The organism is Nostoc sp. DedQUE04 (assembly GCF_034530995.1).
GTDB lineage: Bacteria > Cyanobacteriota > Cyanobacteriia > Cyanobacteriales > Nostocaceae > Nostoc.
The window spans coordinates 18,942-61,803 of record NZ_JAVRCA010000051.1 but is presented as its reverse complement, the minus strand read 5'-3'; the positions used below and the strand labels follow the sequence as shown (position 1 = coordinate 61,803).

The window sequence follows — 42,862 nt, the reverse complement described above, 5'->3', positions numbered from 1 at the left end:
TTTTTACTCCAGCTTTTTATTATCCCATGTTATTTATATTAAGGATAAGTCTATTACCGCTATTCTAAAAAATTAACCCTCAGCTTACCACTGAGGGCTTTTTTTGTTTGGCAAAATGGCATATCTGTAAATTACAGGGTTGCTATGGTATTTGAGTAGGATACATTCCATGCGAAAGTACTGACTTGCATTACCCCTGGTAATTAGCCAGGGGTTTTTATTTTAACTGAGAGCGATCGCTCTTAGATATTCTGCTGAAAAATTTATTTTTAACGATTTTGAGTAAATAATTTTAGCATTCTCTGCTTTTGGGAATTAATTAGCGATCGCGATTTTTATTCAACCAGAAAATTGACAATAAATATAAGCTTATATTAAGTGGAAAAATCAAGTACAACGAATTAACGATGACAGACGCTAAAAATGTAATCGATGGAAACCTAGAGGTTTGCTGTACTTCTCCCGTGACTGGGTTTTACCGCGACGGCTTTTGTCGGACAGGTGGTCAAGATTTCGGCTCCCATGTCATATGTGCCCAAGTAACATCAGAATTCCTGGAGTTTACCAAATCACAAGGGAACGACCTCAGCACACCTGTTCCTGATTTTAATTTTCCTGGATTGAAACCTGGCGATCGCTGGTGTTTGTGTGCTTCTCGCTGGCAAGAAGCTCTCGAAGCTGGTGTTGCTCCACCCGTAATTCTTTCAGCAACCCATGCTAGAGCTTTGGAAGTAGTTTCTCTAGACGAACTGAAAAAACATGCCCTAACTTCGTCTTAATTGGGCATTGGGCATTGGGCATCGGGCATCGGGCATTGGGCATTGGGCATTGGGCATTGGGCATTGGGCATTGAACATTGGGAAAGAGGAGGCAGGAGGCAGAAGTTCTACAATGTTTGAATTTTGAATTTTGAATTTTGAATTGATTTCTCCCCTGCCTCCCCTGCTTTCCTCTCCCCAATTCCAAATCAACTCACTGGAACTTCCAAAGGCAGTTGTAATATATTGGCAACCGCAGAAATCAACTTATTGGGGTCAATTGGCTTAGATAAATGCTGCTGAAACCCAGCTTTTAGGGCTTTCAAGCGGTCTTCCTCTCGCGTGTATGCTGTTAAAGCGATCGCGGGGATGCGTCCACCTTTTTCTGGTTCTAAAGAGCGCAGTTTCCTAATCAGTGTATAACCATCTTGCTCTGACATACCGATGTCGCTAATCAGGATATCTGGTTTTGCTTGTTCAACTACTACTAGGGCTTCATCAACTGATGCTACCGCACTGGCAAAAGCCCCATACTCCTCAAACATAAAACTGAGAAAGTTACGGGTATCTGCTTCATCATCTACAACTAAAACTTTTAATCCAGCAAGGGGCGTCGATGCCACAGGGGAAGAAATTTCTCCTGTAGCTTCTCTACTCACCCTACTACCCTTATTATCTTGTAGAAGTGGTAGTCTTACAGTAAAGGTTGCTCCTTGTCCAGTACCTAAACTTTCGGCAAAGATCGCACCTTTGTGCAGTTCCACTAGATGACGGACGATCGCTAATCCTAGTCCTAATCCATTGTGCGATCGCGTTGTGGTACTGTCTGCTTGGCGAAAACGCTCAAATACTTTGGGTAAAAACTCGGAACTGATACCAACGCCCGTATCGATAACTTCAATTTGGGCGTACTGAGATTTTGGATTTTGGATTTTGGATTTTAGATTATTGCTTTCATCAGTATTTGCAGAGTCTAAATTTTCACTATCAGATTCAAATCTCAAATTGTTCGACTGGCTTGTACTGATGGTTGTGGAAGTAGCGCCCACACCAAAGTCTGAAATCGAAAATCCAAAATGCTTTGATAGCCTAACCTCTACCCTGCCACCTTTAGGGGTAAATTTTATTGCATTAGTTAGTAGGTTCCAGACAATTTGCTGTAAACGGGCTGGATCGCCATAGACTGATCCTATGGAAGTATCCAGCAGAGTATTTAATTGAATCTCTTTTGGCTCTGCTAGGGGACGCACTGCCTCTAAAGCTGCTTCCATCACCGAGATTAGATTCACTGCCGATACGTTTAACCGCAACTGACCGCGGATAATCCGGGATACATCCAAAATATCCTCAATTAGTTGCATCTGAGATATGGCGTTGCGTTCGATCGCCTCCAAGGCGCGAGAAGTGGCTTTTTCGTCAAGTTTCTTGGTGCGGAGGATTTTTGACCAGCCCAGCATTGAGGTTAGAGGCGTGCGGAGTTCGTGGGAGAGAACAGCTAGAAACTCATCTTTCATCCGATTTGCAGCTTCTGCTTCTTGTCTTGCCGTTTGTTCGCGAATCACTTGAGCGCGGACTTCTTCTGCTTGCTTGCGTTCGGTAATATCTTCAAGAGTGCCTACATAACCCAATAAGTCTCCTTGACTGGAAAGCATCGGTGATGAGCGAACTTGAACCCAACGAATATTACCATGAGCAGCTTGAAAGCGAAATTCTTCTGAGTATTCCCGACCTTCACAAATGTAAGCAGACCAACTAGCGATCGCTCGTTCTCTATCTTCTGGATGAACAGATTCCAGCCATCTCTTCTCTAAACTCTCTGCGGCTTTCAAGCCACAAATTATCTGATATCGGGGATTAGTATATTTACAGTCACCTTCAGTATCAGTTTCAAAAATGCCAACGGGTGAGCAGGTACTTAGCGATCGGAATCGTTCTTCACTTTGCCTGAGTTCGGTATTTACAGCTACCAATTGCGCTGTTTGTTGCTTGATGGCTTCTGTTTTCTTAAATAGTTCTACAAATACGGTGACTTTAGAAGTCAAAATATTGGGGTCTAGTGGTTTGAGCAAATAATCAACAGCACCCAAGGCATAACCTTTAAACAGCATTTGGTCGCTGGTACTAAAGGCGGTAAGAAAGATAATTGGAGTGTGACGCGATCGCCCCCGATTGCGAATTAAGGTAGCAGTTTCAAAGCCATCCATCCCAGGCATTTGCACATCCAGCAAAATCACCGCAAAGTCTTGATGCAGCAGACACCTCAAAGCTTCTTCCCCGGAAGTAGCTCTCACGAGATTCTCTCCTAATTTTTCTAGGATTGCCTCTAGTGCCAGCAAATTTTCTAGTTTATCATCTACTAGGAGGATGTTGACTTTGCGTTCCATCTGCATCGGTTTATTTCGGTGATAATTGACAAAGCTTGACCATCTGGGAAGCAATGTTTGAGAGTGTCAAAATCCAGTCTACTTCAATAGCAGAAATTGCTGCCTCTGGCATAATGTCGCTTTCAGCTGTGGCAGGTTCTTGTACAATAGTAATTCCTCCCCGCGCTTTTATTTTCTTAAGACCTTGCATACCATCTTGGTTCGCTCCTGTCAATATTACACCAATAACTTCTTCTGTGTAGACATCGGCTGCCGACTCAAATAGCACATCAATAGATGGTCTAGCATAAGAAACAGGCTCATCAGTTGAAAGAGCAAAGTGACCTGGTTCAACCAGTAAATGATAATCTGCTGGGGCTATGTAGATATATCCCGGTAGTATTTCGTCCTTGTCTTCCACTTCGCGAATTTTCAACAAAGTGGATTCTTGTAATAAATCCTGGAGTGTGTTGCTAGATTCTTTATGACGGTGTTGCACAATCGCGATCGCTACAGGAAAGTCTGCGGGTAAATTACCCAAGACGATTTTCAATGCTGATAATCCGCCTAAAGAAGTACCAATTACCACAATTTTAAACGACACTTGTTTCGCCCTCACACCTGTGGAATGGGGAGTTACGTAAATAGCAAAGGATATTTCATACTGAGTCAGTCAGTGTTTTCTTGCTTCTTTGCTCTTACCAGTAACCCATGTTTAGGTGCAAAAATCATTGCTATGATAAACAACAAGGTTTGTAACACCACTATACAACCCCCAGTTGCACCATCGATATGATAGCTGATGTAAGTCCCCATGACACTAGAAAATACGCCCGATGCCATTGCAATTAGTATCATGTGGTCGAAACGGTCTGTTAACAAATAAGCCGTTGCTCCCGGAGTAACTAACATAGCGACAACCAGAATAATTCCCACTGTTTGGAGTCCGGCGACAGCAGTTAGCGAGAGTAATGATAGTAAAATATAGTGCAGTACTCCTGTGTTCAAGCCGATGGAACGTGCATGAGTGGGGTCAAAACAAAATAATAGTAAGTCTTTGCGTAAAACAGCTATTGTTACTAAAGTAATTACACTAATAATCACAGTTTGAATAATGTCTTCATTAGAAATACCCAAGACATTCCCAAACAAAATGTGCGTCAAGTCTACGCTGCTTGGAGTTTTGGAAACTAGTACCAAACCCAGAGCAAAAAATCCTGTAAATACAAGTCCAATTACAGTATCTTCTTTAATTCTCGTTTTCGCTTTGATATAACCGATCGCAATAACTGAACCTACTCCAAATACAAAAGCGCCCACAGCAAAAGGGATATTTAAGACATAAGCAATTACTACCCCAGGCATTACTGCATGGGAAACAGCATCCCCCATTAATGCCCAACCTTTGAGGGTCATAAAACAAGATAAAACAGAACAGACTACCCCAACTAAGGCACTTACACAAATTGCCTTCACCATGAATTCATGCTGTAGGGGTGTAGTGAACCAGTCTAAGAATGCGAGAGTATTCATATTTTTATAACTTTAATCCAAGCAATATCAACTAAAAATTCTCAATCAGATTCACCTTGATTTCCACGGATTATCTGACTTTTGTTGAGAGATAAATCTCCAAGAGAACCGCCAAAAGTCCGTGAGAGATTCTCTTCTGTGAAGACTTCCGATGTATCACCATAAGCTAAAATAGTACGGTTAATGAGTACTACTTGGTCACAAAAAGTAGTGATAGATGCTAAATCATGGGTAGAAATCAAAATTGTATGACCTTCCTCTCGCAATTCCAGCAATAAGTCAATCATCGCTTTTTCTGTTTTGATATCTACCCCAGTGAAAGGTTCATCTAATAGTAAAACTGTTCCCTGTTGTGCTAAAGCACGGGCGAGAAAAGCACGTTTTTTCTGTCCGCCAGAGAGTTCTCCAATTTGGCGATCGCGCATCGACCACATTTGTACCCTTTCCAAACTTTCCCTCACCACTCTTCGATCGTTCGCCGATGGGATTCGTAATATATTCATGTATCCGTAGCGTCCCATCATCACCACATCATGGACACTTACTGGAAAATTCCAGTCCACCTCTTCTGACTGTGGTACATAAGCGACCAAGCTTTTTTTCTGTACAGTTTTTATCGGTAGGCCATTAATCAAAACCCGTCCTGTAACTGGCTTCAAAAAACCCATAATTGCCTTAAATAGGGTTGATTTACCACTACCATTCATCCCTACTAAACCACTGATTGAACCTGCTTGAATTTGCAAATAAGCACCATGTAAAGCAACTTTGCCGTGGTAAGCAACTGTCAAATTTTCGACATCAATACTAATGGATTTCATTAAAAATCACCTCTAAAATTAATTAATAGTTTGTAGTGAGCGGCTTCAGCCCTCTTTCCAAAGACGTAACGTTTTCCAGAGAACAAAATAGGACTAAATTCGTTACTACAAGCTTATTTACAATAGTTAGATTTATTCTTGCATACTTGCTCATTTTTGCTCTAATCCCTGAGTTAGAGTATTAATATTACCTTCTAGCAACTTGAGATAAGTCGGTGCTGGCCCGTTGGCTGGAGACAGAGAATCAACGTAAAACACTCCACCAAATCTTGCTCCCGATTCTCTAGCTACCTGACGTTGCGCTCCATCGTTGACTGTACTTTCACAGAAAACTACAGGTATTTTATTTTTTTTAACTATATCAATGACTTTCTCTAGCTGTTTGGGAGTAGCTTGTTGTTCAGAGTTGACTGCCCAAAGATAAGCTTCTTTCAAGCCATAATCGCGGGTGACGTATGAGAAAGCGCCTTCACAGCTTACCATGTAGCGCTTGTCTGCTGGAACTACCGACACGGCTTTTCGCAGTTTCTCATCAACTTCCTTAATCTTTTGACTGTATGCTTTGGCATTGGTGTTATAAGTCTCTGCATTCGCTGAGTCCAAATTAACCAATACCTTACGAATATTCTCTACGTAAATCAAGGCATTTTCTGGTGACATCCAAGCATGGGGATTAGGTTTCCCTTTATAGGCATCCTCAGCAATTTCAACAGGCTTAATTCCCTCACTTAGGGTAACATGAGGTACATTAGGAACGCTGTTATACAATTTCTGTGCCCAACGCTCTAAATTCAGACCATTATTCAAAATTAGGTCTGCTTTTTGCGCCCTCACCAAATCGCTAGGAGTTGGTTCATAACCATGAATTTCCGCCCCTGGTTTAGTCAAAGATTCAACAATCGCTTTGTCTCCTGCCACGTTTTGCGCCATATCTGCAATGACTGTAAAGGTGGTAAGAACTACTTTTTTACCTTTTTTATCTAGGTTGGTGTTAGTTGTGCCTGGGTTTGGACTTAACTGTGGTTGAGAATTGGAAATTGACGGGCTACACCCACTCAAACATAGCCACAATAGCAGCCCAGACGCTAAAGCCAATTTTTGCCCGTGCTGCGGTAGTTGCATCTGAAAGTTATTGATATTAAATCTCATTATAGCAATTTCATAATCTTCTCACTTTTGTTTCACTTTAGCAGAAGTAAGATAAAAATGAAAGAATTATGAAAATAATCTCAGAGCAAAAAAGCGAACCTGTTGCAATAAACTGTATTTCTGAGTTCTGACTTAACCATGATTCCTTACTTTTATCTTTTTAAAGGTTTTTTTGAGTGATTCAAATATTTTTGTTATTTACATCACAAACAAATATTTTAGTATTGTGAAATAACTTACAGACAAATATGATTTTTCGGCTTTTTTGTATTTAAAAAAATGCAAAAGTAAATACATTATAAAAATGTTTGTTTGTTAAAAAACTAACCTTTAAAAGTTTAATATTTATTGTTTTGACAATTCATAAAAATTTACTTAAGCTAAAGGATAGGTTAAGCAAATCAACAAACGACAGCGATTTGATTTAGCTACATCAAGAATTGCTGTTGCAGACTATTGGTATAAGGAAATGAATCAAAACAAAAATTATTCCATGTAGGCAATTTAACCAAATTTGGCTACAAAAAGCTAAGACATGATTAAGCGTATTGCACCGCGCAGATATTGAACAGAATTCGGTCAATTATGGATGGATACTTGTGGTGATGTTAGTGAGTATCCATAAATTATTGAAGCTTGACTAGCGATTTTAGATTTTTGATTAAGGTCTTCTAGTTTATATCTCGTCTGGGACGGAATAAATCTAAAAGACGCTCGCTAAGACTGCGCGATCGCCAATCCAAAAATCCAAAATTTATTGACCAAAGTGCGATAGATATGTCCAGGAGAAGACGATGCTTGAGTATTTGACATCTTTGAACGACCACAATTTGCCCTATCCAGATACGATTCATCCCATCGTTGTCCACTTCGTAATTGCGATGGTGTTATTTTCCTTCTTCTGCGATGTAATCGGCTATTTTACTGGTAAATCCGGTCTTTTTGAGGTGAGTTGGTGGAATATGTTAGTTGCCACGATCGCCATCTTCGTCGCGATTATTTTTGGTCAATTTGAAGCGGGATTAGCACAGCCTTACAGCCTAGCGAAATCGGTGCTGAATTTGCATACGCTAATTGGTTGGTCGCTTTCGGGAATTATCACAGCGATTACAGCTTGGCGCTATGTAATTCGTGCCCGCAATCCTAAAAAAGTACCGATTTATTATTTGGGAGCCGGACTAGTTTTAACCCTGATAGTTGGCTTACAAGTATATCTCGGAGATGAGCTTGTTTGGGTATATGGATTGCATACCGTACCAGTTGTGGAAGCAGTAAAGGATGGTGTGTTGCGATGAACTCAGAATTGATTAACCAATTAACCGACTCTCTAGGCGCAAACGGATTACCTTACGCAATTCCCATTCATCCCAACTTAGTCCATCTGACAATAGGTTTGTTCATCATTGCGATCGCCTTTGATATCGTTGGTGTTCTGTTCCCCTTTGAAAAGTGGGTCTTCAAATTTTTGGCAATTACTGTCGAACGTGACAACTTATTTGCTGTTGGCTGGTACAACATGTTAGCTGCCAGCATCATCACATTTTTCACAGTGGGAGCAGGCTTTTACGAAATGCTGTTGGCAACACCACCGACGGATATAAAGAGCGCCTGGGGATTACAGGCAATGGAAACTATGCTTTGGCATGGTGTGGGTGGTGTGTTCTTATTAGCACTGATTGTTGGTATGACCATCTGGAGAGCATGGCAGCGCTTCGTTTGGGGCAGACAAGAATATAAACAGACAGATAGAGAAGTGCAATGGATCTATCTGTTCGCAGGCATAGCCATCATGTTCGTTATGTACATCCACGGCACACTAGGAGCGCAACTAGCCACCGAATTTGGCGTACACAATACAGCAGATAATTTACTGCGATCGCACCAAGACCTCAACACAATACTCAAATAAGTCATTTGTCATTTGTCCTTTGTCCTTTGTCATTTGTTTAGAGTTACTAACGATCAACCAATAACTAATGACTAGTGACCAATGACCAATAACTAATGACCAATGCCCCATGCCCCATGCCCCATGCCCAATGACCAATGACCAATGACTAATGACTAATGACTAATAACCAATGATGAAAATCCAGAAGATTTTAAATATTTTGACGCTGCTTACAGGCGCGATCGCAGTGACTGTTACGAGTCTCTGGATCGGGAAGCAGGCTTACTTTTGGCTTCCCCCCCAAGCAGCAGCCGAATCCCTACTAATTGATGATTTGATTAGCTTCTTAGTAACCCTCGGTGCCTTCATTTTCTTGGGAGTAACAAGTACTTTAATGTATTCTGTGGTCTTCCATCGGGCCATCAAAGATGACTTCACTGACGGCCCCCCAATTCATGGCAATGTCACCTTAGAAGTTGTCTGGACAGCAATCCCAATTCTTTTGGTGTTTTGGATTGCGGGTTACAGCTACCAAGTTTATGAACAAATGGGGATTCAAGGCCCATCGGAATTAGTTCACCTGCATAATCCGCTAGCAATGCAATCGGCTCATGCAGAACCAAAAGATGTACCAGCTAACGCTTTAGCGGAACCTGTAGAAAAAATCGACGTACTAGCTAAACAATGGGCGTGGGTTTTTCATTACCCAGAAAAAGATATTACCAGTACCGAATTGCATTTACCTAGCGATCGCCGGATACGTTTAGCACTGAAATCACAAGACGTTCTCCACGGCTTCTATATACCTGCATTCCGCCTCAAGCAGGATATTATTCCCAACCATGCGATCGACTTTGAATTTACTCCCATCCGCGCTGGCAAGTACAGATTGACCGATTCCCAATATAGCGGTACATACTTTGCCACGATGCAGGCAAATGTAGTCGTCGAATCTCCTGAAGATTATCAGCAGTGGCTAGCACAAGCTGCAACCCAAAAGCCATCCTTAGCAAATAATCAAGCAGCTTCTGAGTATGCCCAAACATCCAATCAATCAGTCCAAACTGGTTGGGTTACAGTTCCACCTGCTGCACCTCCTCTAGTCAATTCACCTGGTTGAAAGGAAAGTAACCATGACTAATGTTCCTATTGAAGGTATCCTTCTCCCTGATGAGAAGCATAACCACGAATCTCCAAGTAATTGGAAAGAATACTTCAGCTTTAGTACCGACCACAAGGTAATTGGTATCCAGTATCTCGTTACCTCATTTTTCTTCTTTCTCGTCGGCGGTATCTTTGCGATGGTGATGCGGGGAGAACTGATGACACCCGAATCAGATTTAGTCGATCGCACCATCTACAACGGTATGTTCACCATGCACGGCACTATAATGCTGTTTTTGTGGACATTTCCCTCACTGGTTGGTTTTGCCAACTATTTAGTACCCCTGATGATTGGGGCGCGAGATATGGCATTTCCCCGCCTGAACGCAGTTGCCTTTTGGATGGTGCCAGTAGTTGGGATTTTGATGATGGGGAGCTTCTTCGTCCCCGGTGGCCCAGCCCAAGCCGGCTGGTGGTCTTACCCGCCAGTCAGTCTCCAGAATCCCACAGGTAACTTGATTAATGGTCAAGTTCTCTGGCTCTTAGCGGTGGCAATATCCGGCGTATCCTCAATTATGGGCGCAGTGAACTTTGTCACCACAATCGTGAAGATGCGGGCCCCAGGAATGGGCTTCTTTCGGATGCCCTTGTTTGTCTGGGGAGTATTTAGCGCCCAGATTATCCAACTATTCGGACTACCTGCATTGACAGCTGGTGCGGTGATGTTGCTACTTGACCTCACAGTTGGCACCGCCTTTTTTGACCCAAGCAAGGGTGGGAATCCAGTCATGTTCCAGCATTACTTCTGGTTCTACTCCCACCCCGCCGTTTACGTGATCATTCTGCCTGTCTTTGCGATTTTCTCAGAAATCTTCCCAGTTTATTCACGTAAACCTCTATTTGGTTACAAAGTAGTTGCTATTTCATCCATCTTGATTGCAGGAGTAAGCGGCATTGTTTGGGTACACCACATGTACGTCAGTGGTACATCAGGCTGGATGCGGTTGATTTTCATGCTGACGACGATGTGTGTGTCTGTACCCACAGGAATTAAAGTATTTGCTTGGGTAGCAACTATTTGGGGCGGTAAACTGCGGCTAAATACCCCCATGCTATTTGCCTTGGGCGGATTAATCATGTTTGTGTTCGCAGGAATCACAGGCATCATGCTTTCTTCCGTGCCGGTTGATGTCCACGTTAACAATACCTACTTTGTGGTGGGACACTTCCACTACGTCCTCTACGGCACCGTGACGATGGGCTTATTTGCAGCCATCTATCACTGGTTCCCCAAAATGACTGGGCGGATGTACTCTGAAAGCTGGGGTAAAATCCACTTCTGGTTAGCATTTATCGGCACCAACCTCAACTTTTTACCCATGCACCCCTTAGGATTGCAAGGGATGTTACGCCGAGTTGCTTCCTACGCCCCAGAGTATCAATTCTGGAATGTCATCGCTAGCCTGGGCGGATTTGTCTTAGGAATGTCCACCTTACCCTTCATATTCAACATGGTGATTTCTTGGATGCAAGGCGAGAAAGCACCTGCTAACCCTTGGCGAGCAATCGGACTAGAGTGGTTAGTTTCTTCACCCCCCCCAGTAGAAAACTTTGAAGAAATCCCCATCATCATCTCCGAACCCTACGGCTACGGCAAATCAGAACCCTTAACAGCCAACCTCCCAGAATAAACGCAAACTATCGGGAAGACGCAAAAACCCTCCGCGTCCCTCTGCGCTTCCCTTTGCGTTACTTTGCGTTTCAAATTCCCCCTCAAAAAGCAAAATGGACAGCTATATCAATACCGAAGAATTGCACCATACAAGCGCAGAACACAGTCACGACGAAGAAGGCAACAAAATGTTTGGCTTCATTGTCTTCCTACTGTCAGAAAGCGTCATTTTCTTAAGTTTTTTCGCTGGATATGCCATCTACAAAACAACAACCCCTAACTGGCTACCGGCTGGTGTTTCTGGATTAGAAGTAAAAGAACCGGCAATCAACACAGTAATTCTTGTCGCTAGTAGCTTTGTCATTTACTTAGCAGAACGCGCCCTTCAACGCCACGACTTAGTGAAATTTCGCCTGTTCCTCTTGGCAACAATGGCAATGGGAACTTACTTTTTAGTTGGCCAAGCGATTGAATGGAACGGCCTCGCCTTTGGTTTCACCTCCGGGGTATTTGGTGGAACATTCTATCTACTTACAGGCTTCCACGGCTTGCACGTTTTCACTGGTATCCTGTTGCAGTTGATAATTTTGGTACGTTCTTTCCTACCTGGCAACTACGATACAGGTCATTTTGGCGTCAATGCAACTTCATTGTTTTGGCACTTCGTCGATGTTATCTGGATTATTTTGTTTATCCTTATCTATGTTTGGCAGTAAAGATTGGTGGGAAGGAAAACCCAGATAAACTCTCTGGGTTGGTGTATGTGGCATTGTTAATTACTTTTATGCCCCATACACCATTCACTGTAATAACTATAATTTGGGTCTTAGTTCAACTTTTCAAATTAACCTTTTCCTCAAACTTTGAGCTATCTTGATGAGATAAAAATTTTTCACTACTGTGATAATTTCTTCGCCATTGTTCGAGCTTATCTATAGATATTGATTTAGATGTAACATTCACACCATTTCCTCGCCAAGCAACTTCTGAATCTGTTGTGAAAACCCCGCATTCTAATTGATCTAGCCTCATATTCCAATATTCGCTAAATCGACCTTTTAAAGTAATGACTTGCTCAAATACCTTGTTTCTATGCTTATTTCTCCTTTTTCGTTCTGTTGCTCCAGTTGCTTCTGTATCAATAAACTTAGTTTCAATTAAAAACAGACTACCTTTAAAGGTCAAGAAGACAAAATCACACTTTCCTAAATCTGTATAATCTGAAATTGGAGATTTTTCAAACAACAGCAATTCAGCGCACGAGGGAAACAATTCTTTAATATTCAGAAATAAATAAGCTTGCAATAGAAGTTCCTTATCATAAGGAAACAAGATTACTCCTTCAAAAAATTTTTGAATGTCATCGTGAGTTTGGGGTTGAATTTTTTTACAGTATGAAACAAATCTATGTAGCTCGTTGACGATCATCAAGTTCTAACTCCTTCCCCCAGTCGCAGCCTTAAGGGTATTAGCATCAAAAGATACCACTCTCTCAAGGAAATTATCATCCGCATAAGTAACTAAAAAAACCGATGAAAATCCTCAATACTTAAGACAATTTACTGTTGACAGTTCAATAAAACTAATTTTTAAGCTGCTTTTCAGTATTGGTGGATTTTTTACTTCTGGTGTCAGCTACCAGTCAGTGATTTTATATGAGCAGGAAAACTGGCATTTTGCAAAGCTTGAACAGTTATTCGAGAATCTTGTACGCAAAATTGCCAACCTAAGCGAACAAGTTTACGAGAAGTTTCAGTTTGAATAATTCCAATCACTGGCATTTTTGCCTTTTCTTTGTCTACTGAATGGTCTTGTAAAATCGTTTTCAAGCGATGTAAATCTTCCATATTACCTGCTTGCTGGGGATTTAATTCCACCATTACCATTTGTACTGTTTCCACTGGTTCTGCATCTTCAAGAATAAATTGAGTTTGCTCGTCACGTCGGTCTACTTTTCCCCAAATAATCAATCTAGTGTCAACTTGGAGTAGGGAACTAATGCGTTCATAAGTTTTCGGAAAAACTACAGCTTCTAATTGTGTAGTTAGGTCTTCTACTTGCAAGATCGCCATCTGATCGCCTTTTTTCGTCACCACTTTTTTGACGTTATTCAACATGACAACTGCACAAAGCCGTGTATCTTCCCTTTGTTCTCCTAGTTGCGAAAGGTTAATTGGAGTCAAAAGTGGTGCTATTTGCCGTAAGGATTTCAGTGGATGATCTGATACATAAAAGCCTAATAATTCTTTCTCCATCTGCAACTTTTTCTGTGGGGGTAAATCTGTCACAGGTTTAGATTTTGGAGCAGTTTCAAAGGCATTATTTGCTCTTTTATTCTGAGTCGAAGAAAAGCCGTCGCCCAATAAATCAAATAGATTCCCTTGACCGCTAGCTCTATCTTTCGCACGAGATTGTGCCCAATCATACACTAATTCTGAGTCGTTAATTAACTGTTGGCGGTTGGATTCAATTTTGTCAAAGGCTCCACAGTAAATCAGCGACTCCAGAGTGCGGCGATTAACAGCACGCAAATCCACGCGATCGCAAAAATCTGCGAGTGATTTAAACTCTCCTGTCTCATTTCTCGCTGACAAAATAGAAGCGATCGCATTTTGTCCCACGTTACGCACCGCCGAAAATCCAAACAGAATCTTGCCTGCCGTTGGCGTAAAATCAACACCAGAACGATTAATATCTGGTGGATCTATGGATATCCCCATATTTGTACAGTTAGTAATGTATCTCTGTACCTTATCGGTATCACCACTGTTAGCTGTTAACAGTGCCGCCATATATTCCAATGGGTAATTAGCTTTTAAATATGCTGTTTGATATGTTACATAACCATAGGCTGTCGAATGGGATTTATTGAAACAATTAGCAGCTATTAAGCCATTTTTTATGGTAAAATTATGGTCACGCTCCACCCCAATGTCATAAACATTTTGTTTGCCTAAATATTTACGTGTGGCTATTTTTATCATCCTACCTTACCTCGAAAAATTTTGTGGAATTGAATAAAATTATGAAGTTTGTAGTATTAATAAGGTTGTAATACAAAATTATATCATTAGAAAACACTGCTGTACTCTTACACAAAAGTAGCCAATATATAAAAACTTTGACAAACTATTCAGTAGACGGTTGATAGCCATGTATTTGCTATTTAAAAAAACCTATTAAACACATTTCAATACATATTAATCCGCTTAGTCAGATGAATGGGGAATGGCAAGCAGAGGAGAATAAGCAATGCCCAAAGTCCAATAACCAATACCCAATTTTGACCAATATGTACTAGAATCAATGATTTGAGTCACAAAGAGAGCAATCATGGCATCCATCCGCGAGTTGCACCAACAGCTAGTTAAAAAAGAACGTTCTGCCGTTGAAATTACCCAAGAAGCTTTAGAGCGCATTCAAGCGTTAGAGCCGAAATTGCACAGCTTTTTATGTGTGACGGCAAATCGAGCATTAGAGCAGGCAGGTGCTGTGGATGCCAAAATTGCCGCAGGAGAAGAAATTGGGCTGCTGGCGGGCATTCCTGTGGGTATTAAGGACAATATGTGTACCAAGGGGATTCCTACCACCTGCGCCTCTCGGATTTTAGAAAATTTTGTACCGCCTTATGAATCAACAGCGACGCAAAAATTGGCAGATGCTGGGGCGGTAATGGTAGGTAAAACCAACTTGGATGAGTTTGCAATGGGTAGTTCCACTGAAAACTCTGCTTATCAAGTCACGGCTAATCCTTGGGATTTGTCACGAGTTCCAGGTGGTTCTTCTGGAGGCTCTGCGGCGGCGGTGGCGGCTCAAGAATGTGTAGTTGCTCTCGGTTCTGATACTGGCGGTTCGATTCGCCAACCTGCGTCTTTCTGCGGTGTGGTGGGAATGAAACCAACTTATGGTTTGGTTTCCCGTTATGGCTTGGTAGCTTACGCTTCGTCTTTGGATCAAATTGGGCCATTTGGAAATACGGTAGAAGATGCGGCAATATTATTAGGTGCGATCGCAGGTTACGATCCCAAAGACTCTACCAGCCTGAAAGTTCCCATTCCCAACTATGCTGCTAGCTTAAAACCAAACTTCAAACCCAGAGGTCAGCTAAGAATTGGTATCATTAAAGAAACTTTTGGTGAAGGTTTAGACGCTGTAGTGGAACAAGCTGTTACCAAAGCAGTTGATCAACTACAAAGTTTGGGAGCCGAAATTCATATAATTTCCTGTCCCCGCTTTCGCTATGGCTTACCCACCTACTACATCATCGCCCCATCAGAAGCATCAGCAAACTTGGCTCGTTACGATGGCGTTAAATATGGGTATCGCGCTCCTGATGCAGATAATCTGTTATCAATGTACACTCGTACCCGTGCCGCTGGTTTTGGTACAGAAGTCAAACGCCGGATTATGATTGGCACTTACGCTCTTTCGGCTGGCTATTATGACGCTTACTATCTGAAAGCGCAAAAAGTTCGTACTTTGATTAAGCAAGACTTTGAAAAGGCTTTTGGCGCGGTTGATGTGTTAGTTTGTCCCACATCTCCCACTACAGCATTTAAAGCAGGGGAAAAAACTACTGACCCCTTGAGTATGTATTTAAATGACTTGATGACTATTCCTGTAAATCTTGCTGGTTTACCCAGTTTGAGTTTGCCATGTGGTTTTGACGACCAAGGGCTACCGATAGGATTGCAGCTAATTGGCAATGTGCTGCGAGAAGACCAACTGTTTCAGGTAGCTTACGCTTATGAACAATCTACTACTTGGCATCTGCGTAAACCCCAAATATCTTGAAAATTGTCATTTGTCATTGGTCATTTGTCATTGGTTATTAATTCTTTTCCTTTACTCGGTACAGACGCGATTAATCGCGTCTTTCCACTCCCTCTATGTTTTTGGTCATTTGTTAGTCTGATTACTAACTATTGACTGTTGATTATTATTTTCTGGAGTCAGAGATTCAGCTGTCAGTTGTGGATTAAGTATATGAAGAAGACCAGCAGATGCACCAACCAATAATAAAATATAGGTCAGAACAAGAGGTATGTATGTATTTTGTTTATTGTCTGAGTGGCGAGCATTTTTAGAGTCTTTACAGACAACATTGGTTATAAGGCTGTACGATAAAGCATTTCCATCCAGCCCTAAAGCATCTCCATAACGACGGATGAATCCTTGCAGAAAAATCGGCTCAGGCAATTCTTCAAATCGATCTTCTTCTAACGCTTGCAAAATACCTACTCGAAGCATTGTCTGAGAGGCTATTTCTTCTATGCGAATAGATTTTTCTTGTCTTACTTGTCGCAAGCGTGTGGTTATTTCCTTTAGTTGCTCTACTTGAGCTTCATTTAAGAGCGTCACAGTCTTCTCCTGTATGGGCTAATTCTACTATTCATTGAGAAGACTTCGATCCGCATACGTAATTTTACTGAATATTTGATTTTCGGATAAATTTTTTTGATAATGGCTTAATCCTGTATTTTAAAATGCTAGTCGAACTTTAACTACGTGAATATTTAGTTGTATTTAATACCTTAATTTATAAAAATTTGGTTGGATAAATCAAAAATCTGTAATTTTTAGCACAAGTATTTTACCAACGGCTACTCTGGGCTGGGATAATTGCAGCGATCGCTAATGTTCTGTTCAATAGACCTCTTGCAAAATATATTTTTGCAAGAGAGGGAAAAGGGACTCATGTTAAAGGGAAAGGATTTTGAGTTTCTTTACCCTTTTCCCCTTCCCCTTTACCCCGACTTTTGCAAGAAGTCTAATAACGATTAGTCATCATTCTTGATTGTGCCAACTCCTTGGTGATTATTAAATATGGCATTTGCTGCACCATAGATATTGACAAAAAATGTTTCATTGGACTCAACTTTATTATCACCTCTGACGCCAATACTAATAACTTTGCTAGTTTCGCCAGGGTTGAAAACAATTGTCCCTAAACCAAAATTATAATCCGAGTCAGATTCTTTAGCGGTACCATCACTCGTACTGTAATTTACGGCTATCGGTTGATAGAATTCATTCGAGAGAGTGACGACAAAATTAGCATTAGTTGTCATCCCTGTTGTGCCTTCTTTGACTGATACATCTGCAATGCTAATGGCTGGAGGTTGGTCATCATTTATGATAGTAGCCACTCCCAAGCTATCAGTAATCGTGGTGTTTGTAGCACCGAAGAGATTGACGGAAAATGTCTCGTTAGTTTCAGCTTTGTTATCACCGATGACACCAATAGCAATAGTTTTGGTGGTTTCGCCAGGATTGAAAACGATTGTCCCGGAAGCAGGGTTGTAATCAGAGTCAGAAACTTTAGCAGTGCCATCACTAGTGTTGTAATTTACAGTAACCTGCTGTAAACTCGCTGCGGAGAGAGTGACGATAAAGTTAGTATTAGTTGTTGTGCCTGTGTTACCTTCAGCAATTGAGACATCCGAGATACTGACAGTTGTTGGGTTGTCATCATCAATGATGCTACCAACTCCTAAACTATCTGCGATCGCGGCATTTGTTGCACCCAAAAGATTGACAGAAAATGTCTCGTTGGCTTCACTTTGGTTATCGCCTATGACGCCAATACTAAGAGTTTTGCTAGTTTCACCAGGAGCGAAAATAATTGTTCCTGAATCAGAGTTGTAATCAGAATCAGAAACTTGAGCAGTGCCATCACTCGTGTTGTAATTTACAGTAATCTGTTGATAACTGGCATTGGAGAGAGTGACAACAAAGTTGGCATTAGTTGTTGTGCCTGTATTGCCTTCAGAAACTGAGATATCCGAGATACTGATAGTTGGTTGATTATCATCGTTGATAATAGTACCAACTCCTAAGCTATCTGCGATCGCGGCATTTGTTGCACCCAAAAGATTGACAGAAAATGTCTCGTTGGCTTCACTTTGGTTATCGCCTATGACGCCAATACTAAGAGTTTTGCTAGTTTCACCAGGAGCGAAAATAATTGTTCCTGAATCAGAGTTGTAATCAGAATCAGAAACTTGAGCAGTGCCATCACTGGTGTTGTAATTTACAGTAATCTGTTGAGAACTAGGGTTAGAAAGACTGATAGTGAAGTTAGCGTTAGTTGTTGCACCTGTGTTGTCTTCAGTAACAGAGATATCCGAGATGCTGATAGTTGGTTGGTTATCATCGTTGATAATAGTACCAACTCCTAAGCCATCTGCGATCGCGGCATTGGTCACAGCCGAAAGATTGACAGAGAATGTCTCGTCAGTTTCAGTTTGGTTATCGCCGACGACGCCAATACTAATAACTTTGCTCGTTTCCCCAGGATTGAAAGTAATTGTCCCGGAAGCAGAGTTGTAATCAGAGTCAGAAACTTGAGCAGTGCCATCACTCGTGTTGTAATTTACAGTAATCTGTTGAGAACTAGGATTAGAAAGACTGATAGTAAAGTTAGCATTAGTTGTTGTACCTGTATTGCCTTCAGAAACTGAGACATCTGAGATACTGATAGTTGGTTGGTTGTCATCATCAATGATGCTACCAACTCCTAAACTATCTGCGATCGCGGCATTTGTCGCGCCTGAAAGATTGACAGAAAATGTTTCGTTGGTTTCAGCTTTGTTATCACCGATGACACCAATGCTAATAACTTTGCTAGTTTCGCCAGGATTGAAAGTAATAGTTCCAGAAGCAGAGTTGTAATCAGAGTCACCAACTTGAGCAGTGCCATCAGTGGTGTTGTAATTTACAGTAACCTGCTGATAACTGGCATTCGAGAGAGTGACAATAAAGTTGGCATTAGTTGTTGTGCCTGTATTGCCTTCAGAAACTGAAACATCCGAGATGCTGATAGTTGGTTGGCTGTCATCGTTGATGATGGTAGCAACTGCTAAATTATCTGCGATCGCGGCATTTGTTGCACTCAAAAGATTGACGGAAAATGTCTCGTCAGTTTCAAATTTGTTATCGCCTACAACACCAATATTAAGGGTTTTACTGGTTTCGCCAGGATTGAAAGTAATCGTCCCTAAAGCCGAATTGTAATCAGAGTCAGCAGCATTAGCAGTACCATCACTCGTGTTGTAATTTACAGTAATCTGTTGAGAACTAGGATTAGAAAGACTGATCGTAAAGTTAGCGTTAGTTGTTGCACCTGTGTTGCCTTCAGTAACAGAGACATCTGAGATGCTGATAGTTGGTTGGCTATCATCGTTGATGATGTTTACTGTAGCCGAACTGTTAGTAATTGTGGAATTTGGCGCTCCAGTTATGATATTGGGGTTGCTCAGAATAACAGTAATGTCTTCATTGAGTTCAAATGTGTTGTCACCCAAAACATCGGCTGTAATTGTCTTTGTGGTTTCCCCAACAGCGAAGCTTAAAGTTCCAGATGTAGCAGTTCCTCCACCCGTAACTTGAATATTGTTATAGTCACTGCCAAAAGTTGCTGCACCGTTAAAAGCATAATTTACAGTACTAGCCACGCCAATACCACCACTACGAGTAACTGTGAAGGTAACAGCTTGAGTACCGCTATTACCTTCAGTTAAAGTTGAGGTAGGAGTAGAAATTGCATATTGAATCGCATCATTAGCAGCAATATTTAGAGTAGTTTCAGTTATTGTCCCTAAATCAGCACCTGTTAGCGTGCCGAAGTTGAGTACAACTGTTTCTGCATTTTCAGGTAAATCGTCTGGGTTTATAGTAAAAGTGATTAGCTGTGTTAAATTTGCGCCTGTTGCCCCAGCAGTAAAGGAGATGATAGCGGGGGAAAAAGTGTAATCGTTGCCATTAGTAGCTGTGCTATTGTTTTTGACGACAATAGGAACTGTGACAGCGGTTTCAGGAGAGGCATCTAAGGTAACAGAAATAGTTACTGTAGTGGCGGTACTATCTTCTGTTGTATTGTACGTAGCAGCACCAAAGTTGACTTTTGGAAGCACATATTCAAATGCTCCAATGTCAATTCTCCCGCTTTCAATACGGTTAAAATCCGTGCCACGCTGATCCGTAGTTAAGCCACCACTGTAAGCGGGATCGCCAGCATTCCTGGCAGGGCTGCTAAAGTATAGAGCATGAGTTTGTGTAGAACCACCGTAATCTCCTAGCGCTTTGAGTCCGGGATTGGGATTAATAATATCTGTACCCGTGCCTAGAGTCCCGGATGATTTACCAGCAAGATTGCCAATCAGGTTGTAAGCATTACCATTGAAGTTGATCCCAGAGATATCTGGCCCTTGATTACCTCGGTCAATATTGCCAGCAATGATGCTATTGCTGATGCTTACCGTACCGCCAGACCTAAAAATGCCGCCACCATTACCTGTGCCATTGTTATCACTATCAGCAGTGTTCTCAAAAATAGTGCTATTACTCACCGTGGCATTGCTGGTGTAGATGCCACCACCAGAATTTTTTGCTGTATTGCTAGAAATAGTGCTATTGCTTATGGTGAGAAGAGTACTGCTGAAAATACCACCGCCGTTATCGTTGGCAGTGTTGCCGGAAAAAGTACTATTGCTAATAGTGGTATTGCTACTGTAGATGCCGCCACCCCTGTTGCTGGCGGTGTTGCCAGAAAGAGTACTATTGCTGACTGTCGCACTAGTGGTACTGTAGATACCACCACCGTTACTGTTGGCGGTGTTGCCAGAAATGATACTATTGCTAATAGTGGTATTGCTACTGTAAATGCCACCGCCGCTACTGTTGGCGGTGTTGCCAGAAATGATGCTATTGCTTACTGTGACACTATTAGTACTGTAAATGCCGCCACCGTTGTTATTGCCTGCATTTCCCCCAGTTATATGTAACCCATCAATTAAGAGGGATGCACTGGCATTAAAAATACGGGAGGCATTGTTACCACTAATGACGAGTTTATTAGCTCCAGTTCCTTGAATTATAACTCCTTCGGTAACATTTAATTCCCCAGAAGTGAGGGTAATAGTGTCGGGGGTAACATCACCAAATATCCCAGTCGTATCAAAGAGGATTGTCTCAATCCCTGGATCGTTATTGGCATTGATAATAGCTTGCCTCAACGAGCCAGCACCGCTATCATTAGTGTTAGTTACTACATAAGTAGTGTTATTTAGTTTGACAGATACATTGTCAATCGCTAAACCATGATCGTTGCTTCCATCATCTATGTCTTCCCAACGTAATATAATCTCTTCACCGTTAGCGATTGGGGTAGCTAGGGTAATTATTACAGGAGTTATGACAGTGCGATTGGCAATTTGATTACCATCTATGGCACCTGCGGTTGCAGTTGCAATTGGCCCGGTGAAATCTAGCGATGTGACAGATGTCCATGTTCCTGTTGTCAAACTTGTGACAGTTGACCCAGTTTGATAACTAAATTTCAGCTGTTGCGGCGATGTATTACCACTATTACGCCATTGCTCACCCGTGTAACCTACTTGCAAGTTAGAAATTGTTGAACCTGTGTTGTTTTGGAGGCGCAACCCATAATAAATAGTCCCTGTAGTACCAGAAGCTACAGAACCAAGTGCCCGTTCTGCATTATTAGCACTACCAAAACTGTACAATCCACCTGTGTTATTACTGCCAGTACCAGTGATGTAATTTGTTCTTGTGGCATACCACCCAGAAATGGTTGAATCATTAGTCCAAGCAATAGATGTTCCGGAAGCAGCTAATGTGTTGAAGTTTTGAGAGTATGTGCCAGTAAAACTAGCTGGCAAAATCGATTGGTAAGCCTGTATTACTTCAGGTTTAAATGCCAGGGAAGCCTCAATTTTCCCTGTTTTCACTTCTAAATCCCAGTCGCCACCTAAAGCTGCACTTCCGGTTTTGTTAGTAGAAGCGGCAACGTCTGCTCCAGTAAATTGGCTAATCTGCCGTACAAATTTTGTGCCTTCACCACTAGCTACATCACAGCCATAAAGTAGAATGTCAGCTTTATCAGTTAAAGCACTTGTCCACTTTTGTAACTGATTTTTGTAGCTCTCCAGATTGCTAAGGTTGAAGTTGATTGACCCTAGCTGCAAACTCCCCAAACTTCCGTGGGAAACAATGTGAATTGATTGAACTGAATTGGATTCACGTTTTGCTAGAAACTCGGTAATTTGTGCTAAACCGTCTCTATTGGCATCAAGAATAACAACTTCACTGCCGAGGGTGATACCAGCCATTAAGCTTTGGTAATCTATAACTTTTGGATCTATAAAAACAATATTTCTGCTTGCATCTATTAATTTGATAGTAGACTTATTTATACTTTTAGAGCGATGATTTTCTGGCAGTTTTATCATAATTATTCCTTAAATATAATTTATTAGCTTTAGCTTAGTAATAGTTAGCGTGCATAACAAAATAGAAAGTGAATGACTCTGCATTCGCTTTCATTCCCAAATGAAATCGGGAATTAAACTTTTTATTTAATGAGAGAAAACCGCAATATTTTTAGTTGTTATATAAGCAAGCACGCCTTGAATAAAGTTAGCTGTTTTTTAGTCACAGCTTTTGTTTATAGCAATTTATACTAAGTCTAGTGACAAGACAACTGCATTTTCACTTAAATAACGATAGATTGATTGAAATTTGAGTATATCTAGTTTTATTAACAGTTCTGGTACTACCAATCCTTTTTGAATAACTAAACTAAAACTGTGGTCTGGGTGCGATCGCGTACTTCTAATTTCATACAAGATAGTATGGGCAGGAACCTTGATGAAAAACTATATTTGGTAAATAGACCTATAAATTTTCCTTGCTTACCTGCGTCAAGCGGAGTACTTTAGATACTCATGTAACATAAAATTCCGCTTATGCGCCTGACTTCACTGGATGTTTTTCGCGGCATTACCATCGCTGGAATGATTCTCGTTAATATGGCGGGTGTCGCAGATGATGTATATCCTCCCTTAGCTCACGCCGATTGGCACGGCTGCACACCAACGGACTTGGTATTTCCTTTCTTTCTCTTCATTGTCGGTGTAGCGATGACTTTCTCGCTGTCAAAATACAGCGAAGACAATAAACCAACCTCAGCTGTTTACTGGCGGATATTGCGCCGCGCTGCTATTCTCTTTGCCTTGGGATTACTACTAAATGGCTTTTGGAATCAAGGTATTTGGACTTTTGATTTGAGTAGTATCCGCATTATGGGAGTGTTGCAGCGCATCAGCCTTACCTATCTGCTGGCTTCCCTAGCTGTTCTCAACCTTCCCCGTAAAGGCCAATGGATACTAGCAGCAGTGCTACTCATTGGCTACTGGCTAACGATGATGTATGTAGCAGTACCAGAATTTGGTGCAGGAGTTTTGACGCGAGAGGGTAATTTTGGCGCTTATGTTGACCGCCTGATTATTCCTAAAGCACATTTATATAAGGGTGATGGTTTCAACTTTATGGGAGATCCAGAAGGGCTTTTCAGTACTATTCCTGCGATAATAAGCGTCCTCGCTGGCTACTTTACTGGTCAATGGATACGCAGTCAACCTGTACAGTCACGCACAAGTATCGGTTTAGGATTATTTGGAGTTGGTTGCTTAATTATCGGTTGGACATGGGGGTGGACATTCCCAATTAACAAAAAGCTGTGGACAAGTTCTTATGTAGTATTTACAACAGGTTGGGCGTTACTATTACTAGCAGCTTGTTATGAACTTATCGAAGTACGGCTGATGCGTCGCTGGAGTAAACCTTTTGAAATTATGGGCTTAAATGCGATCGCTCTTTTCGTTGCCTCGGTTTTGTTAATTAAAATTTTAGTCAAAACTACTATTGGCACTGGCAAAGACGCTCCTAGTACCTACAATTGGATTTACCAGAATTTTTTCGCATCTTGGGCGGGTGTGCTGAATGGTTCCCTGTTATTTGCCTTAGTCACCGTGTTGTTGTGGTGGGCTGTTGGTTTTCTGATGTATCGGCAACGCTGGTTTTTGAAAGTGTAAAAAAGATTTTTGTTATTATTTACGTTTTAGTGTTTTCAATGTTACAACAGGTGTTAAGTGATAGATTGTAACACTTTAGGAACAAAGGCAATCGCAACTTTATCAATATTATTAGCGCGTTAATCTGCGCTTTCTTTAGCAAATTTACTTAAGCCCTGATATCGTTTCTAACGGCAGAAGCGTATACAGAGTTATCTGTGCGTTGAAAATTCATATTTGTTCTAATTCACTAAATTAATCCATAGAAAAATTGTGAGGTAATCGATGCGTCGCATGAATTTTTGGGTATTTTTGCCAATTACCTTGATATTGGGGTGCTCAAATCAACTGCTTCAATCTAACCCGTCTGTAGCCAACTCTAACCCAGCAGTAGTTAAACAAACTAGTCCAACTTTATTAGCAAAGGCGAGTTACCTTTCACCCTTGGAACAACAGGTAATTGTTGAAACCAATAAGGTAAGAACAAATCCTAAAGCATACCTCCCGATTCTGGAAAACTATAGAAAGCGCTTTGAGGGGAACCGAGTCAAAATTTCTAATAATACTTATCTACGAACTCAAGAAGGAGTTAAGGCAGTTGATGAAGCGATCGCATTTCTCAAATCAGCACGTCCTGTAGGAGCCTTGAGTGCATCTAAGGGTATGTCTTTAGGAGCAAAAGATCACGTAAAAGACCAAGGCCCAAAAGGTGCTATAGGTCATGATGGTAGCGATGGTAGCAACCCTTTTACTCGCATCAACCGCTATGGTAAATGGCAAACAACCGCAGGTGAAAATATCAGTTATGGGCCAAACAGCGCTCAAGATATCGTCATGCAGTTAATTATTGATGATGGTGTGAGCGATCGCGGTCATCGAAAAAACATTTTTAATGGTGCTTTTAAAGTCTCTGGTGTTGCTTATGGAACTCACAAATCATACAGAACAATCTGCGTGATTGACTACGCTGGCGGATATAGGGAAAAATAATTTGTGCGGGAGTTCATATAATATCATGTCCGCTTGATTGCTTATTAAACCCGAAGAACCCCACCCCGCCAAAGCTGTGCTTTGTCTCCCCTCCCCGCCTGCGGGGCTACGGTGTATACACAAGTCTTTCTCACCCCCTCTAACTCCCCGATGCCTTGGGGGAGAACCGGGAACCGGATATTTCCCCCAAGGCATCGGGCTACAGTGTACACACAAGTCTGAAATAGCTTACTCATCTGGGTTTTTGCGTCACTTTTACCCCACCCTAACCCTCCCCTTGCAAAGGGGAGGGAACCGGATCTTTAATCTCCCCCCTTTGCAAGGGGGGATTAAGGGGGGTAAATCCGAGGTTTGCGCTTCATTACCAAGATGTGTGTACACAGAAGGCCTGCGGGGAGGGGTTGGTGGTGGGGTTCTTTTATTATGGGTAATTTGGCGGACATGATATAAGCCCAAAATCCTGATGTAGAGACGCGATTTACCGCGTCTTGAAAGACCAATAATCTACACCAATAACCCTTAACCCAAGCGTATTAGGGATAACCTGGCGATTATAAATCATGGTTACACAAGCCAAGTCCGCCTGCGCTGACTCAAAGAATTTGAAACCCGCCTAAGCGGGTTTTGTCTGTGTAAACAAGAGACTTCTTGGCATTTGTCGGTAAAACAGGAAGGTGGAGTCCCCTCTGGGGATAAGGGGCGGGGGGAAAGGGAAAGGTTCTGTATTTTGCCTTTTCCCCTTAACCTTTACCCTTTTCCCACCTCTTGCAAAAAGCACAAATGCCAAGAGGTCTAAGGTTTCTAACTGCCAATTTTTAGCTATTTTGCAGCAAACCAAGCACCATGAAAGCCATAAGGCACTCGCTGAGGAATTCTCACCCGCGCTACAGGTTCAGCCGTTATATCTTGGGCATTCACTACTACTAATTCTGAAGTATCTGAACCCTCATCATGGACGAAAGTCATCAGCCAACCATCATCCTCAGCCGTTGCACCAGGACGCGGCGCAAACACAGTTTCACCGCCATAACGCCCCTGTCCAAATTCATGTATTTGGGATTTTCCATTGCTGAAGTCGTATTTGATGATACCATCAAATAAAGGTACGGGACTGTTTGCCGCTTTGTTAGTGTAGCCATATCGGTTTTGTCGCCCTAATCGGTTTTCGTTGACGCGGGGAAATTCGGAAGCTACATCATCCAACATTTCTTCACGTACTGAACCACTATTGAGGTTAAATCGCCAGCGATGCAAACGGGGAATATTTGCGTTTGGGTCGGGTTGCGATTCATCAGAACTCAAAACAGTTGTAGAACTCATGCGACAGGCAATTAGCACTACTTCGTCTCCCTCTTCGTAAGCGTTGAGGGTATGGAAGACGTAGCAAGCAGGACTTTCAAACCAGCGGATATTACTGTTGTCACCGTGACGTGGTACAATGCCAAAGCGACTAGGGCGATCGCGCTCAAACATCATTACGGGTTCTCCCCGTTGCGATCGCTCTAGGTTAAAAGTCAGCGGCAAATCCATGAAAATTGTGTAGTTTTCAGTGATGGCAAAATCGTGCATCATCACGCCTATTGGCAGTTCAATTGGCACCGTCCGCAACAGTTCGCCTTGTGCTGAGACCACACTATATTGCACATACGGTGGTGCAAACAGAGAATAGCCAAAGAAGATCATTTCCCCTGTAACTGGGTCTACTTTGGGATGGGCTGTGAAGGCAGAAACCAGCTTGCCATTGTAGCTATATTCGCCAATGGTTTCTAATTCAGGCAGCTTGATGGCGTGAGGTTTACCCCCCTCGTTTAGCGCCAACATTTGACCAGCGTGCCACACTAAGGCAGTATTGGCAGTATTTTTGTAGCGACCGTGGGGGTTATCCATTTGTGGTGGTTCTAACAACCCAGTCCAGATAGCTTTACCTGCTTCTCGTTCTTTTTTCCATCCAAAAGTCTGGACGTAGCGGTTACGATAAGTGGCTATGCCGTTGCTAATTTGCACGCCATGCAACATCCCATCCCCATCAAACCAATGATATTGACCGATAGGCGTCCATTGAGGGTTAGGGCCATTCCGCACAAACATCCCTGATAGGTCAAGGGGTAATTCACCGATAACTGGCAATTTGTCGGTGGTGATTTCTTCATGAACTGGAGCAAAATTGCCATTGAGATAGGGATTGACTGCTATTGTTACCATTGTCTTGATTTCAGCGTACATTTGTACTGTACATTCTGGTTTGTCATTATGCCCAGCCCACATGGTTTTGAGGGCGTTGTGGAATTTTTGCAATCGGTCTACAAATTCAATTTTTTCTCTAGCTGTTTAATTTGTGTGATTTGTAGGAGGTTCCATTCATCTTCAGAATAAGGTGTGCTATAGCAGATATCTAGATTTATTTAGCGATCGCTAGTTGTATATAAACTTAATACAAGGACACGATCCGCTAATTTAACTCTAAATTGATTTGCTTCAATCGATAACGAGAAATACTCAATCCTCAGATTTTGTTGAATATATAGCAGTGTTACCATTCAATGACGCAGCTTCAACTGTTATTTCTTGATGCCGATTTGGTTTGATAAATCGCTCTGTTATCGTCTTAATGACGATATACAAAATTGGGACGACAAACAAACTCAAGAAAGTAGCGATTAACATCCCACCAAATACTGCTGTTCCCAAAGATTGGCGACTTCCTGCGCCGGCACCCGTGGAATTAGCCAAGGGAAAAATTCCTAGAAGAGTAGCAAAAGCAGTCATCAAAATTGGACGTAACCGTTCTTGTGAAGCTTCAATTACAGCTTTAGTCATTGAAAGACCTTGATCTCGCAATTGGTTAGCAAACTCCACAATTAAAATAGCGTTTTTACTAGCTAAACCAATCAACATTACTAGACCAATTTGACAGTAAACATCATTAGAAAAGCCCCGTAACGATTGAGCTACAAGCGCTCCAAAAATAGCTAAGGGAACTGATAACAGAATGATAAAGGGGTCAATGTAGTTTTCGTATTGAGCAGCTAGTACCAAAAATACAAATACCAATCCTAATCCAAAGATCAGGGGTGCTAAACCACCAGAATCTATTTCTTCTAATGCAGTTCCTGACCATTCGTAGCCATAACCTGCTGGTAAAACTTCTTTAGCAACTTGTTCCATTGCTTTAATTGCGTCTCCAGAGCTAGAGCCAGGGGCGGCAGCACCATTAATTTCAATTGAGCGGAACAGATTGTAGTGATTTATCGTTTGCGCTCCCACAGTCGGAGTAACTGTAACTAAGTTACTTAAAGGAATCATTTGATTCTTTTGAGAACGAACGTATAGTTTACCAATATCTTTTGGGTTGGAACGATACTGTTGATCTGCCTGGAGATACACCCGATAATTGCGCTGCTGGAGATTGAAATCATTGACATATTGCGATCCCAAAGCAGTTTGTAATGTACTGAAGACATCATCTATGGAAACTTGCAATGATTTGGCTTTATTGCGGTTTACTTCCACAAGCAATTGTGGTGTATCTGCGGCAAAGGTACTAAATACAGCTTGTAATCCTGGTGTTTGATTAGCTTTACCTAGCAACTTACCCATCGATTGCACCAAATTTTCTAAGCCACTGTTACCTCTGCGGTCTTGCAGTTGAAAGACGAAGCCGCCAAAGTTGCCTAAACCCTGAATTGCTGGCGGATTCACAGGAAACACTCTGGCTTCTGGGATTGCCATCAACTTCCCTTGCAAACTGCCAATAATCGCCTTTACCGATTGATCGGGTTTTGAGCGCTCATCCCATGATTTTAAAGTGGTGAATATGATGCCGCTATTGGCAGTGCTACCACTAAAACCAAATCCTCCGATCGCAAAAGTCCCCAGTACTTCTGGAATTTGCAGAATTTCTTTTTCTACCCGTGCAATCACATCGCTGGTATATTGCAGCGAAACCCCTTGCGGCCCTTGGATAATTGTGATGAAGTAGCCTTCGTCTTCATCGGGTAGAAAAGCTGTCGGTACTGTCATGTACAGCCAAGCAGTCATTCCCAAGGAAACAATAAACAACCCAATGACGATACCTTTAATGCGTGCTAGAAAAGTAAGCGATCGCTTATAACTATGCTGTACCCAGTCAAGAAAGCGATTTATCTGGCCAAAAATCCAACCCAGCCAGCCTGAAGGTCTTTGTCCTTGACGCAACAACACCCCACACAAAGAAGGTATCAGAGTCAAAGCCAAAAAAGTCGAAATCGCAATGGAAAAGGCGATCGTTAGCGCAAATTGCCGATAAAGTGCGCCTGTGGTTCCCGGAAAGAACGCCACTGGTACAAATACCGCCATCAACACTAGTGAAGTGGCAATCACCGCGCCAAATAGTTCCGCCATTGATTCACTAGCGGCTCGGCGAGGATTTATACCTCTCTCCTGAATAAAGCGGCTGATTTGCTCTACTACAATGATCGCATCATCTACCACCATCCCTGATGCTAAAGTCAGACCAAACAAAGTCAAACTATTAATCGAAAAGTTAAAAACTTTGACGAAGCCAAATATCCCAATGAAGGAAAGCGGAATAGTAATTGCGGGAATTAAAGTAGTTCGCCAGTCCTGCAAAAACACAAAAATTACAATTACAACCAGCACCACCGATTCAATCAGGCTCTTAAGCACTTCTGCCATCGACTCTTCGACAAACATGGTTGTGTCAAAAGCTACCTGATATTTCATGCCTGGGGGAAAACTTGGAGCCAATCGCGCAATTTCGGCTTTGACTCCCTTGGCTACATCCAAGGCATTACTACCAGGAATCTGATAAATCCCTAAACCGACAGCATCGTTACCACGAAATCTTAGAAATGAACTGTAGTTTTCTGCACCCAGTTCTGCTCTACCGACATCTTTGAGCTTGACTAATGTGTTATCATCTCCAGTTTTGAGGACAATTTCTTCAAATTCTGATGGTTCTGCTAATCGGCTAGCAGCACGCACATCAAGTTGATACCTTTGTCCTTCAGGAGCAGGTTCTTGTCCAATTCTCCCTGCACCAACTTGCAAGTTTTGTTCAGATAAAGCATTGGCTACATCCTGAGTTGTTAGCCCCCGATTGGCAAGGCGAGTTGGATCTAACCACAGGCGCATTGCATAGCGGCGTTCGCCAAAAATTTGAACGTTGCTCACACCTTTGACTCTTTTTAAGGCATCTGCTAAGTAAAGGTCGGCATAGTTACTTAAGAATGTATTGTCGTACTCTTTATTTTCAGCAAATAAACCAATCGCTAAGAGGATGTTACTAGATTCTTTTGATACTCGTACTCCCGTGCGTTGCACCGAGTCTGGTAGTTGTGGTTGGGCAACAGATACACGATTTTGCACATCCACAGCTGCAATATCTTTATCACGCGATGAATCGAAGGTGGCTGTAATGGTACTAGTACCATCGTTACTGCTGCTAGAAGTGAGATATCTTAGTCCCTCAACCCCGTTGATTTGCCTTTCTAAGATATTTGTCACTCCGCTTTCTACGACTTCTGCACTAGCTCCGCTATAGTTGGAAGTTACAGTGATTTGGGTGGGACTAATTTCTGGGAATCTAGCGATCGGTAGTGAGGGAATACTGATTAATCCTGTTAAAAGGATGACGATCGCACATACCGACGCAAAAATTGGCCGCTTAATAAAGAAGTCAACAAACATAGTTTAAAAATTGGGCTTTGGGTATTTGGTATTTGGCATGGGACATTGGGAATTGGGCATTGGGCGTTAGGAGTGCTGAGTTAGGAGTTAAGAGTTAAGAGTTAAGAGTTAGGAGTTAAGAGTTTTGTTTATCTCCTTGTCCCCTCATCTCCCTCATCTCCCCGCTCCTCTGCCCCCTGCTCCCCTGCTCCCCTGCTCCCCTGCCCCCTGTCCCCTGTCCCTCTTCAGCTAAGGCTTCTGGCTACCAACTTCTTCTTTTTCAGGAGTAATGGGAGCGCCATTAGTTAGGTTGAGAATACCGGAAACAACAATTTTGTCTCCAGCTTTTAGTCCTTCGATAACTTGATAATTATTCCCCTCAATAACTCCCAATTTCACAGGTTTTTGTTGAGCAACTAAAGATGGCGCTCCAGCTTTCTTTTCTGCTGGTGCTTCAGCTTTTTTTTCTGTTGGTTCAGCGTTCTTTTCTGTTGGCGCTTCAGCTACAAATACAAAAGTCTCTCCACCCAAGCGAGATACTGCTGTAACTGGAATTAAGATTCCCGGACGTTCGTTCCAGATCACTTTGGTTTGCACTGATTGAAGATTAAGCAGTCGATTTCTCGAATTGCCAAAGTTGGCTTTTACCAAAACTGTCTGCGAATCGGAACTAGCATTTGGGGAGATAAAACTGATCTTACCCCTTGCTATGGGTTTGTCTTGGACATCCAGCATTTGCACAGGTAAACCCAAGCGCAACTTTCTGGCTTCGGCTACGGGAACGGAAATATTCAGTTCTAAAGAGTCGTTTCTAGTTAGTGTAGTGAGTTGATCGGCTTTTTGCACATAATCTCCCACTTTTGCTGGAATATCACCAACAATGCCAGTGAAAGGTGCTAGAACTTTTGTGTATTGCAATTGGACTTGGGCCGCTTGAACTTGGGCAGCTGCTTGAGTTACTTGCGATCGCGCTTGGGCAATTTCTTCTGGGCGGGAACCATTTTCTAGTTGCCTTAAGTTTTGTTTTTGTTGTTCCAAAGCACCACCTAGCTCGTTGATACTCGATCTTCTGCTTTGGCGGAGTTGGTCTAGGCGTTTCTGGGCTACGACCAGAGCAGCTTCAGCACTTTGCTGTTCTTTGACATATCCTTCTAAGGTATCTTGGGAAACTGCGCCCTCTTTTCTCAATTGTGCATATCGTTTGGCGCGTGACTGTGCTAGTTCCACATCAGATTTAGCTGACTGAATTTGAGCCTCAGCCTGAGCAATTTCTTCTGGTTGCGATCCCGATTGAGCATCTCTAAAGCGAGCTTGGGCTTGAGCTAACTGCGCTCTGGCTTGGGCAATTTCTTCTTGTCGCGTACCCGCTTGAAGTTCAGCAAGCTTTGCTTGGGCTTCTTGCAGTGTGCCTCTAGCTTGTAATAATTGAGCTTGGACATTATCACTTTGCAGACTGATAATGACTTGTCCTTGTTGAACGCGGTTGCCCTCTTGGATGAAAATCTCGGTAATTCGCCCTTCAACCTGTGGCTTGATGATTACTGAACGTGGAGCTTCTAAGGAGCCAATAAACTCCGAACTGTCTTGAACGGTTTCAGTTTTCACTGTCGCTAGCTTGACTGGAACTGCTCTAGGTTGACCGGCATTTGCCCCAGCCGCAGGTGCATTGCTAGCATTACTAGTTTGCCACCAGCGCCAACCAAAACCTACACCTGCAATTAATAAAACGATTCCTAATAGTAGCGGCCAACGCCGTTTTTGAGGTGGTTTAGGCGATCGCTCTGGCAATTGTTGCGACTCTTGACTAGAATCAGTAACAGCAGGCTGTTCTATTTCAATGGGTAAGGGAGAGTCAGGGAACTCAGAATGGGACATCTTCGTTTTCTCGTCTTGTGGATTTAGACTTGGGCAATCTACTTTTCGCTAAAAAAGCATTATTTTGAATAGTTTTTTAGCCCTTTTTTCTCTAGGTTGGTGAAAAATATGTTTTGGTATTTGGGCGATCGCTCACTATGTCTAGCACCTAAAATCAAGGAATTTTGTTCAGCACATTATGGTTGATTTGTACATTACTTAACTCCGTTCAATTTCTTAAAGTGTAATTTATAGTTTTTTGTTACTCAGTATAAACACAGTGCTTTCTCTCTAAGCTAAAGCACGGTTGATGTTGTTGCAGCTAAAGCTCCTGCCTGTAAAGCGTAGGCGTAGCCCGCCGTTCGCGAGTGCGTCTCGTAGAGAAGGCATCGTTTTGGTAATTAGAGCAAGTTAGTAGTTGCTTTTGTAGTTATGTAAATGACGAAATAAAGTTACCTCATTGACCGCAGCAACACGAGTAATTTCTCGCGTTGTCGCTGTGATTAAACCTGTCGTTGCAAATACCTTAGTTGCTGATTAGATCAAGGGTGCATAAGTTTGTGCCGTACTTGATGGTAATGTTTTCTATGAGTGTTTGCAAGCGCTTGCTTGCATTATAACCACATAGCAAACGAGATTAGTATTATTTATAGATGAGTTTATCCCTCTTGAGTAGTACTGAATACTGATCTTAGGGAAGAAAAAAGTCTGGGGCGATGCCTTCTCTAGAAGACACTTCTTTACGAGAGGCTTTGCCAACGCCTAGCTTGCTTCCCCCTATGGTACGGCGGGCTACGCCTACGCTGATTAATTCAGCTTTATTAATCATCAAGTTATCCTCACTGAGAACGACGTGCAATCAATTAGTGTTCTCTAGATTCCTATTTTTGAGCAGTCTCAACTTCCTACAGTTAGTTCACCTGACCGGTTGATCTTTAAATCACCCATTCGGGTGATTTAATTTATTCCAATCGGGGTTTTATTTGTGTAGCTAACGAGTGAGAAATCCTCAATCCCCTTCAACCATCCACAACTGATTTCTTAGAATCGAATTTTGGTAAAATCCCCACAGTTGATTTTCGGTTGGTAACAATATGAGAAAAAAGCCACTCATACCGATCGAGCGCTTGCTCTAAGGAATAGTTTTCTTCGGCAAATTGTCTTCCTGTGTTACCTAGCTTCGTCATTAGAGCCGGATTAGCATATAAATTACGCACCGCAGCAGCCATTGCTTGGGGCGATTCTGGTTCAACAACTATCCCACCACCACTGAGTTCGATGGCTTTAGCAGCAGTACCAGTGGCGGGAACTGAACCCACAATTGGGCGACCACTCGCCAACAAAAGTGGTATTTTTGAAGGCATATTGAACGAAATCACATTGTGCTTTTGCACAATTAGCCCAACATCAGAAGCCGCTAGCATTTCAGGTAGTTTTTCTCGCGGCTGTAATGGTAGTAGCAAAACATTATCTGCTCCCTTTGATAAACAATATTCCTGCAATCTTTGCAATGCTCTTGATTCGCCAACAATGACAAAGACAATATCCTTGATATGACGTAAACAAACGGCTGCTTCGATTACTGTCTCTAAACCTTGCGTTAGAGCAATGTTGCCTGAATAAAGTACTACAAATTTCCCATCTAATTGGTGGTTAGATATCCAAGAGTTGCTCTGTTTCGGTAACGGGCGAATGAAATTTACATTTACCCAATTGGGAATACAAACGATTTTATTAACAGGTACTCCCTTATTTACTAAATTCTCACGAAACCCATCAGCGATCACACTAATAGTGTGTGCAGTCCGATATGCAAATTTCTCTAAAGCAGCAAGAGTTCGGATCATCCACTTGTTTTTTAATAGCCCAATACGCACAGCAGCTTCTGGTAAAATATCTTGCACATTTAGAACTACTGGGCAGTTGTATAACCAGCCCAATGTTGTTGCTGGCAACGTACCTAGTAGCGGCGGAACTGTTAAGATAATCACATCTGGTCGCCCACCTTTAAAGGCTTGGGGTAAGCTTGTGAAAACAAAGCTCAACTCCAGTAACAGGCGATCTACGAGGTTAGGTTTAGACTTAATTCGCACGTAACTTCGCGCAATTGTGACGCCATTTTTTTGTTCCGTAAGATACCATTTATTTTGATACCCATCGTAAATTTCGCGCTGAGGATAGTTGGGCATTCCCGTAATTACTCGCACTTTATGACCTCGCTTTACTAACCCTTCTGCCAATTCAGTCATTAACGGAGCAATTCCAATTGGCTCTGGATGATAGTTGTAGGAATAAATCAGAATATGCATGAACTATTTGTGAATTTTGTGAATACAGCATGAGACGAGCAAATTACTTATTAATAGCCAGTAGGGGCTGCTATTTTTATTGCTTACAACGTTTTATTTTGCATAAAGCTATAGGTTTAGAGGCAGGAAGCAGAGGTAGAAACTGTTTATATCTGGTTTTTATCTCTGTTTTTTCTTACCTCATTTATTTACAAATGCTGTATTTTGACTGGTTAAATTGTTTAATTAAAAAAAAGGTGTTAAACATTGCTTATAATTTTTTTATAGTTTTCAAAAGATAATTTGTGTCAGGCATAAAACACTTAAAAATCAAAATATGACTTTGTATAAACAGGTGAGATTATTGATAAATATAGACTTTATTTTCTGATGATTATGACAAGAGTTGGTCTCTTTATTTACGAATCAATGCCTAAATTTACACTGGAGGAATTGTAACATTATATCCACTGTTATGCATATAACCCTCATTCCGCCTTTTCAACTGGCACATGAAGTATTTTTAACCAAGTCACCAGTATTGTATTAATTGAGGAGAATCCCACTTTTTGAGTAGTTCAAAGGCGCTGATTAAAACAGTGTTGAGTGCTGAGTAATAAATGCTGAGGTAAAAGTAAAATTAATTTCACTCATATTTTTAATGAGGTTATATGATAACCCTACTAGTTAACTGAACTAGTAGGGCTAGAATAGAGATTCAGTAAATTTGGCAAGCTCTGACTAGAAAGCCCTAATTTCTAGTAAAAGGCTTGCTTTTTCTTTAGAGTTGAAGCTATACCCAAACCAGCAAATGCTAGCAAACCCAACAAAGAAGCAGGCTCTGGAACTTTGGATACTTGAATAGAGCCAGAATTTTGATCTAGTGTTGTTGACGTTCCTTGTTGATCGACATCCTGACGTAATTGCAAAGAGTCGCCAACCGTTCCTTGAAAGAAATATTCTCCAATTACACCCGTTCCTCCGGCGACATCAAAGGGGCCAAATAATGTCTGAGTGGAAGTATTAAAATTGAAAGCGAAGAAATTAGATTCTGATACTCCACCACTAACGGTATTATAGGTTCCCAGAAGATTTTTAGATGGGTCTAAGAAGGAGACATTCAAGGATTGTAAAAAGTTGGTGGCTCCACTACCAAGTTCTGAAATGATTGTTGGTGCTGTAGTTTCGTCGTAGCTAAATGAACCTGTTGCTGAGTAACCAGCATTACCTTGCCAATTAAAGTTTAATTCAATAGCTTGGGCTGGGTTGTTAGCACTAGTAGCGATCGCAACACTGGTTACTGCGATCGCAGTAATTTGGGCGAGAATATTTTTCATGGTCATAACTCCAAAATTGATTCTCATGATGCATATATCAGTGCATCAATCAACACTAAGCTTACGATAAAAATATATGTCCGTAAATACCGCATAAAATACGGTATGTAATGTAATGAATCTATGAAGAGAAGCACTTGTTTTATAAAGTTTTGCATAAAATGTCAATTCTGTAGTGATGTCTGACGACAAACCCCTCTGCGTCTACGCTTCTTTCTATGCAATCTACCGTAGCTTAACTTCCATTCCTCATTTATCGAAATTAAAGGGTTTGAAATCCCTGCGTTTTTACGTAGCCCAGTTAGTCTGGGGGATCTTCTAACAGTAAGGGTTAAAATCCTCGTCTATTTGCATAGCGTGCCGCAGACAAAATATCTTTAATGTTGGTTGAATTTAGAATTGTTAACTATGGGGTTTTCCCTTTATTCTCTTCGATGACCGATTCAGCTAAAAATCACGAGCGATCGCCTGAGAATAACTGATAAAGTTGAGCTACGCAAAGTTGAAAACAGTGTTATATGCCTGGGTTTCTATTAGAAGTTGGTACAGAAGAACTACCTGCAAGTTTTCTCAGTGATGCTTTAGTGCAATGGCAGGAACGCATTCCCCAAAGCCTGGAAGCAAACAGCCTCAAGGGCGATGTCCAGGTGTACGGTACTCCCCGGCGGCTGGCGGTATTGATTACAGGTCTACCATCGCAGCAACCAGACCGAGAAGAAGAAATTAAAGGGCCCCCCGCCCAAGCCGCCTTTAAAGATGGTCAGCCAACAGCAGCAGCAGCAGGCTTTGCCAAAAAGCAAGGTGTGGAACTAGATGCGCTGTCTGTTCGCCCCACTGACAAAGGGGAATTTGTATTTGTGCAAAAAAGAATTTCCGGTCGTCCTGTGGCGGAAATTTTGACAGAACTTGTTCCCCAGTGGATTTGGGGTTTAGAGGGTAAGCGGTTGATGCGTTGGGGGAATGGGGATGCCAGGTTTTCCCGACCAATTCGTTGGCTGGTAGCTTTGTTAGATGAGACGGTATTGCCTTTAGAATTAGTAAATGGTTCTAAAACAATTCAGAGCGATCGCATTTCTCAAGGTCATCGGGTTTTGCATCCCGAACCTGTGACAATTGCCCAGGCTACTGATTATGTTACCGCCCTCAAGTCTGCATTTGTCACCGTTGACCCAGAAGAACGGGTAAATCTGATTAAAGAGCAAGTAAATGCAGTTGCAGAGAATTTAGGCGGGTATACAGTAATTTACCCCGATTTGTTAGCGGAAGTAACCAACCTTGTAGAATATCCTTCCGCAGTTGTTGGTAAATTTGAACCAGAATTTTTGGAATTACCAACTGAGGTAATTACGGAAGTCATGGTTACTCATCAACGTTATTTTCCTGTATTCAAACCAGGGAGTTTTGAGCAAGAATTATTGCCCAACTTCATCACCATTTCTAACGGCGATCCCAAGAAATCAGATATTGTTGCTGTAGGGAATGAAAGGGTAATTCGTGCCAGATTAGCTGATGGCAGATTTTTCTACGAAGCTGATTTAACTAAGCCAATAGAAAGCTTTTTACCCCAATTGGAAAAAGTCACTTTCCAAGAAGAATTGGGTTCGGTGCGTGCCAAGGTAGATAGAATAGTTAAAATCGCCGAGCAAATTAGCAGCCAATTAGAATTAGCGGAAAGTCAAAGCCAAAGAATCCAACGTGCTGCTTTATTATGTAAAGCAGATTTGGTGACACAAATGGTGTATGAATTTCCCGAATTACAAGGCATTATGGGAGAAAAATATGCCTTAGCTAGTGGTGAAGATACGGAAGTAGCAAAGGCAATTTATCAGCATTATTTGCCAAAGGGAGCCGGTGATGTTTTACCTGAAACACTCACAGGTAAAATTGTTGGTTTGGCAGATAGATTAGATACTTTAGTGAGTATCTTTGGTTTAGGTTTAATTCCTTCCGGTTCATCCGATCCCTTCGCCTTGCGCCGTGCGGCTAATGCTGTAGTTAAAATTGTTTGGTTTGATAATTTACCGATAAATTTAGATAATTTATTGGCACAAATAGCCACGGACTTTGCAGCAAAATATCATAAAGACCAGGCATTATTAACCACAGCATTACAAGAGTTTTTCTTGCAACGCATCCGCACTTTATTACAAGAAGAAAAACAGATTGATTACGACTTAGTAAATGCAGTTTTGGGAGAAAACGATCCAGAATACACAGAACGAACGTTAAAAGATTTATTGGATGTCCGCGATCGCGCCTTGTACTTACAACAAATCCGCAACGACAGTACCTTAGATAACATCTACGAAACCGTTAACCGTTCCACACGATTAGCCGCTCAAGGTGATTTGGATACAAAACAGCTAGAACCAACAACCGTAGTTCGTCAAGAATTATTCCAAAAGCCCTCTGAAGACGCTTTGTATAATGCACTAATCGAATCAGTACCACAAACTCAAGCAGCACAGCAGACACGAAATTATCAACTATTAGTAGCAGCACTCACAAAAATTGCTCCAGCAGTTAGTAACTTCTTTGATGGGCCAGATAGCGTTTTAGTTATGGACTCCGATCCAGAAATCAAGCGTAATCGGTTACATCTGCTCGGATTAGTTCGCAATCATGCCCGTGTTTTAGCTGACTTCGGTGCGATCGTCAAAAATCTGTAGCGTAGGTCAACAAAAACTTGTGTAATTTTTGCCAAGAAAGGCTACTATAGGGAGTGCTTAACCAGGGACTCTGCTGCAATCTATGTCCAAAGCTCATGTTATTGGATTGGGAAAGTCCGGTGTTGCTGCGGCGAGATTGTTGAAACGGGAAGGTTGGGAGGTAGAGCTGAGCGATCGCAACACCTCCGAAACCCTCCTAGAACAACAACAAGAACTCGCTGCCGAGCAAATAACCGTTAAACTAGGACAATCCCTAGAATTGAATGGTGCTAATTTACCGCAATTAATAGTCGTTAGTCCTGGCGTGCCTTGGGATATTCCCGTATTAGTTGAGGCACGCCAATTAGGTATTGAAACCATTGGCGAAATGGAACTCGCCTGGCGAAATTTACAATCGCTACCTTGGGTAGGAATTACTGGCACTAATGGCAAAACTACTACCACAGCTTTAATTGCTGCCATTTTCCAAGCAGCAGAATTAAATGCACCCGCCTGCGGTAATATTGGCTACGCCGCTTGTGAAGTTGCCCTATCTCAGGGAGCAGGGAGCAGGGAGCAGGGAGCAGGGGGAGCAGGAGAAAAGTTTGATAACTCCTCACTCGATTGGGTGATTGCGGAAGTTAGCAGCTATCAAATAGAGTCTTCGAGTTCTCTTGCTCCCCGGATCGGTGTTTGGACGACTTTTACACCGGATCATCTTAGTCGTCATAAGACTTTAGAGAACTATTACAATATCAAAGCCAAGCTATTGCGTCAGTCCGAGTTGCAAGTGTTCAATGGCGATGATGCCTACTTGAGTCAGCTAGGTTTAAGTGCTTGGCCTGATGCCTATTGGACAAGTGTGAGAGGAAAAGATTTTCTGATTAGCGAAAAAGGCTTTTACATTGAAGACGGCTGGGTTGTAGAAAAATTGACTGCAACCTCTGCACCAGAACCAATTGTGAAAGTATCTAGTTTGCGAATGGTGGGAGAACATAACCAGCAAAATCTGTTGATGGCAGTAGCAACAGCAAGATTAGCGGGAATTAATCGTGATGCGATCGCACTTGCAGTTCGGGAATTTCCTGGTGTTGCCCATCGTTTGGAGCATATCTGCACATGGGAAGGTATTGATTTCATTAACGACAGCAAAGCCACCAACTATGATGCGGCTGAAGTAGGTTTAGCATCTGTTAACAGTCCAGCAATTTTAATTGCTGGTGGAGAAGCTAAAGCAGGTGATGATACTGCTTGGCTAGCACAAATTCAAACTAAAGCTGCTGCTGTGTTATTAATTGGCTCTGCTGCATCCGCATTTGCCAAACGTCTCCGAGAGGTGGGGTATCATACATACCATATTGTGGAAACTATGGAAAGGGCAATTCCCAAGTCGGCAGAATTAGCCAAGCAGTATCAAGCGCCTGTAGTATTGCTATCTCCGGCTTGTGCGAGTTTTGACCAGTACCCAAATTTTGAGGTGCGGGGCGATCGCTTCCGTCATCTATGCCTTGCTTGGGCAGGTGGTTGGAAACCCGCTAGAGTAGAACTTCCAGAACTTGAAAACTCTAGTCAAGAGTCCATAGTTCAAGGTCGATAAGCATTGTTTGTTTACAAGTTCGTAGTAAGGACTTTAGTCCTTGTTTTCTAAGCACTAAAGTCCTTACTACAAACTCTCAAAACTAATTTGACAAAATATTAGAAAGATTATTTGGTACTAATTTAGTAGTTTTCTACAATTATATTTTGCTATAGTTTGCAACTTCAACCTCATGAGCGATGCTTGTAGGTTTAGGAATAGGTAAACCATCTTCTAGCATCCCTTCAATATGAAATTCAATAGCTTCTGCAATCATCTGCTTGACTTCTTCTAAAGTTTCACCCACAGCGACACAACCTGGTAAATCAGGGACATAAGCAGAGTAATTACCTTCAGCCTTTTCAATCACCACTACATACTGCATTGCGGTTCTCCTTATAACTGTGCTTGCCTCCAAATACTACTGAGAGTACCAGGGGCTAAGTCGTCAGACAATTTACCTGGAACTGTAACCACACCGGGTTTATCAGGATGTTTGAACTGTCGATGACTACCTTTAGTTCTATCAAGATACCAACCATCAGCTTCCAGTCGCTTGATTACATCACGTACTTTCATGTTACTACTTATCTGTACAGGTAAAATTTCTGTTACAGATAGAGTGCCTTATTGAGAAAGCAAAGTAAACACAATTATGTCGCAATTCTGTCCGTCATTTTGTCATGGGTTTTAGTATTCCTACCCAACACATCAATCAACCAATAGGGCGATTTCCGGGATTGACTGCATGAATATATTCACTACCCGATCGCGGTCTTCCTCGTTTATAATAAGCTTCTTCTGGTTTACCCCATCCTAGCTGCAAAATCATTTCCAAAAAGCTAGAATTTTCCCACTTGCACAAACTTGCCCACTCTGTTCTCTGAACAATTCTCTCTACATCAGAGGTGACAATTTGTTGGTATTGTTTACTATTATTGAAACTCAAATATAAATCCATGCCCATAGAGACTTCATACCAAAATTCTACGATGGAATTTTTAGCGGCTTTTAATATCTCTAAGTCACCATTGAGGGCAATTAACTCACTATCTATTTCGGGATAATGCAAGTTTTTTCCTTTAACTGTCATTTCCCGCCAAATAATACCAGAAACTCGATTTTCTCTCTGATAGTCGTGAATTGCAGTTTTGAAATCTTGATAGGCAGTAAACTGTTGCAACCCATCAGTTCTGATAAACTGGTCAATTACAGGATTGCCAGAGACTTTTATTTCTAACTTTAAGCGTTTTCCTTTCAGGCAAGCTTGGCGTTCGGCTGCCAAAATTTGAATTAGTTCCTGAGTGGTGTAAACCTTTGACATCAGAATACACTCTATTTAGTCATTGGTCATTGGTCATTAGTCATTAGTCAGTTGTTACGGACTTATAGACTATAGATTAACTTTCTAATCATTATGCTTTGACATCGGCGGCAATGTAGTAACAGATATAACTAAAAATTAGGGTAGACCAAATTGGTCTACCCCATAGGTTACTTAGCTAACTCACTACTAAACTCGTTAAAAGCTCGCCGCTTTAGCTGTGCTGTTTCAGTGCGTGGTAATAAATCAAAGATTTTACGAAATTCATCGTCTATATCTTCAAAAGGTACTTGACCCTTTTTATTCAAAACTACTTCACCTGACTTATTTAACACCACTACTTGAGGAACGCTTCCAGCATAGTAATATCCTGGTTCAGTTGGGTCGTAGGTCTCTTTCTGCGGGATAGTATCTACATTAATCGGCATAATCTCTGCTACCCGACCGTAGAATTCCTGTACCCGTGAAATGGAAATGGCATATCTTTTGGAATCGCTACTATCATCCAGATAAAAAGCCAAAAATACGGGTTTATGTTCCGCTAAAGTCTGTGCTAGTGTCTGTCTGGGAGGAACCAATGAACCATTGCCAGCATAAACGACAAAGATGTTGCCATCATATAAATCATTATTCAGACCAGCAGATGCAGGTTGCATACTTATAATGAAAAGACTTACAAGCAACAACAGGCATTTGGACAACCACCTTTGCCAGCCAGTAATTTGTTTATGTAAAAAAAGAAACTTTGTGCTATTCATCAAAAGGAACCTTGCGAGCTACTACTTGTTGTGAGTTTGTGCTTAATTTGGCAAACAGGGCTAGATATGCAATTACGCCCGCGCACTATTTTTTTAAGATAACGCCTACTGAGATTATCTCTCGTAAGTGGATGATGGAGTTGAACGGAGTTCCGAAGTGGATGAACGGAGTTCAGAGGTGGATGAATCCAGTTCCAAGGTGGATGAACGGAGTTCAGAGGTGGATGAATCCAGTTCCAAGGTGGATGAACGGA

32 protein-coding genes are annotated in these 42,862 nt (G+C 41.9%); 11 read left to right on the top strand and 21 right to left on the bottom strand.

What is annotated here, in order from left to right; all coding sequences use genetic code 11:
• Positions 1 to 407 precede the first annotated feature (407 nt).
• The gene (locus RM049_RS27785; protein WP_322674943.1) at positions 408 to 779 is read left to right on the top strand and encodes a DUF2237 domain-containing protein; all 372 of its coding nucleotides are present in this window, start codon (positions 408 to 410) and stop codon (positions 777 to 779) included.
• Positions 780 to 967: 188 nt separating this feature from the next.
• On the opposite strand, the gene RM049_RS27780 is transcribed toward RM049_RS27785, so the two are convergent.
• From RM049_RS27780 to RM049_RS27760, 5 genes are all read right to left on the bottom strand, one after another.
• The gene (locus RM049_RS27780; protein ID WP_322690190.1) at positions 968 to 3,148 is read right to left on the bottom strand and encodes a response regulator; all 2,181 of its coding nucleotides are present in this window, start codon (positions 3,146 to 3,148) and stop codon (positions 968 to 970) included.
• Positions 3,149 to 3,152: 4 nt separating this feature from the next.
• The gene (locus tag RM049_RS27775; RefSeq protein ID WP_322690191.1) at positions 3,153 to 3,725 is read right to left on the bottom strand and encodes a chemotaxis protein CheB; all 573 of its coding nucleotides are present in this window, start codon (positions 3,723 to 3,725) and stop codon (positions 3,153 to 3,155) included.
• A gap of 65 nt (positions 3,726 to 3,790) precedes the next feature.
• Positions 3,791 to 4,654 carry a metal ABC transporter permease gene (locus RM049_RS27770; protein WP_322674946.1) on the bottom strand — a complete coding sequence of 288 codons (864 nt, stop codon included), beginning with the start codon at positions 4,652 to 4,654 and terminating at the stop codon, positions 3,791 to 3,793.
• Positions 4,655 to 4,695: 41 nt separating this feature from the next.
• Positions 4,696 to 5,475, bottom strand: coding sequence for a metal ABC transporter ATP-binding protein (locus RM049_RS27765; RefSeq protein ID WP_322701868.1), 780 nt, complete (start codon positions 5,473 to 5,475; stop codon positions 4,696 to 4,698).
• 150 nt (positions 5,476 to 5,625) lie between these two features.
• Positions 5,626 to 6,624: a metal ABC transporter substrate-binding protein gene (locus tag RM049_RS27760; RefSeq protein WP_322706456.1), complete on the bottom strand. Its 999-nt coding sequence runs from the start codon at positions 6,622 to 6,624 to the stop codon at positions 5,626 to 5,628.
• A 794-nt stretch (positions 6,625 to 7,418) separates the two neighbouring features.
• Here RM049_RS27760 and RM049_RS27755 point away from each other — a divergent pair.
• The 5 genes from RM049_RS27755 (at position 7,419) to RM049_RS27735 (ending at position 12,007) form a co-directional block, all read left to right on the top strand.
• Positions 7,419 to 7,919: a DUF2231 domain-containing protein gene (locus RM049_RS27755; protein ID WP_322684619.1), complete on the top strand. Its 501-nt coding sequence runs from the start codon at positions 7,419 to 7,421 to the stop codon at positions 7,917 to 7,919.
• Positions 7,916 to 8,533, top strand: coding sequence for a DUF2231 domain-containing protein (locus RM049_RS27750; protein ID WP_322706455.1), 618 nt, complete (start codon positions 7,916 to 7,918; stop codon positions 8,531 to 8,533). The genes RM049_RS27755 and RM049_RS27750 overlap by 4 nt, the downstream gene beginning before the upstream one ends.
• Positions 8,534 to 8,708: 175 nt before the next feature.
• Positions 8,709 to 9,635 carry a cytochrome c oxidase subunit II gene (locus tag RM049_RS27745; RefSeq protein WP_322706460.1) on the top strand — a complete coding sequence of 309 codons (927 nt, stop codon included), beginning with the start codon at positions 8,709 to 8,711 and terminating at the stop codon, positions 9,633 to 9,635.
• A 13-nt stretch (positions 9,636 to 9,648) separates the two neighbouring features.
• Positions 9,649 to 11,310, top strand: a complete 1,662-nt coding sequence (gene ctaD / locus RM049_RS27740) for a cytochrome c oxidase subunit I (protein ID WP_322706454.1) — start codon at positions 9,649 to 9,651, stop codon at positions 11,308 to 11,310.
• Positions 11,311 to 11,404: 94 nt separating this feature from the next.
• A complete protein-coding gene (locus RM049_RS27735) occupies positions 11,405 to 12,007 on the top strand; it encodes a heme-copper oxidase subunit III (protein ID WP_322706453.1) in 603 nt (200 codons plus the stop codon).
• A gap of 115 nt (positions 12,008 to 12,122) precedes the next feature.
• Here RM049_RS27735 and RM049_RS27730 read toward each other — a convergent pair whose 3' ends face one another.
• The 3 genes from RM049_RS27730 to RM049_RS27720 all read right to left on the bottom strand — a co-directional run bounded on the left by RM049_RS27730 (position 12,123) and on the right by RM049_RS27720 (position 14,626).
• On the bottom strand, positions 12,123 to 12,719 hold the full coding sequence (locus RM049_RS27730) for a hypothetical protein (protein WP_322706459.1): 597 nt from the start codon (positions 12,717 to 12,719) through the stop codon (positions 12,123 to 12,125).
• A 203-nt stretch (positions 12,720 to 12,922) separates the two neighbouring features.
• Positions 12,923 to 14,275, bottom strand: a complete 1,353-nt coding sequence (locus tag RM049_RS27725) for an OB-fold nucleic acid binding domain-containing protein (RefSeq protein ID WP_322674954.1) — start codon at positions 14,273 to 14,275, stop codon at positions 12,923 to 12,925.
• Positions 14,276 to 14,500: 225 nt separating this feature from the next.
• Entirely contained in the window at positions 14,501 to 14,626 is a 126-nt protein-coding gene (locus tag RM049_RS27720; RefSeq protein ID WP_322674955.1) for a hypothetical protein, read from the bottom strand.
• Between RM049_RS27720 and gatA the strand changes: the two genes are divergently transcribed.
• Positions 14,625 to 16,085 (top strand): Asp-tRNA(Asn)/Glu-tRNA(Gln) amidotransferase subunit GatA, encoded by a 1,461-nt coding sequence (gene gatA / locus RM049_RS27715; protein ID WP_322706452.1) that lies wholly within the window; start codon positions 14,625 to 14,627, stop codon positions 16,083 to 16,085. The genes RM049_RS27720 and gatA overlap by 2 nt on opposite strands.
• A 105-nt stretch (positions 16,086 to 16,190) precedes the next feature.
• On the opposite strand, the gene RM049_RS27710 is transcribed toward gatA, so the two are convergent.
• From RM049_RS27710 to RM049_RS27700, 3 genes are all read right to left on the bottom strand, one after another.
• Positions 16,191 to 16,652: a helix-turn-helix domain-containing protein gene (locus tag RM049_RS27710; protein ID WP_322674957.1), complete on the bottom strand. Its 462-nt coding sequence runs from the start codon at positions 16,650 to 16,652 to the stop codon at positions 16,191 to 16,193.
• Between the two features lie 419 nt (positions 16,653 to 17,071).
• A complete protein-coding gene (locus RM049_RS27705) occupies positions 17,072 to 22,543 on the bottom strand; it encodes a Calx-beta domain-containing protein (RefSeq protein WP_322706451.1) in 5,472 nt (1,823 codons plus the stop codon).
• A 225-nt stretch (positions 22,544 to 22,768) separates the two neighbouring features.
• On the bottom strand, positions 22,769 to 22,939 hold the full coding sequence (locus RM049_RS27700) for a hypothetical protein (protein ID WP_322706450.1): 171 nt from the start codon (positions 22,937 to 22,939) through the stop codon (positions 22,769 to 22,771).
• A 120-nt stretch (positions 22,940 to 23,059) separates the two neighbouring features.
• Between RM049_RS27700 and RM049_RS27695 the strand changes: the two genes are divergently transcribed.
• Entirely contained in the window at positions 23,060 to 24,187 is a 1,128-nt protein-coding gene (locus RM049_RS27695; protein WP_322706449.1) for an acyltransferase family protein, read from the top strand.
• Positions 24,188 to 24,451: 264 nt separating this feature from the next.
• Positions 24,452 to 25,156, top strand: coding sequence for a CAP domain-containing protein (locus RM049_RS27690; RefSeq protein ID WP_322706448.1), 705 nt, complete (start codon positions 24,452 to 24,454; stop codon positions 25,154 to 25,156).
• Between the two features lie 819 nt (positions 25,157 to 25,975).
• Here RM049_RS27690 and RM049_RS27685 read toward each other — a convergent pair.
• The 6 genes from RM049_RS27685 to RM049_RS27660 all read right to left on the bottom strand — a co-directional run bounded on the left by RM049_RS27685 (position 25,976) and on the right by RM049_RS27660 (position 36,302).
• Positions 25,976 to 27,358 carry a carotenoid oxygenase family protein gene (locus tag RM049_RS27685; protein ID WP_322706458.1) on the bottom strand — a complete coding sequence of 461 codons (1,383 nt, stop codon included), beginning with the start codon at positions 27,356 to 27,358 and terminating at the stop codon, positions 25,976 to 25,978.
• Positions 27,359 to 27,652: 294 nt separating this feature from the next.
• Positions 27,653 to 30,844, bottom strand: a complete 3,192-nt coding sequence (locus RM049_RS27680) for an efflux RND transporter permease subunit (RefSeq protein ID WP_322706447.1) — start codon at positions 30,842 to 30,844, stop codon at positions 27,653 to 27,655.
• Between the two features lie 228 nt (positions 30,845 to 31,072).
• On the bottom strand, positions 31,073 to 32,698 hold the full coding sequence (locus RM049_RS27675; protein ID WP_322690203.1) for an efflux RND transporter periplasmic adaptor subunit: 1,626 nt from the start codon (positions 32,696 to 32,698) through the stop codon (positions 31,073 to 31,075).
• A gap of 670 nt (positions 32,699 to 33,368) precedes the next feature.
• Positions 33,369 to 33,506, bottom strand: coding sequence for a hypothetical protein (locus RM049_RS27670; RefSeq protein ID WP_322690204.1), 138 nt, complete (start codon positions 33,504 to 33,506; stop codon positions 33,369 to 33,371).
• 190 nt (positions 33,507 to 33,696) lie between these two features.
• Positions 33,697 to 34,986: a glycosyltransferase family 4 protein gene (locus RM049_RS27665; protein ID WP_322674964.1), complete on the bottom strand. Its 1,290-nt coding sequence runs from the start codon at positions 34,984 to 34,986 to the stop codon at positions 33,697 to 33,699.
• Positions 34,987 to 35,723: 737 nt separating this feature from the next.
• The gene (locus RM049_RS27660; RefSeq protein ID WP_322706446.1) at positions 35,724 to 36,302 is read right to left on the bottom strand and encodes a PEP-CTERM sorting domain-containing protein; all 579 of its coding nucleotides are present in this window, start codon (positions 36,300 to 36,302) and stop codon (positions 35,724 to 35,726) included.
• A gap of 518 nt (positions 36,303 to 36,820) precedes the next feature.
• On the opposite strand from RM049_RS27660, the gene glyS reads away from it, so the two are divergent.
• Together glyS and murD are read left to right on the top strand one after the other, a co-directional pair.
• Complete coding sequence (glyS, locus tag RM049_RS27655; protein WP_322706445.1) at positions 36,821 to 38,971, top strand: glycine--tRNA ligase subunit beta; 2,151 nt, start codon at positions 36,821 to 36,823, stop codon at positions 38,969 to 38,971.
• Between the two features lie 82 nt (positions 38,972 to 39,053).
• A complete protein-coding gene (gene murD / locus RM049_RS27650; RefSeq protein WP_322706444.1) occupies positions 39,054 to 40,547 on the top strand; it encodes a UDP-N-acetylmuramoyl-L-alanine--D-glutamate ligase in 1,494 nt (497 codons plus the stop codon).
• 139 nt (positions 40,548 to 40,686) lie between these two features.
• Here murD and RM049_RS27645 read toward each other — a convergent pair whose 3' ends face one another.
• The 4 genes from RM049_RS27645 to RM049_RS27630 all read right to left on the bottom strand — a co-directional run bounded on the left by RM049_RS27645 (position 40,687) and on the right by RM049_RS27630 (position 42,608).
• Positions 40,687 to 40,911, bottom strand: coding sequence for a type II toxin-antitoxin system HicB family antitoxin (locus tag RM049_RS27645; protein ID WP_289796608.1), 225 nt, complete (start codon positions 40,909 to 40,911; stop codon positions 40,687 to 40,689).
• Between the two features lie 11 nt (positions 40,912 to 40,922).
• Positions 40,923 to 41,105, bottom strand: a complete 183-nt coding sequence (locus RM049_RS27640; RefSeq protein WP_322690208.1) for a type II toxin-antitoxin system HicA family toxin — start codon at positions 41,103 to 41,105, stop codon at positions 40,923 to 40,925.
• Between the two features lie 136 nt (positions 41,106 to 41,241).
• Positions 41,242 to 41,850: a hypothetical protein gene (locus RM049_RS27635; protein WP_322674968.1), complete on the bottom strand. Its 609-nt coding sequence runs from the start codon at positions 41,848 to 41,850 to the stop codon at positions 41,242 to 41,244.
• A 170-nt stretch (positions 41,851 to 42,020) separates the two neighbouring features.
• Positions 42,021 to 42,608: a thylakoid membrane photosystem I accumulation factor gene (locus RM049_RS27630; RefSeq protein WP_322684607.1), complete on the bottom strand. Its 588-nt coding sequence runs from the start codon at positions 42,606 to 42,608 to the stop codon at positions 42,021 to 42,023.
• Positions 42,609 to 42,862: the final 254 nt, after the last annotated feature.

Coding starts and splice junctions, on each gene's coding strand:
- ctaD (WP_322706454.1), top strand. CDS start 9,649: ATGACTAATGTTCCTATTGAAGGTATCCTTCTCCCTGATGAGAAGCAT.
- RM049_RS27675 (WP_322690203.1), bottom strand. CDS start 32,698: ATGTCCCATTCTGAGTTCCCTGACTCTCCCTTACCCATTGAAATAGAA.
- RM049_RS27745 (WP_322706460.1), top strand. CDS start 8,709: ATGAAAATCCAGAAGATTTTAAATATTTTGACGCTGCTTACAGGCGCG.
- RM049_RS27630 (WP_322684607.1), bottom strand. CDS start 42,608: ATGAATAGCACAAAGTTTCTTTTTTTACATAAACAAATTACTGGCTGG.
- RM049_RS27685 (WP_322706458.1), bottom strand. CDS start 27,358: ATGGTAACAATAGCAGTCAATCCCTATCTCAATGGCAATTTTGCTCCA.
- RM049_RS27635 (WP_322674968.1), bottom strand. CDS start 41,850: ATGTCAAAGGTTTACACCACTCAGGAACTAATTCAAATTTTGGCAGCC.
- RM049_RS27720 (WP_322674955.1), bottom strand. CDS start 14,626: ATGATTGCTCTCTTTGTGACTCAAATCATTGATTCTAGTACATATTGG.
- RM049_RS27680 (WP_322706447.1), bottom strand. CDS start 30,844: ATGTTTGTTGACTTCTTTATTAAGCGGCCAATTTTTGCGTCGGTATGT.
- RM049_RS27695 (WP_322706449.1), top strand. CDS start 23,060: ATGCGCCTGACTTCACTGGATGTTTTTCGCGGCATTACCATCGCTGGA.
- RM049_RS27760 (WP_322706456.1), bottom strand. CDS start 6,624: ATGAGATTTAATATCAATAACTTTCAGATGCAACTACCGCAGCACGGG.
- RM049_RS27665 (WP_322674964.1), bottom strand. CDS start 34,986: ATGCATATTCTGATTTATTCCTACAACTATCATCCAGAGCCAATTGGA.
- RM049_RS27690 (WP_322706448.1), top strand. CDS start 24,452: ATGCGTCGCATGAATTTTTGGGTATTTTTGCCAATTACCTTGATATTG.
- RM049_RS27770 (WP_322674946.1), bottom strand. CDS start 4,654: ATGAATACTCTCGCATTCTTAGACTGGTTCACTACACCCCTACAGCAT.
- RM049_RS27660 (WP_322706446.1), bottom strand. CDS start 36,302: ATGAAAAATATTCTCGCCCAAATTACTGCGATCGCAGTAACCAGTGTT.
- RM049_RS27765 (WP_322701868.1), bottom strand. CDS start 5,475: ATGAAATCCATTAGTATTGATGTCGAAAATTTGACAGTTGCTTACCAC.
- RM049_RS27645 (WP_289796608.1), bottom strand. CDS start 40,911: ATGCAGTATGTAGTGGTGATTGAAAAGGCTGAAGGTAATTACTCTGCT.
- RM049_RS27640 (WP_322690208.1), bottom strand. CDS start 41,105: ATGAAAGTACGTGATGTAATCAAGCGACTGGAAGCTGATGGTTGGTAT.
- RM049_RS27670 (WP_322690204.1), bottom strand. CDS start 33,506: ATGATTAATAAAGCTGAATTAATCAGCGTAGGCGTAGCCCGCCGTACC.
- RM049_RS27730 (WP_322706459.1), bottom strand. CDS start 12,719: ATGATCGTCAACGAGCTACATAGATTTGTTTCATACTGTAAAAAAATT.
- RM049_RS27735 (WP_322706453.1), top strand. CDS start 11,405: ATGGACAGCTATATCAATACCGAAGAATTGCACCATACAAGCGCAGAA.
- murD (WP_322706444.1), top strand. CDS start 39,054: ATGTCCAAAGCTCATGTTATTGGATTGGGAAAGTCCGGTGTTGCTGCG.
- RM049_RS27785 (WP_322674943.1), top strand. CDS start 408: ATGACAGACGCTAAAAATGTAATCGATGGAAACCTAGAGGTTTGCTGT.
- RM049_RS27725 (WP_322674954.1), bottom strand. CDS start 14,275: ATGATAAAAATAGCCACACGTAAATATTTAGGCAAACAAAATGTTTAT.
- RM049_RS27750 (WP_322706455.1), top strand. CDS start 7,916: ATGAACTCAGAATTGATTAACCAATTAACCGACTCTCTAGGCGCAAAC.
- glyS (WP_322706445.1), top strand. CDS start 36,821: ATGCCTGGGTTTCTATTAGAAGTTGGTACAGAAGAACTACCTGCAAGT.
- RM049_RS27705 (WP_322706451.1), bottom strand. CDS start 22,543: ATGATAAAACTGCCAGAAAATCATCGCTCTAAAAGTATAAATAAGTCT.
- gatA (WP_322706452.1), top strand. CDS start 14,625: ATGGCATCCATCCGCGAGTTGCACCAACAGCTAGTTAAAAAAGAACGT.
- RM049_RS27780 (WP_322690190.1), bottom strand. CDS start 3,148: ATGCAGATGGAACGCAAAGTCAACATCCTCCTAGTAGATGATAAACTA.
- RM049_RS27755 (WP_322684619.1), top strand. CDS start 7,419: ATGCTTGAGTATTTGACATCTTTGAACGACCACAATTTGCCCTATCCA.